At 64.4% G+C, this 54,773-nt stretch carries 59 protein-coding genes and 1 pseudogene (1 of these 60 running past the window's edge); 17 read left to right on the top strand and 43 right to left on the bottom strand.

Going from position 1 to position 54,773, the window contains the following annotated elements:
• Positions 1-1,615: the 3' portion of an ABC transporter ATP-binding protein gene (locus tag LQT98_RS10640; RefSeq protein ID WP_231462298.1), read on the top strand. Its footprint begins 143 nt before the window's first position; 1,615 of the gene's 1,758 nt are visible here — the last part of the coding sequence; the start codon falls outside the window, past its left edge; the stop codon is at positions 1,613-1,615.
• Positions 1,616-1,630: 15 nt separating this feature from the next.
• A complete protein-coding gene (locus tag LQT98_RS10635) occupies positions 1,631-2,425 on the top strand; it encodes a TatD family hydrolase (protein ID WP_231462297.1) in 795 nt (264 codons plus the stop codon).
• A gap of 213 nt (positions 2,426-2,638) precedes the next feature.
• Here the strand turns inward: LQT98_RS10635 and LQT98_RS10630 are convergent, their stop codons facing one another.
• The 22 genes from LQT98_RS10630 to LQT98_RS10525 all read right to left on the bottom strand — a co-directional run bounded on the left by LQT98_RS10630 (position 2,639) and on the right by LQT98_RS10525 (position 19,424).
• A complete protein-coding gene (locus LQT98_RS10630; protein ID WP_231462296.1) occupies positions 2,639-4,261 on the bottom strand; it encodes a methyl-accepting chemotaxis protein in 1,623 nt (540 codons plus the stop codon).
• 212 nt (positions 4,262-4,473) lie between these two features.
• Complete coding sequence (locus LQT98_RS10625; RefSeq protein ID WP_048408020.1) at positions 4,474-4,827, bottom strand: DUF2069 domain-containing protein; 354 nt, start codon at positions 4,825-4,827, stop codon at positions 4,474-4,476.
• Positions 4,824-5,564, bottom strand: coding sequence for a twin-arginine translocase subunit TatC (tatC, locus tag LQT98_RS10620; protein WP_048408019.1), 741 nt, complete (start codon positions 5,562-5,564; stop codon positions 4,824-4,826). The genes LQT98_RS10625 and tatC overlap by 4 nt, the downstream gene beginning before the upstream one ends.
• A gap of 61 nt (positions 5,565-5,625) precedes the next feature.
• Entirely contained in the window at positions 5,626-6,126 is a 501-nt protein-coding gene (tatB, locus tag LQT98_RS10615) for a Sec-independent protein translocase protein TatB (protein ID WP_048408018.1), read from the bottom strand.
• An 18-nt stretch (positions 6,127-6,144) separates the two neighbouring features.
• Positions 6,145-6,354 (bottom strand): Sec-independent protein translocase subunit TatA, encoded by a 210-nt coding sequence (gene tatA, locus LQT98_RS10610; protein ID WP_043589548.1) that lies wholly within the window; start codon positions 6,352-6,354, stop codon positions 6,145-6,147.
• Positions 6,355-6,426: 72 nt separating this feature from the next.
• On the bottom strand, positions 6,427-6,750 hold the full coding sequence (locus tag LQT98_RS10605) for a histidine triad nucleotide-binding protein (RefSeq protein ID WP_048412989.1): 324 nt from the start codon (positions 6,748-6,750) through the stop codon (positions 6,427-6,429).
• A 22-nt stretch (positions 6,751-6,772) separates the two neighbouring features.
• Positions 6,773-7,099 (bottom strand): phosphoribosyl-ATP diphosphatase, encoded by a 327-nt coding sequence (locus LQT98_RS10600; protein WP_043589545.1) that lies wholly within the window; start codon positions 7,097-7,099, stop codon positions 6,773-6,775.
• Positions 7,100-7,224: 125 nt separating this feature from the next.
• The gene (hisI, locus tag LQT98_RS10595) at positions 7,225-7,617 is read right to left on the bottom strand and encodes a phosphoribosyl-AMP cyclohydrolase (protein ID WP_048408016.1); all 393 of its coding nucleotides are present in this window, start codon (positions 7,615-7,617) and stop codon (positions 7,225-7,227) included.
• Between the two features lie 118 nt (positions 7,618-7,735).
• On the bottom strand, positions 7,736-8,500 hold the full coding sequence (gene hisF, locus LQT98_RS10590; protein WP_231462295.1) for an imidazole glycerol phosphate synthase subunit HisF: 765 nt from the start codon (positions 8,498-8,500) through the stop codon (positions 7,736-7,738).
• A gap of 75 nt (positions 8,501-8,575) precedes the next feature.
• A complete protein-coding gene (hisA, locus tag LQT98_RS10585) occupies positions 8,576-9,316 on the bottom strand; it encodes a 1-(5-phosphoribosyl)-5-[(5-phosphoribosylamino)methylideneamino]imidazole-4-carboxamide isomerase (protein ID WP_048408014.1) in 741 nt (246 codons plus the stop codon).
• Between the two features lie 20 nt (positions 9,317-9,336).
• Positions 9,337-9,978: an imidazole glycerol phosphate synthase subunit HisH gene (gene hisH, locus LQT98_RS10580; protein WP_231462294.1), complete on the bottom strand. Its 642-nt coding sequence runs from the start codon at positions 9,976-9,978 to the stop codon at positions 9,337-9,339.
• An 80-nt stretch (positions 9,979-10,058) separates the two neighbouring features.
• Positions 10,059-10,652, bottom strand: a complete 594-nt coding sequence (gene hisB / locus LQT98_RS10575) for an imidazoleglycerol-phosphate dehydratase HisB (protein ID WP_231462293.1) — start codon at positions 10,650-10,652, stop codon at positions 10,059-10,061.
• Between the two features lie 3 nt (positions 10,653-10,655).
• Entirely contained in the window at positions 10,656-11,726 is a 1,071-nt protein-coding gene (gene hisC / locus LQT98_RS10570) for a histidinol-phosphate transaminase (RefSeq protein ID WP_231462292.1), read from the bottom strand.
• Between the two features lie 100 nt (positions 11,727-11,826).
• Positions 11,827-12,768, bottom strand: coding sequence for an ABC transporter substrate-binding protein (locus tag LQT98_RS10565; RefSeq protein WP_048408041.1), 942 nt, complete (start codon positions 12,766-12,768; stop codon positions 11,827-11,829).
• A 105-nt stretch (positions 12,769-12,873) separates the two neighbouring features.
• Positions 12,874-14,166, bottom strand: a complete 1,293-nt coding sequence (gene hisD / locus LQT98_RS10560; protein ID WP_231462291.1) for a histidinol dehydrogenase — start codon at positions 14,164-14,166, stop codon at positions 12,874-12,876.
• An 11-nt stretch (positions 14,167-14,177) separates the two neighbouring features.
• Positions 14,178-14,819, bottom strand: coding sequence for an ATP phosphoribosyltransferase (hisG, locus tag LQT98_RS10555; RefSeq protein ID WP_048408009.1), 642 nt, complete (start codon positions 14,817-14,819; stop codon positions 14,178-14,180).
• 54 nt (positions 14,820-14,873) lie between these two features.
• Positions 14,874-15,590: a flagellar brake protein gene (locus LQT98_RS10550; protein ID WP_231462290.1), complete on the bottom strand. Its 717-nt coding sequence runs from the start codon at positions 15,588-15,590 to the stop codon at positions 14,874-14,876.
• A gap of 93 nt (positions 15,591-15,683) precedes the next feature.
• Positions 15,684-16,271, bottom strand: coding sequence for an SCO family protein (locus LQT98_RS10545; RefSeq protein WP_231462288.1), 588 nt, complete (start codon positions 16,269-16,271; stop codon positions 15,684-15,686).
• A complete protein-coding gene (locus LQT98_RS10540) occupies positions 16,271-17,170 on the bottom strand; it encodes a heme o synthase (RefSeq protein ID WP_231462286.1) in 900 nt (299 codons plus the stop codon). The genes LQT98_RS10545 and LQT98_RS10540 overlap by 1 nt, the downstream gene beginning before the upstream one ends.
• 24 nt (positions 17,171-17,194) lie before the next feature.
• The gene (locus LQT98_RS10535) at positions 17,195-18,211 is read right to left on the bottom strand and encodes a COX15/CtaA family protein (RefSeq protein WP_048408005.1); all 1,017 of its coding nucleotides are present in this window, start codon (positions 18,209-18,211) and stop codon (positions 17,195-17,197) included.
• A 74-nt stretch (positions 18,212-18,285) separates the two neighbouring features.
• Complete coding sequence (locus LQT98_RS10530; RefSeq protein ID WP_048408004.1) at positions 18,286-18,804, bottom strand: hypothetical protein; 519 nt, start codon at positions 18,802-18,804, stop codon at positions 18,286-18,288.
• A complete protein-coding gene (locus LQT98_RS10525) occupies positions 18,801-19,424 on the bottom strand; it encodes an SURF1 family protein (RefSeq protein ID WP_231462284.1) in 624 nt (207 codons plus the stop codon). Before LQT98_RS10525 ends, LQT98_RS10530 begins: the two co-directional genes overlap by 4 nt.
• A gap of 85 nt (positions 19,425-19,509) precedes the next feature.
• Here LQT98_RS10525 and LQT98_RS10520 point away from each other — a divergent pair, with 85 nt between their 5' ends.
• Entirely contained in the window at positions 19,510-19,707 is a 198-nt protein-coding gene (locus LQT98_RS10520; protein ID WP_048408003.1) for a DUF2909 family protein, read from the top strand.
• Positions 19,708-19,785: 78 nt separating this feature from the next.
• Here LQT98_RS10520 and LQT98_RS10515 read toward each other — a convergent pair whose 3' ends face one another.
• The 7 genes from LQT98_RS10515 to LQT98_RS10485 form a co-directional block, all read right to left on the bottom strand.
• A complete protein-coding gene (locus LQT98_RS10515; protein WP_048408002.1) occupies positions 19,786-20,649 on the bottom strand; it encodes a cytochrome c oxidase subunit 3 in 864 nt (287 codons plus the stop codon).
• Positions 20,650-20,670: 21 nt separating this feature from the next.
• Complete coding sequence (locus tag LQT98_RS10510; protein ID WP_081544914.1) at positions 20,671-20,847, bottom strand: DUF2970 domain-containing protein; 177 nt, start codon at positions 20,845-20,847, stop codon at positions 20,671-20,673.
• Entirely contained in the window at positions 20,844-21,398 is a 555-nt protein-coding gene (locus tag LQT98_RS10505) for a cytochrome c oxidase assembly protein (protein WP_231462282.1), read from the bottom strand. Before LQT98_RS10505 ends, LQT98_RS10510 begins: the two co-directional genes overlap by 4 nt.
• Positions 21,399-21,408: 10 nt before the next feature.
• Positions 21,409-23,046 (bottom strand): cytochrome c oxidase subunit I, encoded by a 1,638-nt coding sequence (gene ctaD / locus LQT98_RS10500; RefSeq protein ID WP_231462281.1) that lies wholly within the window; start codon positions 23,044-23,046, stop codon positions 21,409-21,411.
• Positions 23,047-23,084: 38 nt separating this feature from the next.
• Positions 23,085-24,197: a cytochrome c oxidase subunit II gene (gene coxB, locus LQT98_RS10495; RefSeq protein WP_231462280.1), complete on the bottom strand. Its 1,113-nt coding sequence runs from the start codon at positions 24,195-24,197 to the stop codon at positions 23,085-23,087.
• A 177-nt stretch (positions 24,198-24,374) separates the two neighbouring features.
• A complete protein-coding gene (bioD, locus tag LQT98_RS10490) occupies positions 24,375-25,013 on the bottom strand; it encodes a dethiobiotin synthase (protein ID WP_231462279.1) in 639 nt (212 codons plus the stop codon).
• 300 nt (positions 25,014-25,313) lie between these two features.
• Positions 25,314-27,122: a 2-isopropylmalate synthase gene (locus LQT98_RS10485; RefSeq protein WP_231462278.1), complete on the bottom strand. Its 1,809-nt coding sequence runs from the start codon at positions 27,120-27,122 to the stop codon at positions 25,314-25,316.
• 235 nt (positions 27,123-27,357) lie between these two features.
• Here LQT98_RS10485 and asd point away from each other — a divergent pair, with 235 nt between their 5' ends.
• Positions 27,358-28,200, top strand: a complete 843-nt coding sequence (asd, locus tag LQT98_RS10480) for an archaetidylserine decarboxylase (protein ID WP_231462277.1) — start codon at positions 27,358-27,360, stop codon at positions 28,198-28,200.
• 52 nt (positions 28,201-28,252) lie between these two features.
• The gene (locus tag LQT98_RS10475; protein ID WP_231462276.1) at positions 28,253-28,930 is read left to right on the top strand and encodes a transaldolase family protein; all 678 of its coding nucleotides are present in this window, start codon (positions 28,253-28,255) and stop codon (positions 28,928-28,930) included.
• 72 nt (positions 28,931-29,002) lie between these two features.
• Here the strand turns inward: LQT98_RS10475 and ilvC are convergent, their stop codons facing one another.
• From ilvC to ilvB, 3 genes are read right to left on the bottom strand one after another with little or no spacing between them, the layout of a single operon-like run.
• Positions 29,003-30,019 carry a ketol-acid reductoisomerase gene (gene ilvC, locus LQT98_RS10470; protein WP_048407995.1) on the bottom strand — a complete coding sequence of 339 codons (1,017 nt, stop codon included), beginning with the start codon at positions 30,017-30,019 and terminating at the stop codon, positions 29,003-29,005.
• Between the two features lie 59 nt (positions 30,020-30,078).
• Positions 30,079-30,570: an acetolactate synthase small subunit gene (gene ilvN, locus LQT98_RS10465; RefSeq protein ID WP_019101853.1), complete on the bottom strand. Its 492-nt coding sequence runs from the start codon at positions 30,568-30,570 to the stop codon at positions 30,079-30,081.
• A gap of 11 nt (positions 30,571-30,581) precedes the next feature.
• The gene (gene ilvB, locus LQT98_RS10460) at positions 30,582-32,348 is read right to left on the bottom strand and encodes a biosynthetic-type acetolactate synthase large subunit (protein WP_048407994.1); all 1,767 of its coding nucleotides are present in this window, start codon (positions 32,346-32,348) and stop codon (positions 30,582-30,584) included.
• 196 nt (positions 32,349-32,544) lie between these two features.
• Here ilvB and LQT98_RS10455 point away from each other — a divergent pair, with 196 nt between their 5' ends.
• From LQT98_RS10455 to LQT98_RS10440, 4 genes are read left to right on the top strand one after another with little or no spacing between them, the layout of a single operon-like run.
• Positions 32,545-33,111, top strand: coding sequence for an RNA polymerase sigma factor (locus LQT98_RS10455; protein ID WP_048407993.1), 567 nt, complete (start codon positions 32,545-32,547; stop codon positions 33,109-33,111).
• Positions 33,108-33,473: a DUF3619 family protein gene (locus tag LQT98_RS10450; protein WP_082150819.1), complete on the top strand. Its 366-nt coding sequence runs from the start codon at positions 33,108-33,110 to the stop codon at positions 33,471-33,473. The genes LQT98_RS10455 and LQT98_RS10450 overlap by 4 nt, the downstream gene beginning before the upstream one ends.
• Positions 33,466-33,855, top strand: a complete 390-nt coding sequence (locus LQT98_RS10445; RefSeq protein WP_231462274.1) for a DUF3106 domain-containing protein — start codon at positions 33,466-33,468, stop codon at positions 33,853-33,855. Before LQT98_RS10450 ends, LQT98_RS10445 begins: the two co-directional genes overlap by 8 nt.
• Entirely contained in the window at positions 33,842-34,399 is a 558-nt protein-coding gene (locus LQT98_RS10440; RefSeq protein ID WP_231462273.1) for an RDD family protein, read from the top strand. The genes LQT98_RS10445 and LQT98_RS10440 overlap by 14 nt, the downstream gene beginning before the upstream one ends.
• 3 nt (positions 34,400-34,402) lie before the next feature.
• On the opposite strand, the gene LQT98_RS10435 is transcribed toward LQT98_RS10440, so the two are convergent.
• Positions 34,403-35,305, bottom strand: a complete 903-nt coding sequence (locus LQT98_RS10435) for a LysR family transcriptional regulator (protein ID WP_231462272.1) — start codon at positions 35,303-35,305, stop codon at positions 34,403-34,405.
• A gap of 106 nt (positions 35,306-35,411) precedes the next feature.
• On the opposite strand from LQT98_RS10435, the gene LQT98_RS10430 reads away from it, so the two are divergent.
• Positions 35,412-35,840 (top strand): carboxymuconolactone decarboxylase family protein, encoded by a 429-nt coding sequence (locus tag LQT98_RS10430; RefSeq protein WP_048407988.1) that lies wholly within the window; start codon positions 35,412-35,414, stop codon positions 35,838-35,840.
• A 126-nt stretch (positions 35,841-35,966) separates the two neighbouring features.
• Complete coding sequence (locus tag LQT98_RS10425; RefSeq protein ID WP_048407987.1) at positions 35,967-36,464, top strand: MarR family winged helix-turn-helix transcriptional regulator; 498 nt, start codon at positions 35,967-35,969, stop codon at positions 36,462-36,464.
• A gap of 87 nt (positions 36,465-36,551) precedes the next feature.
• Here LQT98_RS10425 and LQT98_RS10420 read toward each other — a convergent pair whose 3' ends face one another.
• Both LQT98_RS10420 and LQT98_RS10415 read right to left on the bottom strand, forming a co-directional pair.
• A complete protein-coding gene (locus LQT98_RS10420) occupies positions 36,552-37,187 on the bottom strand; it encodes a lytic transglycosylase domain-containing protein (RefSeq protein WP_048407986.1) in 636 nt (211 codons plus the stop codon).
• Between the two features lie 7 nt (positions 37,188-37,194).
• Positions 37,195-38,904, bottom strand: coding sequence for a proline--tRNA ligase (locus tag LQT98_RS10415; RefSeq protein ID WP_231462271.1), 1,710 nt, complete (start codon positions 38,902-38,904; stop codon positions 37,195-37,197).
• A 309-nt stretch (positions 38,905-39,213) separates the two neighbouring features.
• On the opposite strand from LQT98_RS10415, the gene kup reads away from it, so the two are divergent.
• Entirely contained in the window at positions 39,214-41,079 is a 1,866-nt protein-coding gene (kup, locus tag LQT98_RS10410; RefSeq protein ID WP_231462270.1) for a low affinity potassium transporter Kup, read from the top strand.
• Between the two features lie 62 nt (positions 41,080-41,141).
• Here kup and ampD read toward each other — a convergent pair whose 3' ends face one another.
• Positions 41,142-41,729 carry a 1,6-anhydro-N-acetylmuramyl-L-alanine amidase AmpD gene (gene ampD, locus LQT98_RS10405; protein WP_231462313.1) on the bottom strand — a complete coding sequence of 196 codons (588 nt, stop codon included), beginning with the start codon at positions 41,727-41,729 and terminating at the stop codon, positions 41,142-41,144.
• A gap of 15 nt (positions 41,730-41,744) precedes the next feature.
• Positions 41,745-42,161: pseudogene (locus LQT98_RS10400) on the bottom strand (GNAT family N-acetyltransferase); the annotation flags it as partial.
• Between the two features lie 225 nt (positions 42,162-42,386).
• On the opposite strand from LQT98_RS10400, the gene LQT98_RS10395 reads away from it, so the two are divergent.
• The gene (locus LQT98_RS10395) at positions 42,387-42,920 is read left to right on the top strand and encodes a hemerythrin domain-containing protein (RefSeq protein WP_231462269.1); all 534 of its coding nucleotides are present in this window, start codon (positions 42,387-42,389) and stop codon (positions 42,918-42,920) included.
• Between the two features lie 90 nt (positions 42,921-43,010).
• On the opposite strand, the gene tal is transcribed toward LQT98_RS10395, so the two are convergent.
• From tal to phoB, 3 genes are all read right to left on the bottom strand, one after another.
• Positions 43,011-44,072 carry a transaldolase gene (gene tal, locus LQT98_RS10390; RefSeq protein ID WP_231462268.1) on the bottom strand — a complete coding sequence of 354 codons (1,062 nt, stop codon included), beginning with the start codon at positions 44,070-44,072 and terminating at the stop codon, positions 43,011-43,013.
• A 320-nt stretch (positions 44,073-44,392) separates the two neighbouring features.
• Positions 44,393-45,700: a phosphate regulon sensor histidine kinase PhoR gene (gene phoR, locus LQT98_RS10385; protein WP_048407981.1), complete on the bottom strand. Its 1,308-nt coding sequence runs from the start codon at positions 45,698-45,700 to the stop codon at positions 44,393-44,395.
• Between the two features lie 6 nt (positions 45,701-45,706).
• Positions 45,707-46,396, bottom strand: coding sequence for a phosphate regulon transcriptional regulator PhoB (gene phoB / locus LQT98_RS10380; protein ID WP_019101332.1), 690 nt, complete (start codon positions 46,394-46,396; stop codon positions 45,707-45,709).
• A gap of 429 nt (positions 46,397-46,825) precedes the next feature.
• On the opposite strand from phoB, the gene LQT98_RS10375 reads away from it, so the two are divergent.
• The 4 genes from LQT98_RS10375 to LQT98_RS10360 all read left to right on the top strand — a co-directional run bounded on the left by LQT98_RS10375 (position 46,826) and on the right by LQT98_RS10360 (position 50,014).
• Positions 46,826-47,269, top strand: coding sequence for an Lrp/AsnC family transcriptional regulator (locus LQT98_RS10375; RefSeq protein ID WP_048407980.1), 444 nt, complete (start codon positions 46,826-46,828; stop codon positions 47,267-47,269).
• A 223-nt stretch (positions 47,270-47,492) separates the two neighbouring features.
• The gene (locus LQT98_RS10370; RefSeq protein ID WP_231462266.1) at positions 47,493-48,314 is read left to right on the top strand and encodes an IclR family transcriptional regulator; all 822 of its coding nucleotides are present in this window, start codon (positions 47,493-47,495) and stop codon (positions 48,312-48,314) included.
• A gap of 120 nt (positions 48,315-48,434) precedes the next feature.
• Positions 48,435-49,607: an ABC transporter substrate-binding protein gene (locus LQT98_RS10365; protein WP_231462264.1), complete on the top strand. Its 1,173-nt coding sequence runs from the start codon at positions 48,435-48,437 to the stop codon at positions 49,605-49,607.
• A complete protein-coding gene (locus LQT98_RS10360) occupies positions 49,604-50,014 on the top strand; it encodes a PaaI family thioesterase (RefSeq protein WP_048407978.1) in 411 nt (136 codons plus the stop codon). Before LQT98_RS10365 ends, LQT98_RS10360 begins: the two co-directional genes overlap by 4 nt.
• Before the next feature lie 55 nt (positions 50,015-50,069).
• Here the strand turns inward: LQT98_RS10360 and gap are convergent, their stop codons facing one another.
• The 3 genes from gap to ptsP all read right to left on the bottom strand — a co-directional run.
• Positions 50,070-51,083: a type I glyceraldehyde-3-phosphate dehydrogenase gene (gene gap, locus LQT98_RS10355; protein ID WP_231462263.1), complete on the bottom strand. Its 1,014-nt coding sequence runs from the start codon at positions 51,081-51,083 to the stop codon at positions 50,070-50,072.
• Between the two features lie 183 nt (positions 51,084-51,266).
• Positions 51,267-52,943 carry an N-acetylglucosamine-specific PTS transporter subunit IIBC gene (gene nagE, locus LQT98_RS10350; RefSeq protein WP_231462262.1) on the bottom strand — a complete coding sequence of 559 codons (1,677 nt, stop codon included), beginning with the start codon at positions 52,941-52,943 and terminating at the stop codon, positions 51,267-51,269.
• Between the two features lie 119 nt (positions 52,944-53,062).
• Positions 53,063-54,773: phosphoenolpyruvate--protein phosphotransferase (ptsP, locus tag LQT98_RS10345; RefSeq protein ID WP_231462261.1), on the bottom strand; the 1,711-nt coding region annotated here is incomplete at its 5' end.

Raw genomic sequence — 54,773 nt, 5'->3', positions numbered from 1 at the left:
GGGCAAGGTGTTCATCGACCGCTATCTGCTGCCGCGCGCGCCGCAGTGGCTGGAAATGGGCCTGCTGCTGTTCGCCTGTCTGCTGGCCGGCTACGCCGCTTCCAGCCTGCGCTATCTGCAGCTGGTGCGCCTGTCCGGCGTGGCGATGCGCTCGGTGCAAAGGCTGCGCGAACAGGTCTACCGCCACGTGATCCGGCTGCCGATGGCCTTTTTCGACAAGGCGATCACAGGCCAATTGGTCAGCCGCGTCACCAATGACACCGAGTCGGTGAAAGCCTTGTACGTGCAAGTGCTGTTCGTGATGCTGGACAGCAGCATCGTCGTCATCGGCGTGATGGCGGCGATGGCCTGGCTGGACTGGCGGCTGATGCTGCTGGCCGCGCTGCTGCTGCCGGCGATGCTAGCCATCGTCTGGCTCTACCAGCGCTGGAGCGCGCCCTCGGTGACGCGCGCCCGCGCGCTGCGCAGCGACATCAACGCGCAGATGGCCGAATCCATCGCCGGCATGAGCGTGCTGCAGGCCAGCAACGCCGCCGGACGCTTCGCCCAGCGCTTCGACCACGCCAACCACAACTACTACCGGGCGCGCATGGCCGAGCTGACCGCCAATGCCTGGCTGCTGCGTCCGGCGCTGGACCTGCTCAAGGTGCTGCTGCTGGCCGCGGTGATCTATAGCTTCAGCCAGCGGCCGCTGGGCGCGCTGCAGATCGGCGTGCTCTACGCCTTCATCAGCTATATCGGCCGCATGGTGGACCCGCTGATCCAGATCACCATGCAGTTCAGCCAGCTGCAGCAAGCGGTGGTGGCGGCGGCGCGGGTGGATGCGCTGCTGCAGGAGCCCGCGGCGGCGGCCGACGGCGGACAGGGCCGCATCGGCCAGGGCGCGGTCAGTTTCCGCAGGTTGAATTTCGCCTATCAACCCGAACGCCCGGTGCTGCGCGACTTATCGCTGGAGATTCCGGCCGGCGGCTTCATCGGCATCGTCGGCCACACCGGCAGCGGCAAATCCACCTTGCTGTCGCTATTGCTGCGCTTCTATGCGCCGCAAAGCGGCGACATCCTGATCGATGAGCAGCCGCTGGCGTCCTTCGACGACGCGGCCTTCCGCGACGGCGTCGGCCTGGTGCCGCAGGAGCCCTTCCTGCTGGCCGCCAGCGCGCGCGACAATATCGCCATGGGCCGGCCACTGTCGCAACAACAGATCGAGGACGCCGCGCGCGCCGCCGGCGCCCACGAACTGATCCTGGCGCTAGAGCAGGGCTACGACACCGATATGGGCGAGAGCGGGTTGCGGCTCTCCAGCGGCCAGAAGCAGTTGATCGCCATCGCCCGCGCGCTGGCCGGCAAGCCGCGCATCCTGCTGCTGGACGAGGCCACCTCGCATATCGACAGCGAAACCGAACAGCTGGTGCAGCGCGCGCTGGAACAATTGCATGGCCAGATCACGCTGATCTCCATCGCCCATCGCCTGTCCACCATCCGCGACGCCGACCGCATCATCGTGCTGAATCACGGCCAGATCGCCGAAACCGGCGACCATGAGGAGCTGATGACGCTCGGCGGCATTTACCAACGGCTATACTTGCTACAGCAATTGCAGCCGGAAGCCGGCTGAGCGAGCCCATCCGCCATGCACCGTTTCCCCGCCCTGCCCGCGCCCGAGGCGCTGATCGACACCCATTGCCACCTGGACGCGCCGGAGCTGGCGCCAATGCTGTCCGCGGTGCTGCAACGCGCGCGCGCCGCCGGCGTCGGCCAGATCCTGGTACCAGCGGTGCGCGCCGACACCTTCGACGCGGCCGCCGCCATGCGCCGCGAACACGGCTGCTGGATAGGCTTCGGCCTGCATCCCATCTATCTGGAACAGCATCTGGACGAACATCTGGAACAGCTGGAGCGCGCGCTGCGCGAGCAGCGGCCGGAAGCGGTGGGGGAAATCGGCCTGGATTTCTACCTGCCGGAGCTGGACCCGGCGCGGCAGGAGGCCTTGTTCGTCGAACAACTGAAACTGGCGCGCAAATACGCGCTGCCGGTGGTGCTGCATGTGCGCCGCTCGGTGGACCGCGTGCTCAAGCATCTGCGCGAGCAGCGCGTCGAGCTGGGCATCGCCCACGCCTTCAACGGCAGCCCGCAGCAGGCGGAGGCTATGCTGCGCCAAGGCTTGAAACTGGGCTTCGGCGGCGCGATGAGCTACTCCGGCTCGCAGCGCATCCGCCGGCTGGCGGCCACGCTGCCGCTGTCCGGCCTGGTGCTGGAAACCGACGCGCCCGACATCCGCCCGGAATTCGCCCAGGACCGGCCCAATGAACCGGCCCATCTCGCCGCCTTCAGCGCGCTGCTGGCCGAGCTGCGCGGCCTGCCGGAACCGGAACTGCGCCGCGCCTTGCGCCGCAACAGCCTGGACGCGCTGGGCATCGCCGGCTGAGCCATGGCGCACCGTGAGCGCGACTCACCGTGCTACGCCTCCCGAAGCGCAGCAGACTTTGAACAGGTTCTTAGAACGTGTTTACGATCTTGCGAGCTAGGGCGAGACAAGGCGAAAACCGTTGAGAAAGCGGAATGTACAAGCGGTACATGAGCATTTCGAAACGGTTTTCAACGCCGTATCGCCGACGCGCAGCAGATCGTAAACAGCTTCTTAGGTGCGGAAGCGCTTCAAATTAGTGTCCAGATCGACCGACAGCTGCTGCAATTCCTGCGACAAGCGGCTGGCCTGGCCGGACGCCTTGGCGGTGCTCTCGTTCATCTGCGCCATCTGCTCGACATTGTTCGCCACCAGCTGGCTGGCGTGACTCTGCTCCTTGATCGCGTTGGCGATGTCGGTGATGCGTTCCACCGAATGCTGCGACAGCTGATGGATTTCACGCAATGCCTCCGCCACGCTGGAAGTGCTGCTGACCCCGCTTTCGATGCGGGCATTCGCCTGCTGCATGCTCTGGTAAGCGCGCTGGGTATCGGTCTGCACCCCCTCGATATGGGTGGAGATCTCGGCGGTGGCCTGGCTAGTACGCTCGGCCAGCTGACGCACCTCGTCGGCCACCACCGCGAAGCCGCGCCCCATCTCGCCGGCGCGCGCCGCCTCGATCGCCGCGTTCAACGCCAATAGATTGGTCTGGTCGGCGATGTCGCGGATCACCCGCACGATGTCGCCGATATCGCTGGAGCGCTGGTTGAGCTGGTCCATCACGGCCGAGGTTGCGGTGATGCCGCTGGCGATCAGCTGGATTTCGCTGGCCGCGGTTTCCGCCAGTCCGTTGCCGCGATCCGCCTGCGCCATGGTCTGGCGCGCCTGCTGCTCCACATCGCGGGTATTGTCGGCCACCAGATTGATGCTGACCGACATCTGCTCGATCGCCGCGGCGCCGCTGGCAGCGGACTCGGCCTGATTGGCCGAGGCATTGGACACTTGGTGGCTGACGTCGGCCATCTGCCCGGACGCGCCGGCCAGATGGGTGGCGTGACCCTGCGCCTCCTGCACCAGCCGGCGCACGGTGCCGACCAGCGAGGCCAGCGACTCGCCGACGCTGCCGAGCTCGTTGCGGCCAAAGTCCGGCAAGGCCAGGTTCAAATCGCAGGTTTGCGCCAGCTGCTGCGCGGAATCGCGCATCTGCAGCAGCGGAATGCGGATGGAGCGGATGATGTACCAGGACACCACCAGGCTGGCCAGCAGGCCAATCACCACCGTGCTCAGCAACTGACTGCGCACCGCGTCGGCGGACGCATCGATCTGGCTGCGCAACTGCGCCACCGCATCGGAACCGCCTTTTGCCAGCTTGGCGCTCACATCCTCCATCTGGTGGATGCTGCTCTTGTACTGGTTGAACGCGCTATTGGCATCACTGGTGCTGGCGATCTCATGCTTGTCGATCTTGCCGGCCACCGCCTTGAAACCATCGGCATAGCTGTTGAGCAGGCCGTCCAGCGCGCTCAGCTGCTGGGTGGAATCACCGTTGAGCGGATGAGTGCCGGCATTCTTGATCGCCGCGTGCGCGCCATCCAGCGTCTTGCTCCATTTCTCGCTGTACTCCGCGCGCTTGGCGTTGTCGGCCAGATTAATGAAATAGTCCTTCTCGAAGCGCCGCAAGTTGCCCATGTGCTGCTGCAACTCCACCACATCGCGGTAGAAGGCCAACTCATGGGTGCTGACAGCCTCCACCCGGCTGGAAATACTGCCCAGGCCGATGAAAGCCAGCAAGCTGGTCACCGCCAACGCCACCAGCAATAAGGCGAAACCCAGGGTAATCCGGGCCGCAATCGTCATGTTCCGCATTTATACACTCCCCAACCAAACTATGTTTTTTTTGGATTCCCGCCGATTCAAGTTCGCGGTTTCGCGGCGATTGTAAACCAAGCCGTTTGCGGCGTTCGCCGCATGACTACGGCAAGTTTCACAGTCTGCCTACCGCATGCGCGATGGACGCAAAAAAAGCCGTCAGCATGAGCTGACGGCTTCCTTTTGGCTGCGCGCGAGGTCTACTGCGGCTGACGCGACAACTTGAAGGTTCTGGCAAAGCCCAATACACAGACGAAGAATAGTCCGCTCAAAAAGATTTCGCCCCATGCAAGTTGTTGCGACAGGCCGCGATCGGCCCAACCGCGCATCACGCCCTCGGTGAAATAGGCCAGGATGAACATGCTGGCCCATTGATAGGTGTACAGACGCTGGCTCAGGATGCCGCGCAGCGGCAACAGCAACACCGCCGCCTTCAGCGCCAGCAAGGAACCGCCTGGACGCAGCGGCGCCAGCCACAACTCCCAGGCCAGACACAGCAGGATCAGCGCGATCAGCGAAGCCGCCGCGCCATAATGCCAAACATTGCGGCTCATGGCCGGTCCTCCAACATCGCGCGCTCCTTCTTGCGGCCCAGGAACACCGCCATGAAAATGCCCACCTCGTACAGCAACCACAACGGCACCGCCAGCAGCGTCTGCGACAACACGTCCGGCGGAGTGACGATGGCGGCGACGACGAAGGCGCCGACGATCACATAGGGCCGCCCCTGACGCAGTTTTTCCACCGATACCACGCCCATGCGCACCAGCAGGATCACCACCACCGGCACCTCGAAGGTGACGCCGAAGGCGAGGAACATGCCGAGCACGAAGGATAGGTATTTATCGATATCGGTCATCATGCTGACCCCGACCGGCGTCACCGCCGACATGAAGCCGAACACCACCGGGAACACCAGGAAGTAGGCGAAAGCCATGCCGGTGAGGAACAGCAACAGGCTGGCCACCACCAGGGGCAGCACCAAACGCTTCTCGTGATGGTAGAGCCCGGGCGCGACGAAGGCCCAGATCTGGTACAGGGTATTGGGCAGCGAGATCAGGAAAGCCACCAGCATGGTCACCTTGACCGGCACGAAGAACGGCGCGGTGACATCGGTGGCTATCATGTTGGCGCCTTGCGGCAACGCGTCCAGCAAGGGCTTGGCCAATAAATGGTAGATATCGCCCGACCAGTGGAACAGGCCGAGAAACACCAGCGCGACGCCGAGCAGCGCCCGCACCAGGCGGGTGCGCAGCTCGATCAAATGCGCGAGCAAGGGTTGTTCATTCATTCGCGGGGGTTTCCAATGGAGTCAGGTTGGCGTGGCTGGCCGCCCGGCCTGCCGGGCGGGCTCAATGCGCCGCCGGCGGCTCGGCCGGCTGCGCCGCCGCGGAAGCGGCGGGCTTGGCCGGCGGGATATCGTCGAACAGATCCAGTTGGTTCTCGTCCTTAGCCGGCGCGGCCTCGGCCTGCTCCGGCGGCGGGTCCAGCAAATCCGGCTGCAAACCGCCATGGATGGCGTTGGCCGCTTCCTCCACCGGCGCGCGCGCCTCGTCCGCCAGCGAACGCAGTTCGGCGCTGTTCTGCTCCATCGCCTCGCGCACGCCCCGCACTTCGGCATCGATCTGGCCTTTGAACGAGTGCGCCGCGTCCTCGATATCCTGACGCAGCTCGTTCAAGCCGGTCAGATTGGCCTGCTGCTGGATGTCCGCCTTCACCGTGGCCACGAAGCGCTGCGCGCGGCCCACCAGCGCACCCAAGGTGCGCGCCACCGTCGGCAAGCGCTCCGGCCCCAATACCACCAGGGCCACCACGCCTATCAACAGGATTTCGCCAAAGCTGATTTCAAACACGCTAGAGCCGCCCGCGCCTTATTTCTTGTCGGCGTCGCCGTCGATGATGCGGCCGGTTTCAGCCGGCTTGTCCTTGGCGGCCTTGTCGTTCTCGCCGTTCATGCCTTCCTTGAAGCCTTTGACCGCGCCGCCCAGATCTTCACCGATATTGCGCAGTTTCTTGGTGCCGAACACCAGCACCACGATCAGCAGAACCACCAACCAGTGCCAGATGCTGAAAGAACCCATGATTCACTTCCTTATCAAATCGAATTAGTACGCGGAGGCCGCCCGGCCTCCCGCTGCGGCCGCGTGGGCCAATCAGTTCTTGTGGCCGAACACATGCACGTGCAGGTGGAACACTTCCTGCCCGCCGCCGCGGCCGGTATTGATGCCGGTCTTGAAGCCGCCCTCCAGGCCCTGCTCGCGCGCCAGCTTGGGCGCCAGCGTCAGCATCTTGCCCAGCACAGCCTCGTGCTCGGGGCCGCAATGGGCCAACGAATCCACGTGCAGCTTGGGAATCAGCATGAAATGCACCGGGGCGATCGGACGGATGTCGTGGAAGGCCAGCACATCGTCGTCCTCGTAGATCTTGTTGGCCGGAATCTGCCCGGCCACGATTTTGCAGAAGATGCAGTCTGTCATTATTGTCGGCTCTCGCTCAATCTTAAGGGGTGGGCGCGCGGGAGGCTTTTTCGTCCAGGCCGGAAATGCCTTCGCGCCGTTTCAACTCCATCAGCACGTCTTCTGGTCGCAGGCCATGGTAGGTCAGCAACACCATGCTGTGAAACCACAGATCGGCCACTTCGCGCACCAAATGCAGCTTGTCCTTGTCCTTGGAGGCCATCAGCGTTTCCGCCGCCTCTTCCGCCACTTTCTTCAAAATGGCGTCCTCGCCCTTGTGAAACAGGGAGGCCACGTAGGAAGACTGCGAACTGGCCTCGCGCCGCGCTTCCAGCGTGTCCGCTATGGTTTTCAGCACATCCTGGCTCATGTCTCTCCTCCTTTAACGCCGCAACCCCGGCAAGTATATGTCGTTCCGATGGCAAAACGATAACAATCGCCTCGCCGGCTGCCATTCTAACGGCCAGCCGCCGCAAGGCGTTGACCACGCGCAAGTCAGCCCTTGCCGTAGATCGCGTCCGGATCCTTCAATACCGCGTCCACCACTTCCCAGTCCTGCCGCGCCGGGTCGAAGCGACGATAGAAGCAGCTTTCGCGACCGGTATGGCAGGCGATGCCGCCGGCCTGCTCGATCTGCATCACCACCACATCGCCGTCGCAATCCAGCCGCAGCTCCTTGACGCTTTGCAGATGGCCGGAATCCTCGCCCTTCTTCCACAGCTTGCCGCGCGAACGGCTCCAGTAATGGGCCACGCCGGTTTCGGCGGTCAGTTCCAGGCTTTCCCGGTTCATCCACGCCACCATCAGCACCCGGCCGCTGGCGGCGTCCTGGGCAATCGCGGTGACCAGGCCCTGGCCATCCCATTTGACTTCATCCAACCAATTCATGGTTCACCTTTAGAAGGCCGCGCGCCTTGGCTATGAGTGGCGGCGCGGCAAATGATTCAGCGCGGCGCCCGCTTCGCCTCAAATTAAGACGCCGGCAAGAGTGTCGATCGGAAGGCGTTCACAGCCGCACTTCGATGCCGGCGTTCCGCATTGCCTGTTTGGCCTCGCCCACGGTGTGTTCGCCAAAATGGAAAATGCTGGCGGCCAGCACCGCGTCGGCCTTGCCCAGCTTGACGCCGTCCACCAGGTGCTGCAGCGTGCCGACGCCGCCGGAGGCGATCACCGGAATCTCCACCGCTTCCGACACCGCGCGCGTCAGCTCCAGATTGAAACCTATCTTGGTGCCGTCCCGATCCATGCTGGTCAGCAGGATTTCGCCGGCGCCCAGTTGCTGCATCTTGCGCGCCCACTCCACCGCATCGATGCCGGTGCGGTTGCGACCGCCGTGGGTGAACACTTCCCAGCGATCGTTTTCCGGCGTCACCGCCTTGGCGTCCACCGCCACCACGATGCACTGGTTGCCGAAGCGATCCGCCGCGTCGCTCACCAGCTGTGGATTGCTCACCGCCGCGGTATTGATGCTGACCTTGTCCGCGCCGGCGCTGAGCAGGCGGCGGATGTCCGCCACTTCCCGCACGCCGCCGCCCACGGTCAGCGGAATGAATACCTGTTCCGCCACCGACTCGATCACATGCAGGATGATGTCGCGCTGGTCCGAGCTGGCGGTGATGTCGAGAAAGGTCAATTCGTCCGCGCCCTGCTCGTTGTAGCGGCGGGCGATTTCAATCGGATCGCCGGCATCGCGCAGACCCAGGAAGTTGACGCCTTTGACGACGCGACCCGCGGTCACGTCCAGACAGGGGATGATGCGTTTGGCAAGCATATGGGGTCCGGCAAACGGCCAACCGGCCCGAACAGTGCGTACGGGCCGGCGGCTTGATGAGTCAGAAACAGGCTATCAGTCCGACAGTTCGTCGGCCAGCGTCTGCGCGGCGGCGAAATCGATGCTGCCCTCGTAGATCGCGCGACCGGTGATCGCGCCTTCAATGCCCTCGTCCTCCACCGCGCACAGCGCGCGGATGTCGTCGAGGTTGCTGAGGCCGCCGGAGGCGATCACCGGGATGGTCAAGGCCTGCGCCAGCTTGACGGTGGCGTCGATATTGACGCCGTTCATCATGCCATCGCGGCCGATGTCGGTGTAGATCACCGAGTTGACGCCATAATCCTGGAAGCGCTTGGCCAGATCGGTCACGTGGTGGTTGGTGATCTTGGCCCAGCCATCAATCGCCACCATGCCGTCCTTGGCGTCCAGGCCGACGATGACCTGGCCGGGGAAGGCGTCGCAGGCATCGTGCAGAAAGCCCGGAGTCTTGACCGCGGCGGTGCCAATGATCACGTAGGACAAGCCCATGTCCAGGTATTTTTCAATGGTGTCCAGGTCGCGGATGCCACCGCCCAATTGCACCGGCATCTCGTCGCCGACTTCGCCCAGGATGTCGCGGATCACCGCCAGATTCTTGGGCTTGCCGGCGAAAGCGCCGTTGAGATCGACCAGATGCAGGCGCCGGGCGCCTTGATCGCGCCAATGGGCGGCGACTTGCACGGGGTCGTCGGAGAAAACGGTGGCATCGTCCATCACGCCCTGTTTCAGGCGTACGCATTGACCGTCTTTCAGGTCTATCGCGGGTATGAGCAGCATGGTGCTAAATCAAACGTGAGTTAAACACTGCCATCCCAGGCCAAGAAGTTCTTCATCATCTGAAGGCCGGCCCGGTGGCTCTTTTCGGTGTGGAACTGGCTTGCGAAGATGTTCCCACGACCGACAATACATGAAAACCGCTCTGGATATTCACTTTCCGCCAGCGTCAGGCCCGCATCGGCCGGCGCGAAGTGGTAACTATGCACAAAATAGAAGCGCTCGCCGTCGGCGATGCCGGCGAACAAGGGATGGACCGCGGTTTGGAACACCTGGTTCCAGCCCATGTGCGGCACTTTCAGGCGCTCGCCCTCGGCGTCGCGCAATCCGGCGGCAAAACGCGCCACCTTGCCGGGAAACAGGCCCAGGCCTTGGGTCGGCCCCTCCTCGCTTTCCTCGAACAATAGCTGCGCGCCGACGCAGATGCCAAAAAACGGCTTGTTCTTGGTGCTTTCCCTTATCGCCTCGGCCAGCCCGTGCTGATGCAGCTCGCGCATGCAGTCCGGCATCGCGCCCTGGCCGGGGAAGATCACCTTGTCAGCCTTGAGCACGGCCTCCGGCTCGCTAGTGAGAAAGATCTCGGCGCCGATATCGTTGACCGCCTGCGCCGACTTGAGCACCGAATGCAGATTGCCCATGCCGTAATCCACTACTGCAACTTTCATCGCCATCCTACAAGTTCGCTTCGGGGGTGGCAGGGCTCCAGCCGAATCCGGAGCCCTGGGGAAAAAACGGCGCGACCGGCTTATGCGCTCAGCGTGCCCTTGGTCGACGGCGTCTGCCCGGCCATGCGCTCGTCCACCTCACAGGCCATGCGCAAGGCGCGGCCGAAGGCCTTGAAGATGGTCTCGGCCTGGTGATGGCTGTTGACCCCGCGCAGATTGTCTATATGCAGCGTGACCATGCTATGGTTGACGAAGCCATGGAAGAACTCGGAGAACAGGTCGACATCGAACTGGCCGATGCTGGCGCGAGTGTATTCAACCTTGTATACCAGGCCAGGACGGCCGGACAGATCGATCACCACCCGGCTCAAGGCCTCGTCCAGCGGCACGTAGGCGTGGCCATAGCGGCGGATGCCCTTCTTGTCGCCTATCGCCTTGGCGAAGGCTTGCCCCAGGGTGATGCCGATGTCTTCCACCGTATGGTGGGCGTCGATATGCAGATCGCCGTGGGCGACCACGTCCAGATCGATCAGGCCGTGACGGGCGATCTGATCCATCATGTGGTCGAGAAAGGGCACGCCGGTTTCAAAGCGGCCGACGCCGGTGCCGTCCAGGTTCAGGCTGACGGTGATCTGGGTTTCCAGGGTATTGCGGGTAACGGTTGCGGTTCTCATGGCTCAGGCGAAGTAAGCGTCCAGGGCCGCCAGCATGGCGTCGTTTTCCTGCGGCGCGCCCACGGTCAGGCGCAGGCATTGCGCCAGCAGCGGATGGCTGCCGTGCAGTTGCTTGATCAGGATGCCGCTGGCCTTGAAATGCTGATACAAGGCCGGCGCGTCCGGCACCCGGATGGTGATGAAATTGGCTTCCGACGGGAAAGCCTCGATGGCGGCGTGACGCGCCAGGCCGGCGGCCAGCCGGCCGCGTTCCTCGCACAGCTCCGCCGCCTGGCGGTTGAACACCTCGATATGGCGCAGCGAGAAGCGCGCGGCGGCCTGGGTCAACACATTGACGTTGTACGGCGGCCGCACCTTGTCCAGCTCCTGGATCCAGGCGGCGGGGCCGGCGGCATAGCCGAGGCGGATGCCGGCCAGGCCCAGCTTGGACAGCGTGCGCATCACGATCAGATTGTCGCGCAGGCCGGCCAGGTTCATGAAGCTGTCGCTGGCGAAGGCCTGGTAAGCCTCGTCCACCACCACCAGGCCGGGCGCGGCCTCGCAGATCGCCTCCACCTCGGCGCGGGCGAAACGCGGCCCGGTCGGGTTGTTGGGATAGGACACGAACACCACCGCCGGCTGATGCTCGGCGATGGCCGCCAGCGTCGCCGGCAGGTCCAGGCTGAAATCGGAACGCAGCGGCACGCCGACATAGTCGAGGCCGGAGAACAGCGCGTTCATCTTGTACATCACGAAGGACGGCTCCAGCGCCAGCAGCTTGGCGCCGGGGCGGGCCAAGGACTGCGCCACCAGGGTGATCAGCTCGTCGGAGCCGTTGCCCAGCAGCACCTCGGCCGGCTCGGGTATGGCAAACGCCTGCTTCAGCTGGGCTTTCAGCGTGCCGCCGGATGGGTCCGGGTAACGATTGACGGCGACGTCTGCCAGGGTCCGCGCCAGTTCCTGGCGCAGTTCGGCCGGCAAGGGCCACGGATTCTCCATGGCGTCGAGCTTGATGTAGCCGTCTGCGGAGGCTACCGGGTAAGCGCTGATGGCGGCGATCTCATCGCGCACCAGTTGTCGGACGGACTTTTTCATGATCTTGCAATACGGCCTTGCGGCCAACAAGAGCCCCGCTGACGAGGCCGCGTTATCGGAAACGGCGAAAAGCTATAGTAGCTGGTTCATTCGCTTTCAGCTACTCAAGCCAATGCGCCCGTTGTTGCAGCCGCGCCGGCAGTTCCACACCGTCGCGCGCCAGCGCGCTGCGGCTGAAAACATAGCGCCCTTCCGACGGCGTCACCGGGAACAGGCTGGCGACCGGCTGCTGCTGAAACAACACCTGCTCGGCCATCTTGGCCGCCTCCCTGCCCTGCTCGTAGCCCGACAGCACCAGGCCGCCGGCGGCCTTGTCCTTGCCCACGGCGAAATCCCAGAACGCGAACAAGGGCAGCTTGGCGTGGGCGGCGGTCCAGCGCAGCACCTCGTCTCCCGGCACCACCTTGCCGTCGGCGCCGCGCAAGGTGAAATAGAGCCCCACCCAGATCGCCTGGTAACGACCGGCCGCGCCCTGTACCCGCCGTTGCCATTCCGCATAGGAGCCGGTCAAGGCCAGATCGACGTGGATATTGGCCAGCAGCATGCTGTCGCGGCCGACGAAGGTTTCGTCGCGGATGATGCGCGAGGTGAGGTCGTCATCGAACAGCACCAGCGCGCTGCGCAGCCCTTTGACGGCTTTGCCCAGCTCGAAGACGCTGCGCAGGATCAGCGGCCGTTCCAGCACGCCGCTGACGCGAGGCGCCGCGCCTGGGAAATAATTGCGCGGATTGTTGTTGATGCCCAGATAGATCACCGGCACGCCTTGCTGCGCCAGCTTGCTGCCCACTCTCTGTAACGCGGCGTCGTCGCCGACGATGACAAGGTCCGGCCTTATTTTCGCCGCCATCGCCAGCGCCTCGTCTGCGCGCGCCTGGTGCTGGGCCGGCGGCAGACGCTTGGTGTCCATCGCGTAATAACTCAGTTGCGTCCGCTTGCCCAGGCGCTCCTGTATCGCCCGGCGGTAATCCTGATCCCAGGGGTAATCGCTGTGATAGCTTTCGACGACGAACACGCGCGGCTGCGCCCAGCAGGCAGCGGACATGAAAACGGCCAGACAGAGTCCGGCCGCGATACGTGGCAGGCTGAGCATCGCATTCTCCGGTTATCTTCCCAGCTTAAGCGATACGGCCGCGCTTTGCTCCCTAGGCTAGGCGTCCAGCCGCAGCTCGGCCGCGCGCGCGTGCGCGCTCAGGCCTTCACCATGGGCCAACAGGCTGGCGACCTGGCCCAGCGACTGCGCGCCGGCCTGGGACACCCGGATCAGGCTGCTGCGCTTCTGGAAATCATAGACGCCCAACGGGCTGGCGAAGCGCGCGGTGCGGCTGGTGGGCAGCACATGATTGGGGCCGGCGCAGTAGTCGCCCAGGCTTTCCGAAGTGAAGCGTCCCATGAAGATGGCGCCGGCGTGACGGATCAGCGGCAGCAATTCGTCCGGGTTCGCCACCGACAGCTCCAGATGCTCGGGCGCGATGTAGTTGGCGATCTCGCAGGCTTCGGCCAGGTCGCCAACCTGGATCAGCGCGCCGCGATTGCCGAGGCTGGCCTCGATGATGGCGCGACGCGGCATCTGCGGCAGCAGCTTGGCGATGCTGGCCTCGACCTCGGCGATATAGTCCGCCGATGGGCACAACAAGATGGCCTGGGCGATTTCATCGTGCTCCGCCTGGCTGAACAGGTCCATCGCCACCCAATCCGGCGGGGTGTCGCCGTCGCAAATCACCAGGATCTCGGACGGACCGGCCACCATGTCGATACCGACCACGCCGAACACGCGGCGCTTGGCCGCAGCGACATAGGCATTGCCCGGCCCAGTGATTTTATCGACCTGGGGCACGGTCTCGGTGCCGTAGGCCAGCGCAGCCACCGCTTGCGCGCCGCCACAGGTGAACACCTTGTCCACGCCGGCGATGTAGGCGGCGGCCAGCACCAGATCGTTGCGCTCCCCGTCCGGCGTCGGCACCACCATGATGATTTCGCCGACGCCGGCCACCTTGGCCGGCATCGCGTTCATCAACACCGAGCTGGGATAGGCGGCCTTGCCGCCCGGCACATAGATGCCGACGTGGTCCAGCGGCGTCACTTGCTGGCCCAGCAAGGTACCGTCCTCGTCCTGGTAGCTCCAGGAATGCGCCAACTGCTTTTCGTGATAGCGGCGCACCCGCTCCGCGGCGGTGCTCAGCGCGTGGCGCACCGGGTCGCTCAGCCGGTGGAAGGCGGCTTCCAGTTGCTCCCGCGACAGCGTCAAGTCGGCCATGGACGCGGCGCGCATGCGGTCGAATCGGTTGGTGTAATCGATCACCGCGGCGTCGCCGCGCGCCTTGACGTCGTCGCAGATGGCGGCGACGGCAGCGTCGACAGCCGGGTCCTGCGCGGTTTCAAAGGCCAGCAGCGCCTGCAGGCGGACGGTGAAATCGGCTTGGGAGGAGGACAGTTTCAGCATGGGGACAGACCTCAGGCCGGCACGGCGCCGGCGAATGCGTCCAGCACTGGCTGGATCACGTCGTGTTTGAGCTTGAGCGCGGCCTGGTTGACCACCAGCCGCGAACTGATGTCGACGATGTGCTCGACCGCGCACAGATCATTGGCGCGCAGCGTGCCACCGGTGGACACCAGGTCGACAATGGCGTCGGCCAGGCCGACCAGCGGCGCCAGTTCCATCGAGCCGTAGAGCTTGATGATATCGACGTGCACGCCCTTGCGGGCGAAGTGTTCGCGCGCGATCTGCGGGTACTTGGTGGCGATCTTCAAGCGCGCGCCGCGGCGCACCGCTGCCTCGTAGTCAAAGCCATTCTGCACCGCCACCATCATCTTGCACTTGGCGATATTCAGATCCAGCGGTTGGTACAGGCCGGCGCCGCCGTGCTCGATCAGCACGTCGCGGCCGGCGATGCCCAGATCGGCCGCGCCGTACTGGACATAGGTCGGCACATCGGATGCGCGCACGATCACCAGTTGCACGCCCGGATGGTTGGTGCCGATGATCAGCTTGCGCGAGGCTTCGGGGTCCTCCGCCGGAATGATGCCGGCGGCGGCCAGCAGGGGCAGGGTTTCTTCAAAGATGCGCCCTTTGGACAGGGCAATAGTCAGCTTCATGGTGTCTTGCGGCAAGAATGAAAATCGGAATGAAAACAGAGCTTAGGCGTCGGGCTAGCCCACCAGCGCGCGGCGTTCGCGCTCCAGCAGGCCGACATAGCGCTGGATCTGCGTTTCCAGCGCCGGGGTTAGCCCCAGGTAGGAGCAGCCGATGCGCACCGCCTCGTTGCCGTTGCGCAGCTTGGCGGCCAGCCTATGCCTGACCTCCAGGCCGAGATGCAATGCGCCCAGCGGTTTCAGGTCCAGCGTGCAGCGCTGGTATTGCTGGCCGATCTCGAAGCCGGGCGTGCCGGCCTGCGGCAGCCACATGCTGACGCCGCCCAGGCTGATGTCGAATAGGATCAGGTCCGCCGGTTTGTGCGGATAATCGGCCACATGGCAGATCACCGGGTTGGCCACCGGCGTCTGGATGCGGAAAAACTCGCGGCGCTGCAGCTTGATCACTTGCTCGGGCAGGTCGGCCTGGAACGCCGGCTGGCCGTCCCAGTCTATGCGCCGCACCTGGCCGGTGACAAACTGGGTCTTGACCCCTTCCGGCGAGCAGACGAAGACGTTGCGCTCGCTGGCCAGCAAGTGTTCATTGGTCTCCGGGTCCGCGCCCCAGTCGAACACCAGGGTGCCGGCCTTGTGGTCCACTTCCAGGAAACGGGTCAGGATGAAGGTTTTTCCCTTATTGGAAAACACCGTCACCATGTGGCCGTTCTTGGCGATGCCGGCCAGATGATGGGCGATCTCCACCGACGTGGACAGCGTGTATTTGGCGAGGTCCAACGATGGCTGCGAGCCGGATGTTGCGCCAGCGTTATGGTCGTTGCTCACTTTGATCCGACTTTCATGTCTGCGTCAGTTTCCGATAGCCCAAGTTTAGCGTAACAACTGGCCAATATCATGAGCCAAGCTCGCCGACGGCGTGCCATAGGCCTCAAACACCCGCAAGCGGCCCTTCTTGTCCAGCAAATAGGAGCCGGCGCTGTGATCCACGCTATAGCCGCCGCCCGGCTGGCTGACGCGCTGGGCAACGATCTTGTACTGGTTCTTGATTTGCTCCACCTCGCCGGCCGTGCCGGTCAGGCCGACGAAGCTGCGATTGAAATGCGGCACATAGCCGGCCAGCACCTGCGGCGTATCGCGCTCGGGATCGATGCTGACGAACAGCACCTGCACCTCGCCGGCCTTATCGCCCAACTGCTTCACCGCGGCCGCGTATTCCAGCATGGTGGTCGGGCACACGTCCGGGCAATGGGTGTAGCCGAAGAACAGCGCCACCACCTTGCCCTGGTACTGGGACAGGCTGCGGCGCTGGCCTTGGTGATCGGTCAAGGTGAAATCGCCGCCGATGGACGCGCCGGCGACATCGGTGCCTTTCAGGTCCAGTTTGGGTTCTTCCGGCGAGCAGGCGGCCAGCCACAGCGGCAGCAGCAGCCAGCCGGCGAGTTTTATCAATTTGCGCATCAGGAAACGGGTATCAGCCAGTAATGGTCTATCAGCAGAGCCGCGAATAGCCAGGTCAGATACCAGATCGACCAAGCAAACGTGCGGCGGGCCAAAGCGTCAGCATACTGACGATGCAGGCGCACGGCAAGAAACACCAGCCGCGCGTCCAGGACCAGCGCCGCCAGCAGATAGAACCAGCCCGACATCCCCATCGCCACCGGCAGCAAGGTCACCGCCGACAGCAGCAGCGAGTACAGCAGAATCGACAGCGTGGTGAAGCGCTGGCCGTGAGTCACCGGCAGCATGGGCAGGCCAGCGCGGGCATAGTCGTCGCGGCGGTACAGCGCCAGCGCCCAGAAATGCGGCGGCGTCCACGCGTAGATGATCAGGAACAGCACCAGCGCGAACGCGTGCACCTCGCCGGTCATCGCCGCCCAGCCCAAGACCGGCGGCATCGCGCCGCTGGCGCCGCCGATCACGATGTTCTGCGGCGTATTGGGCTTGAGCAGCAGGGTGTAGACGATGGCGTAGCCGACGAAGGTCGCCAGCGTCAGCCAGGCGGTCAGCGCATTGACCAGGCCTGCCAGCAAGGCCATGCCGATGCCGCCGGCGGTCAGCGCGATGACCAGGGTTTCGCCGACGCCGGCTTCGCCGCGCGCGGTGGCGCGCCAGGCGGTGCGACGCATATTGACGTCCACCGAGCGCTCCACCAGGCAATTGATCATCGCCGCCGCGCCAGCCACCAGCGCGATGCCGGCGGTGGCCGGCAGCAAGCGCGCCGGGTCCGGCCAGCCCGGCCCCGCCAGAAACATGCCGATCACCGCGCAAAACACGATCAGCCCCACCACCCTGGGCTTGGCCAGCAGCAGCAGGGCCAGCGCATGCTGGCGCGCCTGCCTAAGCTCTATTGCGTCCATGCTCCCCCCTTTGCCATCCGGCGTTCAAACCCATTCGCGGCCGTCCTTGGCCGCGCGCAGCAACGGCTGCTCCACCGCCCGCGCCTGCCGTGCCAGCGGGCGCAGCCGCCAGGCCAGCAAGCTGCTGAGCAGCAATAAACAAGCGGCTCCGGCATTGTGCAGCACCGCCACCGGCAAGGGCAGCGCCAGCAACACATTGGCGATGCCCAGCCCGATCTGCAGCGACAGCGCCGCCAGCAAGCAACACAGGTGGCCGCGCAGCGCCGGCAGCCGCCAGCCGGCGCGCGCCACGCTCAGGCACAGCGCGGCCACCAACAGGGCCCCCAGCCGGTGCAGCCAGTGGATGGCCACCAGATTGCCCACTGCCAGCGGACTGCCGTCAGGCGCTTCGCCCAGCGCGCGGAATAGATGGAAAGCGTGTTCGAAGCGCATCTGCGGCCACCATTCGCCATTGCAGGCGGGAAAACCCTGACAGGCCAGCGCCGCGTAATTGGTGGACACCCAGCCGCCCAGAGCCAGCTGCAATGCCACGGCCAACGCCAGCGCGCGCGCCAGCCAGGCCAGCGGCGCCGGCGCGGCCAAAGGCGGCAGCCGTGGCGACAGCGCCAGCCAGGCCAGCAACAGCAGCACCGATGCGCCGCCCAATAGATGCAGGGTGACGATGGCCGGTTTCAGCAGCAAGGTCACCGTCCACATGCCCAGCAAGCCCTGCAGCAACACCACCGCCAACAAGGCGCCGGCCGCGCGGCGATGGTATTTGCGCCGCCACGCCTGCCAGCCGATGGCGACGATCAGCAAACCCAGCGCGCCGGCCAGGTAGCGATGCCCCATTTCCCGCCAGGCCTTGCCCAGGCTGACCGGTCCGTCAGGGTTCTGTGCGTGCTGCTGCAGGATTTCGGCGGCGGCGTGGTGCGGAGAAATCTGGCCGTAGCATCCCGGCCAGTCCGGGCAGCCCAGCCCGGCGTCGGACAGGCGCACATAGGCGCCGAAAGGCACGACCACGCATGCCAGGATGAATGCCAGCCAGATCAGTCGCCTCATGCTGCGCTCCCCTTGTCGAGCGGCCAACAAACTGCGAATGTCGCGAACCGCGCGTGCGCCGCGACAGAATGGACTCAACCGATGCCGTTATTGGTTTTCAGCACCCGGCCGATTTCCTGTATCACTTTCTTGGGGTCGGCGGCATCGGGGTAGAACAAGACCTGGTTGCCCAGCGGGTCCACCAAGTAATAGCCGCCATCGTCGACGTCCGTCTGCACGGTTTGTACGATGTGGGTGGCGTCCACATCCTCGTGCAGCGCCTGTTCCTGCCAACCCAGCCGGGTCAGCCGGCCGGCGGCCTCGCCCTGGGCGATCTGGATCTGACGCATCGCGAAAAAGCGCTGCTGGCAGCGCGCCTGGCAGCCCGGCTCTATCCTGGCCGCCAGCACCCATTTGCCGCGCGGCCAGCCTTGCGCGCCGGTCAGCACGAACGGCCGGGTCGGCAGCAACTGACCGTAGCTCTTGCCACCCTGCGGCGGCATCAGCCGGTACACCGCCCAGGAGGCCAGTACCGGCGCCAGGCAGATCGCCGCCATCAACAACAGCTTCAGCCGGCCGCGACGCGCCGTCGGCGACACCTCCACCTGCGTCATTGGGAACGCCTCCTCAGTGAATACAAGGACAAGAGCAGTAGCAGGCCCAGCAATAGCCATTGCGCCGCATAGGCGTAATGGCGTTCCGGCATGAACTCCGGCAGCACCGGCCAATGCCGCAGCGGATCCTGCGAATGCTCCAATACCACCACGCCCTGATGCCAGGGACCGGAGTAGCGCTGGCGCAGCGCGGTCATATCGATGGAATCGACTCGCCCCTGGATGCCGGCCACCGCGCCGGGCAGCACGAAATGGCGCGGCAAGGGCATCCAATGGCCGCGCAAGGTCAGCGCCTGCGGGTCGATGGCGGGCAGCGTCACGCCGTCGGCCAGCCAGCCCAGGTCCACCAGGGCCATCGCGCCGTCGCTGAGCCGCCATGGCTGCAATACCCGCCGCCCCTTGACCTCGCCCAGATAGCTGTTTTCCAGCTGCAGCACCGGTCCGGCCGGATGCGCGTCCGGCAGCGCCACCCGGGTGAACTCCGGCTGCGGGCTGGCCTCGCGGTAGAGCAGGCTGACCGGTTGCACGCCGATGGCGCTGGTCAGCGAGCGCAGCAACTCGGCCTTTTCCTGCGCGCGCTGCCATTGCCATGCCGCCAACAGGAAGGGCAACAAGGCCATGAGCAATAAACACAGCCAAGCCAGGCGTTTGCCGCTAGACTTTAAAGCTGAAGACTGACGATCCAATCGACCGGGGGATTGCGCGATGAAATTTGTCATCCTGTTCTTGCTCGCCTGCATCTTGCTCGCTCTGTTCTGGGGTCTGACCGGCTTGCTGAAGTCCGATCAGGGCTCTCAACGCCTGGTTCGTTCCCTCACTCTGCGCATAGGCCTGTCCATCGGCCTGTTCCTGCTCTTGCTGCTGGGCGCGCTGTTTGGTTGGTGGCGTCCTCACCAAGCTTAGCCGAAGCGGCCGCCCCCGTCCGGCGGCGGCCCCTGGCCTTTGGTTCTGCCGCCGCGCGGCAGATAGCTAAGCTGTCTCTCACAACCAGTAGACGAAAACGAACAGCAATAGCCACACCACGTCGACGAAGTGCCAATACCAAGCCGCCGCCTCGAAGGCGAAATGGTGCTGGTCGTCAAAATGTCCGCGCATCACCCGCAGCCAGACCACGCCCAGGATGATGGTGCCCAGCAGCACATGCAGGCCGTGGAAGCCGGTCAGCATGAAGAAGGTCATGCCGTAGGCGCCCGAGGCCAGGGTCAGGTTCAGCTCCGACATCGCATGGCCGTATTCGAACAGTTGCAGGCACAGGAACAAGCTACCCAGCAGCACGGTCAGCAGCAGGCCCAGCTTCAACTGCTGCCGCTTGCCCTGCAGCAATGCCCAATGCGCCCAGGTCACCATCGCGCCGGAACTCAGCAGGATCAAGGTATTCAAGGCCGGCAGGCCCCAGGCGCCCATCGCCTGGTAGGGTTTGGTGATGCCGGGCCCGGTGGCCAGCGGCCAGGAGGGGTCGAAGTCCGGGTACAGTATCTTGTAGTCCATTTCGCCCAAGGTCGGCACCGATACCACCCGCACCCAGTACAAGGCGCCGAAAAAGGCGCCGAAGAACATCACTTCCGAGAAGATGAACCAGCCCATGCCCCAGCGGAAGGACATGTCCTCCTTGCCTTGGTAATCGCCATGCCGGCTTTCGCGGATCACATCGCCGAACCAGCCGAACAGCATATAGATCAAGATCAGCGCGCCCACGCCCAGCGATAGCTTGCCCAGCGGCTGGCCATTGACGGCGAAAGCCGCGCCCAATCCCAGGCAAAACAACGCCACCGCGCCCACCGCCGGCCAGCGCGATGGCTGTGGCACGAAATAATGCGTCTGCTCCTGCTCATTCGCTGTCGTCATTGCGTTCTCCCCGCACACCGATTAGGACGTGGCCAGCCGCACCACCAATAGCAACACTCCAATAAAAGTGGCCGCCAACAACAGCGCGGTCAATATCAGCTGCAGCGGCGACAGCTTGCTGTCCTCGCGCGCGTCCGCCTTGCGGCGCACGCCGAAAAAGGCGGACAGCACCGCCAACACTCCTTGCCATGCCCTCATGAACCGGCTCCCGCGTTGCCCGGCACATCGAATACGGTATAGGCCAGCGTGATGCTGTCTATCGAGGCCGGCAAACGCTTGTCTACGACGAATACCACCGGAAAACGCCGGGTTTCGCCCGGCGCGAACGCCTGTTGGCGGAAGCAGAAGCATTCCAGCTTCTTCACATACTCAGCCGCCGCCGCCGGCAGGTAACGCGGAATCGCCTGCCCCACAACCCGCTGGCCGCTGGCATTGGTGATTTCATATTCCACCTGCACGAACTGGCCGGGCTTCACCTTGAGCCGAGTCTGCAAGGGCCGCACCTGCCACGGCAGGCCGGCCTGCACCGTGGCATCGAAAGTCATTTCCACATCGTGCGCCGCCGCCGTGGCCGGCGCGGCCTCGTCCAGGCTATCGGCCTTGACCACGTTATTGAGACCGGTGACTTCGCACACCACGCGGTATAGCGGGATCAGCCCCCAGGCGAAGACGAACATCAGCAGCGCCACCACCGCCAGCTTCTTCATCAGCTGGCGGTTGCTGCGGTTCTGTTTGGCGGCGGCTTCCATCGCATCGGTCTCAGTGGTGCTCGCCGCCGCGGCTGGACACCACCACGCCGTTCTCTATCACTTCCAGCTGCGGCGCTTCGACGAAGCTGTGGTAGGGCGCCGGGGTCGGAATCGTCCATTCCAGGGTATTGGCGTCCTCCCACGGCAGTTGCGGCGCCGGCTTGCCATGACGCAGCGAGCGCAGGATGTTGAACAGGAAGATCAATTGACCGAAGCCGAACATGAAGGCGCCGATGCTGGCGATCTGGTTGAACTCGGTGAATTGCAGCGCGTAGTCGGGAATCCGCCGCGGCATGCCGGCCAGGCCAAGGAAGTGCATGGGAAAGAAGGTGACGTTGAACCACAGCAAGGACCACCAGAAGTGCAGCTTGCCCAGGCCCTCGTGGTACATCTTGCCCGTCATCTTGGGAAACCAGTAATAGATGGCGGAGAACAGGCTGAACAGCGCTCCGGCCACCAGCACGTAATGAAAGTGGGCGACCACATAGTAGCTGGCGTGCAGCTGAATATCCACCGCCGCCACGCTGAGGGTGACGCCGGACAGTCCGCCTATGGTGAACAGCAGGATGAAGCCGATGGCGAACAGCATCGGCGTTTCAAACGTCATGCTGCCCTGCCACATGGTGGCCACCCAGTTGAACACTTTGACCCCGGTGGGCACCGCGATCAGCATGGTCGCGTACATGAAGAACAGCTGGGCGGTGGCCGGCATGCCGGTGGCGAACATATGGTGCGCCCACACCATGAAGGACAACACGCCGATGCTGGAGGTGGCGTAAACCATGGAGGTGTAGCCGAACAAGGGCTTGCGGGCGAAGGTCGGGATCACCTGGCTGATGATGCCGAAAGCCGGCAAGGCCATGATGTAGACCTCGGGATGACCGAAGAACCAGAACACATGCTGGTACAGGATGGGATCGCCGCCGCCGGCGGCATTGAAGAAATGGGTGCCGAAATGGCGGTCGGTCAGCACCATGGTGACCACCCCGGCCAGCACCGGCATCACCGCGATGATCAGGTAGGCGGTGATCAGCGAGGCCCAGGCGAACATCGGCATCTTCATCATGGTCATGCCCGGTGCGCGCAGATTGAGGATGGTGACGATGATGTTGATCGACCCCATGATGGAGCTGACGCCCATGATGTGGATGGCGAAGATGGTCATGTCCATGCCCATGCCCATCTGGGTGGACAAGGGCGCGTACAGCGTCCAGCCGGCCGCGGCGGCGCCGCCGGGCACGATGAAGGACAGCAGCAGCAGCAAGGCCGCCGGCGGCAGCAGCCAGAAGCTCCAGTTGTTCATGCGCGCGAAGGCCATGTCTGGCGCGCCTATCATCAGCGGCAGCATCCAGTTGGCCAGACCGGTAAAGGCCGGCATGATGGCGCCGAATACCATGATCAGGCCGTGCAGGGTGGTGAATTGATTGAACAGCTCCGGCTGGAAGAACTGCAGGCCGGGCTGGAACAGCTCGGCGCGGATGCACAGCGCCATCACCCCGCCGGACAGGAACATGGTGAAGGAGAACCACAGATACATCGAACCGATGTCCTTGTGGTTGGTGGCCGCCAGCCAGCGCATGATGCCGCGCGGGCGTTCATGATGCTCCGGCGCGTGGCCGGCATGGCCGGCGTCGTCGACAATTGCCATATCGCTCTCCTTGCGAGGGTCCGCCTTCAGCGCCGGGCTCAGCCGGTGGCGCCGCGGGCCGCCTTGATCTCTTTGGGCTGTACCATTTCACCGGTGTGATTGCCCCAGGCATTGCGCTCATAGGTGATCACCGCAGCGATGTCGGTATCGGACAGCTGCTTGCCCCAGGCTTGCATCGCTGGGTTTTTCTGGCTGCCGAACAGCACGATGTGGATGTGCGCCGGCTTGTCGGCGGTGGCTATCTTGGAGCCGTCCAAGGCAGGGAAGGCACCGGGCAGGCCCTTGCCGTTGGCCTGGTGGCAGGCGACGCAGTTCTGGGCATAGACTTTTTCGCCGCGGGCTTTCAAGTCGGCCAGCGTCCACGCCTTGTTGGGATCATCCGCCGCCGCGGCCATCTGTTTTTTCTTGGCTTCCAGCCACTTGGCGTAATCCTCTGGCGCCTTGGCTTCCACCACGATGGGCATGTAGCCGTGGTCCTTGCCACACAACTCGGAACACTGGCCGCGATAGGTGCCGGGCTTGTCGATGCGGAACCAGCTGTCGCGCAGGAAGCCGGGAATCGCATCCTGTTTGACGCCCAGCTGCGGCACCCACCAGGAGTGGATCACATCGTTGGCGGTCAACAGCAGCCGGACTTTCTTGCCGGTGGGCACCACCAGCGGCTCGTCCACTTCCAGCAGATAGTTGGTCGGCTTGGCCGCGGCGTTGGCGATGGCCTCGCGCGGCGTGGACAGATGGCTCATGAAGCCGAAACTGTCATCCAGATAGTCGTAGCGCCACTTCCATTGATAGCCGGTGACCTTGATGGTCATGTCCTCGCCGCGCGTGCTTTTCTGCGACAACACCACCTTGGTGGCCGGCCAGGCCATGCCGATCAGGATCAGCAGCGGGATCACCGTCCAGATGATTTCCACCGTGGTGTTTTCATGGAAGTGCTTGGCCTGATGGCCCGCGGCCTTGCGATGGCGAACGATGGCGTAGAGCATCACCAGGAACACCAGCGCGAAGATCACGCCGGTGATGATCAGCAGCATGGTGTGCAGATCGTACTGCTGGCGCGCAATGGGTGTGACGGGGGTTTGCAGGTTCAGCTCGGCCGCTGACGCGCAGGAAATCGGCAGCAAACAGCAAAGGACGCGCATACAGGACATAAGCCCCCCTTGAAATCCTCGACTGACATGAAAAACGCAGACTAGTCCGGTCTGTTCTGACGGCCGGTTAATCGCATGCTAGAAAAAAAGGTCAAGGAAAACAAGAAAATGTCTTGCGGCAACGCAATAAAATATTACAGATGCAAGTCGCGGCGCGCGCTGCCGCGCACCGGCGGCTCAGCTGGATTCGCCGGCCTGATAGGGCACTTCCAGCAATAGCGGCGCCGGCATATGCCGCTGTAGGGTTTCCAGATTCTGTTCGTAAGCCTGTTGCTGCGGCACCACTCGATTGGCCACCCAGCCGGCCAGCGGCAGGCCGGCGTCCAGCACCGCGCGCGCGGTCAGCAAGGCGTGATTGATGCAGCCCAGCCGCATGCCCACCACCAGAATCACCGGCAATTGCAAGGCCTTGGCCATATCGGCCATGAACAGCCTATCGGACAGCGGGGCCATCCAGCCGCCCGCCGCTTCCACCACCACCACGTCGGCGCTGGCGGCCAATTGCTGATAATGGTCGACGATCACGTCCAGCCGAATTTCCACGCCGGCCTCGCTCGCTGCGATATGCGGCGACACCGGCGGCAAGAACCGGTAGGGATTCATCAGCTCCAGATCGGACTGGCCGGTGGCGGCGGTCAGCCGCGCCACATCGTCGTTCCACCAACTGCCGTCCGCCAGCAACTCGCAGCCTGAGGCCACCGGCTTCATCGCCAGCACGCGCTTGCCTTCGGCCTGCCATTGACGGATCAATTGCACGGCGACATGGGTCTTGCCGATTTCGGTGTCGGTGCCGGTGATGAAGAAGGCTGCGGACATGGGCGTTTTCCGTCATGGATTTAAGTTGAGAGCTGGCAGTCTAGCGCCGCCCCGGCCGCGCGTAAAACGCAAAAAACCCCGGCTCCGCCGCGCAACGACGCCGACCTCTTGGGTCGGCGATCCGCCGCGCGGCCTTGTGAGCCGGGGCCAAATGGGGCGGCCTTGTGGGCCTGATGGACTTCACAATCGATAAAGTGAACCCCCTGGGCCGGGCGGTCTAACGCTGACTGCGCGCCGACAAGGACGGGATGGAAAACCTTGTCGACGACGCGCCGCGCTGACCACCGCGACCGGAAAACCTCATACCAGCGCTTGTGCGTTCAGCCTTTGCTCCTGGTTCATCAATTTGTTCAAGGCCGACAGATACGCCTTGGCCGAGGACACGATGATGTCGGTGTCGGCGCCCTGACCGCTGACGATGCGGCCGTCGAGCGCCAGGCGCACCGTCACTTCACCTTGGGATTCGGTGCCCTTGGTGATGGCGTTCACCGAATACAGTTCCAGTTCCGCGCCGCTGTCCGCCACGCTCTCAATCGCCTTGAAGGCGGCGTCCACCGGGCCGGAGCCGCTGGACTGGGCGCGGCGCTCTTCGCCATGCGCCAGGAACACGATGGAGGCCACTGGCGCTTCGCCGGTTTCGGTGGCGATCTTCAAGGACACCAGCTTGTATTCCTCTTCACGGCTGGAGCTCAGTTCGTCCGACACCAGCGCGTGCAGATCTTCGTCGAAAATCTCGCGCTTGCGGTCCGCCAATTCCTTGAAGCGGGCGAAGGCGGCATTCAGCGCTTCTTCGCTGTCCAGCACGATGCCCAGTTCGACCAGCTTGGTCTTGAAGGCGTTGCGGCCGGACAACTTGCCCAGCGTCAGCCGGTTGGTGCTCCAGCCCACCGATTCGGCGGACATGATTTCGTAGGTTTCGCGGTGCTTGAGCACGCCGTCCTGATGAATGCCGGACTCGTGGGCGAAAGCGTTGGCGCCGACGATGGCCTTGTTGGGCTGCACCGGATAGCCGGTCACCGTGGAAACCAGCTTGGAGGCCGGCACGATCTGGGTGGCGTCGATGCCGGTTTCCAGCCCGAAAATATCCTTGCGGGTGCGCACCGCCATCACCACTTCCTCCAGGCTGGCGTTGCCGGCGCGCTCGCCCAGGCCGTTGATGGTGCACTCCACTTGGCGCGCGCCGCCCAGCACCGCGGCCAGGCTGTTGGCCACCGCCATGCCCAGGTCATTGTGGCAGTGTGTGGACCAGGTCACTTGGTCGCCGCCCGGCGTCTTGGCGATCAGTTCGCGGAAGAAGGCCTCGGTGGCGAAAGGCACCGCGTAGCCTACGGTATCCGGCACGTTCAGCGTGGTGGCGCCGGCCTTGATCACTTCGCCGAAAATGCGCGCCAGGAAGTTGATGTCCGAGCGCAGCGCGTCTTCGGCAGAGAACTCGACATCGTCGGTGTATTCGCGGGCTATGGTCACCGCTTCCACCGCCGCCACCACCACTTCGTCCGGGCTCATGCGCAGCTTCTTTTCCATATGGATGGGGCTGGTGGCGATGAAGGTGTGGATACGGCCGCGCGCGGCCGGCTTGATCGCCTCGCCGGCGGCGCGCACATCGCGCTCGTTGGCGCGCGCCAGGCTACAGACGGTGGAATCCTTGATCACTTCGGCAATCGCGCGGATGGCATCGGCGTCGCCCGGGCTTGCCGCGGCGAAGCCGGCTTCGATGATGTCCACGCCCAGCCGCTCCAGCTGACGCGCAATCCGGATCTTCTCTTCCTTGCTCATCGATGCGCCCGGCGATTGTTCGCCATCGCGCAAGGTGGTGTCGAATATATAAAGACGATTGCCCATCTTGCTGTTTCTCCCTGGTCCCTGCGTTGCAATTTCCGCGCCTGTCCCGACGCCGATCAGATAATCGTTGAAATCGAAGCGTTTTCCCTGGCTCACCGCCAGGCCGGCCAGCTTGTTGAGCTGGGCCAGCGGCAGGCTGCCGCGTTCTCTCCATTTGTATATCGCCGCCCGGGTCACCGGCTCATCGGCGAACAAGCGATTCAGGTCCTCGGCCAGCTGTCCCGGCCCGCCGAAGTCCGCAATCAAGCGTTCAATGTCCAATTGCATCATGTGCTCCCGCAGCAAATTTTGATCCAGCCTACCGGCAAGCAGGACACAAAGTCAAATCTGCGCATTGAAAACTGTGATTAAAACGTCACACCTCATGTCCAAGCACAAAATATCAGACAAATTGTCTATTTTAAGCCGTAGCATGCTCAAATTATAGGCAGTGGACACCCGATTCGGCGCCGGCAGATCGGTTATAATCTAGGGTTTAGTCAGATCGATCGAGGACAAACCAGTGTCCGAACGCCTGTTCGTGCTGTTGCAACACCTGATGCCCAAACTGGCCATGACCCGGTTCGCCGGCTGCATCGCCAACTGGGAAGCCGGCGCCCTGACCCAATGGATCATCCGCCGCTTCATCGCCCGCTATCAGGTGGACATGAGCGAAGCCGCCGCCAGCGACCCCGCCGCCTACGCCAGCTTCAACGCCTTCTTCACCCGCGCCTTGCGCGCCGACGCGCGCCCGCTGGCGGCTGCGCGCCTGATTTGCCCGGTGGACGGCGCCATCAGCCAGTTCGGCCGCATCGAGCGCGAGCAGATTTTTCAGGCCAAAGGCCGCAGCTATTCCAGCACCGCGCTACTGGCCGGAGATGCCGCGCTGGCGCGCCGTTTCGACGATGGCCACTTCGCCACCATCTATCTGAGCCCGCGCGACTATCACCGCATCCACATGCCCTGCGCCGGCCGTTTGCTGGACATGCGCTATGTGCCGGGCGAGCTGTACTCGGTGAACCCCGCCACCGCCCGCGGCGTGGACCGCCTGTTCGCGCGCAATGAGCGCGTGGTCTGCAACTTCGAAGGCGAGGACGGCCAGCCCTTCGTCATGGTGCTGGTGGGCGCCACCATCGTCGGCAGCATGGCCACCGTCTGGCATGGCGTCGTCAATCCGCCGCGCCGCGCCGAGGTGTGTCAGTGGGATTACCGCGATCAGGACATCCGCCTGGCCAAGGGCGAGGAGATGGGGCGCTTCCTGCTCGGCTCCACCGTGGTGCTGCTGTTCCCGGCCGGGCCGCTGAGTTTCGACGCCGGCTGGCACGCGGCCAAGCCGGTGCGGCTGGGCGAGGCGATGGCCGATTGAGCGACACCGCCGGACGGCGCCGCCGCCCGGCAACGATGAGAAGGGGAGCGGCATGCAGATCTGGCTGGACACCATAGATTTCACCACCATCCACCACGCCCGCCAGTTGGGCGTGCTCGCCGGCGTGACCACCAATCCGTCGATACTCGCCGCCGCGGAGCGGCCGGTAGAGGAAGTGCTGGACGCGTTGCTGGACCTGCAACCCGGCCTGCTGGCGGTACAGGTCACCAGCGCGGATCCCGCCGTCCAGTTGCTGCAGGCGCGCCGGCTGGCCGCCAAGAGCGGACGCATCATCGTCAAGGTTCCCGCCGTCGGCGCAGGCTTTCAAACCATGGCCACGCTGGAGCGCGAGGGCATTCCCACGCTGGCCACCGCCATTTTCGAATCGCGCCAGATCGTGCTGGCCGGCCAGCTGGGCGTGCGCTACGCCGCGCCCTATATCAACCGCATCGAACAAGCCGGCCGGGATGCCGCCCTATTGCTGCGGGAGTCGCAGCAGATTCTCGATCGCTATGGCCAGCCCACGGTGATCATGGGCGCGGCAGTGAAGTCGGCGGAGCAGTTCATGCAATGCGCGCGCGCCGGCATCGGCGCCGCCACCTTGCCGGCCGACACCTATCGGCTGCTGTTCGCCTCCAGTCCGGAACTGGACGCGGCGCTGCAGCGCTTCGACAGCGCCTGGAGCGCGAACCCGCTCGCAGCCGGGTCGGCGCTGTTCTCCGCCACATAAGCCCTTGGGCAAAAACGTAAAAAAGCCGGGCTGCGCGCCCGGCTTCATCATTGCGGCTACGGCCAACGGCCATCAGTTCTTGGACTGGTCCACCAGCTTGTTCTTGGCGATCCACGGCATCATCGCGCGCAGTTCGGCGCCGACTTTCTCGATCGGGTGATCGGCGGTCAGACGACGACGCGCGGTCATGCTCGGATAGTTGGTCTTGCCTTCCAGGATGAACATCTTGGCGTATTCGCCGGACTGGATGCGATACAGCGCCTTCTTCATCGCGTCCTTGGTGGCCGAGGTCACCACTTCCGGGCCGGTCACGTACTCGCCGTACTCCGCGTTATTGGAGATCGAGTAGTTCATATTGGCGATGCCGCCTTCGTACATCAGGTCGACGATCAGCTTCAGCTCGTGCAGGCACTCGAAGTAAGCCATTTCCGGCGCATAACCGGCTTCCACCAGGGTTTCGAAACCGGCCTTCACCAGCTCCACCGCGCCGCCGCACAACACCGCCTGCTCGCCGAACAGATCGGTCTCGGTTTCCTCGCGGAAATTGGTCTCGATCACGCCGCCCTTGGTGCCGCCGTTGGCCGCGGCGTAGGACAATGCCACGTCGCGCGCCTTGCCGGACTTGTCCTGGTAAACCGCGATCAGCGTCGGCACGCCGCCGCCCTTCAGGTATTCGGAGCGCACGGTGTGGCCCGGGCCTTTCGGCGCCACCATGATCACGTCGACGTCGGCCGGCGGCACGATCTGGTTGTAATGGATGTTGAAGCCGTGAGCGAAGGCCAGCGCCGCGCCCTTCTTCAGATTGGGGGCGATGTCCTTGCCGTAGACGTCCGGCTGCGACTCGTCCGGCAGCAGAATCATCACCACGTCGGCCTTCTTCACCGCCTCGGCCACTTCCTTGACCTTGTGGCCGGCCGCTTCCGCCTTCTTCCAGGACGCGCCGTCCTTGCGCAGGCCCACCACGACGTCCACGCCGGAGTCTTTCAGGTTCTGCGCATGGGCATGGCCCTGGGAACCGTAGCCGATGATGGCGACTTTCTTGCCCTTGATGATGGAGAGGTCAGCGTCTTTGTCGTAGAAAACTTTCATTTGCAATCCTTGATTTCGTTTGTTTAGGCGGCCCGGCCCTGGGCCGGCGCCCGCCTGCTTCAGATTTTCAGAACCCGCTCACCCCGACCAATGCCGGATGCGCCGGTACGGACCGTTTCCAGGATCACTGTGCGGTCCACCGCCTCGATGAAGGCGCCGAGCTTTTCGCTCGTACCGGTCAGCTCGATGGTGTAAGTCTTTTCCGTCACGTCGATGATGCGTCCGCGGAAGATGTCGGCCATGCGCTTCATCTCCTCGCGGTCCTTGCCGGTGGCGCGGACCTTGATCAGCATCAGCTCGCGCTCGATGTGCTCGGATTCATTGAGGTCTATCACCTTGACCACCTCGATCAGCTTGTTGAGCTGCTTGGTGATCTGCTCGATGACTTCGTCGGAACCGTGAGTGACGATAGTCATGCGCGACAGCGTCGGGTCCTCGGTCGTGGACACTGTCAGCGAATCGATGTTGTAGGCACGGGCCGAAAACAGGCCCACCACGCGGGACAATGCGCCCGCTTCGTTTTCCAGAAGAATGGATAGGATATGTCGCATACCGGCTGGCCTCAACACATATTGCCGTAGTCACGGTTGTTCTCGAAAGGCACGTTCTGCACCTCGCTCATGTGCGCGGGCAGGTCCATCTGGTCCAGGCCCTTGCCATTCTGCACCATCGGGAACACGTTCTCGGACTGATCGGTACGGAAATCCAGGAACACCAGGCGTTCTTTCAGCTTCTGGCTGAACGCCTCCTTCAGCACCGGCTCCACATCGGCGGGGTTTTCCACCTTGAAGCCGACATGGCCGTAAGCCTCGGCGATTTTGACGAAGTCCGGCAAGGCGTCCATATAGGATTCGGAATAACGCGTGCCATAGAAGAACTGCTGCCACTGGCGCACCATGCCCAGATAGCGGTTGTTCAACGCCAGCACCTTCACCGGGGTGTGGTACTGCTTGCAGGTGGACAGCTCCTGGATATTCATCTGGATCGAACCCTCGCCGGTGATGCAGGCGACGGTGGCGTCCGGATTGGCCAATTGCGCGCCCATCGCCGCCGGCAGGCCGAAGCCCATGGTGCCGAGGCCGCCGGAGTTCAGCCACTGCTTGGGGCTGTCGAACTTGTAGTACTGCGCCGCCCACATCTGGTGCTGGCCCACGTCGGACGTGACGATGGCCTTGCCGCCGGTGATCTCGTACAGCTGCTCCACCACGAATTGCGGCTTGATCAGCTCGCTGGACGGGGTGTACAGCAGACAGTTGTGGCCGCGCCATTCTTCGATCTGTTTCCACCAGCCGGCCAAGGCTTGAGCGTCCGGCTTCTGGCCGGATTGCTTCAGCAGGTCCAGCATGTCTTTCAGCACATGCTTGACGTCGCCGACGATGGGAATGTCCGCCTTCACCCGCTTGGAGATGGAGGACGGGTCCACGTCGATGTGGATGATCTTCTTCGGCTGGCTGAGGAAGTGCGAGGGCACGCTGATCACGCGATCGTCGAAACGCGCGCCTATGGCCACCAATACGTCGCAGTACTGCATCGCCATATTGGCTTCATAAGTGCCGTGCATGCCCAGCATGCCGAGGAACTGCGGATCGGAACCCGGATAGGCGCCCAGGCCCATCAGGGTGTTGGTACACGGCAGGCCCAGCGATTTGACCAGTTCGGTCACTTCGCCGGCAGCATTGCCCTGCACCGCGCCGCCGCCCACGTAAATAAAGGGGCGCTTGGCTTCCAACAGCAGGTTCACCGCTTTCTTGATCTGCCCCGGGTGGCCGCGGGTAGCCGGCACGTAGGAGCGGATATGCACGCTTTCCGGGTATTGGAATTCCGTGCGCTGCTGGGTGATGTCCTTGGGGATGTCCACCACCACCGGGCCGGGACGGCCAGTCTTGGCGATGTAGAACGCCTTTTTGATGGTGGCGGCGATCTCGTTCACATCCTTGACCAGGAAGTTGTGCTTCACGCACGGGCGGGTGATGCCCACCATGTCCACTTCCTGGAAGGCGTCCAGGCCGATGGCCGGAGACGGCACCTGGCCGGACAGCACCACCATGGGGATGGAGTCCATATAGGCGGTGGCAATGCCGGTCACGGCATTGGTCGCGCCGGGGCCGGAGGTGACCAGGGCCACGCCCACCTTGTCGCTGGAACGGGAGTAGGCATCGGCGGCATGCACCGCCGCCTGCTCGTGCCTGACCAGCACATGTTTGAATTTGTCCTGCCGGAAAATGGCATCGTAGATTTCCAGCACCGCGCCGCCGGGGTAGCCGAAAACGAATTCGACACCTTCTTCCTGCAGGCAGCGGACAACCGCTTCCGCGCCCGATATCTGCATATCGCCTCTTTGTCTTTGTGTTAGTTTCATCCCGTATCGGACGACCTTAGCGTATAGCTTTGAAGCCGGTCAAGTGCTTTTGTGCAGGTGCAATATGCATCTAAGCCTCGGTAAATTCAGGAAAAAAATCAGGCTTGGCCGAATCGGCGACGCTCTGCTACCATCTTCTGTTGGCATCTACTCAAACTCTCATCCAATGGCTAGCCGCAAGGAAATGGCCGACTTTCTGGAGTCGGCGGAAAAACGCGCTTTCAAGCAAGCGTGGTATGCGGTCCAGAATGAAGACAGCGCATTGGATATCGTGCAGGACTCGATGATGAAACTGGCGGATCGCTATCCGCACGCCCCGGCGGCGGAGCTGCCGCTGATCTTCCAGCGCATCCTGCAAAACACCATTCGCGACTACTACCGCCGCAGCAAGGCGCGCCGCTTCGTCAGCACGCTGCTGTCCTCGCTGATTCCCACCCGCGAGGAGGACGACAGCCCGGATCCGCTGGAACTGCTGGACGTGGCCGCCGACGAGGCTCAGCACAACCCGGAGCGCTGGTATGCGCGCAAGGAAACCGCGGTGCTGATCGAGGCTTCGCTGCAACTGCTGCCCACCCGTCAACGCGAGGCGTTTTTGCTGCGTTATTGGGAAGGTCTGGATGTTGCCGACACCGCGCGCGTGATGGGCTGCTCCGAAGGCAGCGTGAAAACGCATTGCTCGCGCGCCAATCACACACTGGCCGCCATCCTGACGCAAAAGGGAGTGACGCTATGAAACCTTCCAATCCCCTGCCCGGCCACGTCGCACGCGTGCTGGATCATGCCGGCGCCGATCTCGACCCCGCCGTGGAACACAAGCTGCGCCAGGCGCGCGCTCGCGCGCTGGCCCGTTTCGATGCCCAGGCCGCCCAGGCGGAGTCCTCGCGCGAACGGCTGGGGCTGTGGGCGCAGCGCCATGTGCTGCTGCTGCGCCGAGGCAGCCTGGCGCTGGGCTTCGCGCTGCTGACCGGCGCCGGCATGATGCTGGCCGAGGACCTGCTGCTGGAAGAAGAAGCGGTGGACGCCGCGGTGCTGGCGCAGGACCTGCCGTTCGAATCGCTGCTGGAGCCGCATTTCAGCCGGGGGCTGCATGAATAGCGGCCGTCGGCTGCTGCTCGCGCTGTGCCTGAGCGGCCTGCTGACGCCGGCGGCCAAGGCCAGCCCGCCGGCCAATCCCGGCTGGGCGCAGTTGAGCCCGGAGCAGCAGGAGGTGCTGGCGCCGCTGGCCGAGGAATGGGACCGCTACGCGCCGTACAAGAAGCAGAACCTGCTGGCCATCGTGCCGCAGTTCCGCCAACTGCCGGAAACGCAGCGCCTGCGCGTGCAACAGAAGCTGAAGGCATGGTCAGAGCTGAGCCAGCAGCAGCGCGATGAAATTCGCGCCAATTGGAAAGCGCTGCAGCAGATGCCGCCCGAACAACGCCAGCAGGCCATCCAGCGCCTGCGGCAACAACACAAGACCCAAGATGCCTCCCGCTGACGCCACCCTGCCCCCGCCCACGCTGAAACGCAGCCTGGCCAGCCTGTTCTATGAATTGCTGCTGGTCGCCGCCTTGCTGCTCACCGTCACCGCCGTGCTGACGCCGCTGCAGATGCTGATCGGCCAGGACGCGCTGTTCAAGACACTGCTCAAGGCGGTGCTGGCCATCGCGCTGTTCGGCTACTTCGGCTATTGCTGGGTGCGCAGCGGCCAGACCGTGGCGATGAAGACCTGGCGCATCAAGCTGGTCAACGCCCACGGCGGCGGCATCGTCTGGAAACAGGCGGCGGTGCGCTATCTGGTAGGCATGGCCTTGTTCGTCGGCATGCCGGCAGTGTCCTATCTCGGCTGGGCCAACGCCTACGGCCACCAGCCGCAGGCGCTGTGGCTGGCGCTGAGCTGGTGCCTGATTCCCTTCCTGGCCAAGTTTTACGACCGCGACAAGCTCTTCCTGCACGACAGGCTGGCGGGCACCCGCCAGATCGTGCTGCCCAAACCGCCGCATCCCGGCAAGAAACGACGCGGCGACTCCGCGCCGGACTGATCCCTAAACGCAGGCAGGCCGCGCCAGCAAGGGCTCCGCCTCGGCGAACTCCGTCAAGGCGTCCAGCAATGCTCGCACCCGCGCCGGCACATGGCGCCGTTGCGGCCACACCGCGTACACCGGCCGCGGCGCCATTTCCCACTCCGGCAACAGCTGGCGCAAACTGCCGTCCCGCAATTGAGCATGGCACAGGCTGTGCGGGCACACCGCCACGCCGGCGCCGGCCTCGGCCAAGCGGCGCGGCAGCAGCATATCGTTGACTTGCAAGCTGGCCGGCGGCAATTCCGATTCCGCGCCATCGGCCGCCCGCCGCAGCCGCCAGCGTTCGAACGGTTCCGCCAGCAATAGCGCATGGTTCGCCAGCGCCTCCGGCGCGCCGGGCTCGCCCCGCTCCGCCAGATAGGCGGGCGAGGCCACCAGCAAGGTGCGCACCCAGCCCAATAAGCGCTGGTTCAACCGCGAATCAGGCTGCTCCCCGACGCGCAAGGCCAGATCGGCCATGCCGCTGAACAAATCGTCGATGGCATTGTTCAGACGCAGTTCCAGCCGCAGTTCCGGATAGCGCTGCAGCATGCGCCGCCACACCGGTACCAGCAGATCATTGCCCAGGCTCAACGGCGACAGCACCCGCAGCACGCCCTTGACCTGGTTCAGCGCCGTTCCCAGCGATTCCGTCTGCTGTTGCAGCGCGGCCAGCAGCGGCCGGCAATGTTCGTAGTATTGTCCGCCCTCCGCCGTCAGCTCCATGCGCCGCGCGCTGCGGTGCAATAAGCGGCAGCCCAGCCGCCGCTCCAGCGCCTGCAGCCGGCGCGACAAGGTGGCGGCCGGCATCTCCAGCACGCGGGACGCCGCATTCAGGCTGCCGGCGTCGACGATGCGCACGAAAAGTTGCAGATCATCCAGCATGATTTCATTTTTGCAATTTGAATTTGATTTTTTAAGTCTATTTGCGCAAATGGTTTTTTTCTAGACTCGCGCTGCACTTACGCAAACGTGAATGAAAGGAATCGCCATGGCCCTGCGCCTGCCTTATGCCCAATTGTCCCCCGCCGCCTACCAGGGGCTGGCCAGCGTCAAGGCCAGCCTGCAACACAGCAGCCTGGGCCTGCCCTTGATCGAACTGGTTTATCTGCGCGTGTCCCAGATCAACGGCTGCGCCTTTTGCTTGAAAATGCACGCGTCGGCCTTGCGCGCCAGGGGGGAAGACAATGAGCGCATCGATGCTCTGGCCGGTTGGCGCGTCAGCGAGTGGTTCAGCGCGCGCGAGCGCGCGGCGCTGGAGTGGGCGGAGTCGCTGACGCATATCGCCGTCACCCAGGCGCCGGACCGACACTACCTGCCGCTGCAGGCGCATTTTACCGCCGAGGAGATCGCCGACCTCAGCTTCGCCATCGCCCTGATGAACGCCTTCAACCGGCTGGCGGTGGGCATGCGCCAATAAGCCGCATCTAGTGTGGGCGATCGCTGGCGACTATGCTTCATATGAAGATAAACTAGCTTCAAGCCGTGCTAATCTCTGCGCCCGGTAGTCATCCAGTTGTCACCCACACATCAGGAACCGTCAGTGATGCAACAAGCACCAGACCAGATTGACCGTATCGTGGCCCTGTGGCGCGAGGTTCGCCCGGACTTGGACCCGTCCTCCACCGAAGTGGTCGGCCGCCTTGTGCGGATGGAGTATTTTGTCACCCGCCGCGTGCTGCACGATCTGGCGCGCCACAATCTGAATGTCGGCGAATTCGACGTGCTGGCCGCGCTGCGCCGCGGCGGCGAACCGTTTCAACTGTCTCCTAATCAACTGCAGGGCATGGTGCTGATTTCCTCCGGCGCGCTGACCAACCGCATCAACCGGCTGGAAGAAGCCGGCCTGGTGACCCGCTCGCCGGACCCGGCCGACCGCCGCGGCGTGATCGTGACGCTGACGCCCAAGGGCTTCGAGGTGATCGAGGACGCCGTCGGCAACCATCTGTCGGCGGAAGCGGAACTGATCGAGATGCTGGACGCGGAGGAGCGGGCGACGCTGGCGCGCTTGCTGAAGAAAATGCTGCAAACCCAGGAGGATTGAGATGCGCGCTCACTCCTGTAGCCTGCCGCTATGAAGCGATAAAAAAACCGGCTTGGATCCCAGCGCCGGTTTTTTTGCATCCGCGCTTCAGCGCAGTTGTAGCGGCGCGACCGACGCCGTCTTCACCGGCAACGGCGCCACCCAGTGCCAGCGGCCCTTCCAGGCGCCCATCACCAGATTGGGATACTCGGCGCGGCCCAGGCTGCCGTTGTAGCGGCCCAGCGCGCGGAACAGATTGCCGCGCTCGATATCCAGGTAGTAGCGCAAAATGGTGCAGCCGTAGCGCAGATTGGTGGTGAGATCGAACAGATTGTGCTGCGGATTGCCTATGCTGCGCACCCAGAACGGCATCACCTGCATCAGCCCGCGCGCGCCGACGCCGGAGATCGCGTACTTGTTGAAGCCGCTCTCCACCTGAACCAGGCCCAGCACCAGTTGCGGATCCAGGCCAGCGCGGGTGGCTTCGTAGTGAATGGCGGTCAGCAGGCGCTCGCGCGTCCACTTGTCCGGAATCCGCTTGGCCAGCCGGCTGGACATTTCGCCCAGCCAGGCGTCGGCTTCGCGCTGGTCGTCGAACACCAGCCGCGGCGCGTTGGCGTCGGACACCGAACGACGCATGGTGGACGCGACGTTGGCGGCCAGCGCCTCTTCCTTCTGCGCGCCGGCCCACGCCGGCATCGCTGCCAGCGCGGCCAACAACACGACGATGCCGGATCGGATCATATGGCGGTCACAGCCCCAGTTTGGCGAGCACTTGTTCCAGCATAGCATCCGCGGCCAGCGCGCTCGCCGCTTCGTCGCGGCGGTGCTGGTACTCGACCTTGCCTTCCTTCAGGCCGCGGTCGCCGATGGTGATGCGGTGCGGCGCGCCTATCAGTTCCCAGTCGGCGAACATCGCGCCCGGGCGTTCGCCGCGGTCGTCCAGGATCACGTCCACGCCCTTGGCCAGCAGGCCTTGATACAAGGCGTCGGCGGCGGCCTTCACCTCGGCGGAACGGTCATAGCCCACCGGGCAGATCACCGCGCTGAACGGCGCGATGGCATCCGGCCAGATCATGCCCTTATCGTCGAAGTTCTGCTCGATCGCCGCGCCCAGAATACGGGTGACGCCAATGCCGTAGCAGCCCATCTCGAACGGCTTGGGCTTGCCGTCCTCGTCCAGGAAGGTGGCGTTCATCGCTTCCGAGTACTTGGTGCCCAAATAGAACACATGGCCCACTTCGATGCCGCGCTGGATCGCCAACACCCCCTTGCCGTCCGGCGAGGCATCGCCGGCCACCACATTGCGGATGTCCATCACTTCCGGCTCCGCGCAATCGCGGCCGAAGTTGACGCCGGTATAGTGCTGGTCGTCCTCGTTGGCGCCGGTGATCATGTCGGCCATCTTGGCGACGGTGCGGTCGGCGATGACGCGGCCCTTGAAGCCCACCGGGCCCAGCGAGCCGGGATTGGCGCCGAAGGCGGCCTTGATCGCGGCCGGAGCGGCGAAAGTCAGCGGCTTCTTGATGCCGGCGATTTTCTCGGCCTTGACTTCGTTCAGCTCGTGGTCGCCGCGCACCAGCAATAGCACCGGCTGATCTTCGTCGCCGTCCACCACCACCGCCTTGACGGTCTGCTTGATATCGACTTTCAGGAAGTCCACCAGATCGGCGATGGTCTTGACCTTGGGGGTGTGCACCTTGGCCATGGCCGCGCCGGCGGCCGCGCGTTCACCGGCCGGGGCCACCGCTTCGGCCAGCTCGATATTGGCGGCGTAGTCGGAGTCCGGGCAGTAGGCGATGGCGTCCTCGCCGGTGTCGGCGATCACCTGGAATTCATGCGAGCGGTCGCCGCCAATCGCGCCGGTGTCGGCGGCGACGGCGCGGTAGCTCAGGCCCAGGCGGTCGAAGATGCGGCAGTAGGCGGCATACATATTGTCATAGCTGACGCCGGCGGCTTCGACGCTGCGATCGAAGGAGTAAGCGTCCTTCATGGTGAACTCGCGGCCGCGCATCACGCCGAAGCGCGGGCGGCGCTCGTCGCGGAACTTGGTCTGGATCTGGAAGAAGTTCTTGGGCAGCGCGCGGTAGCTGCGCAGCTCGTTGCGGGCGATGTCGGTGATCAGCTCTTCGGAAGTGGGCTGCAAGGCGAAGTCGCGCTCATGGCGATCCTTGAAGCGCAGCAGCTCCTCGCCCATCTTGTCCCAGCGTCCGGTTTCCTGCCACAGCCCGGCCGGCTGCACCACCGGCAGGCTGACCTCGATCGCGCCGGCGCGCACCATCTCTTCGCGCACGATGTTTTCCACCTTGCGCACGCTGCGCAGGCCCATCGGCATCCAGGAGTAAATGCCGGCGGCCACTTTGCGGATGAAACCGGCGCGCATCATCAGCTTCTGGCTGGCGATGTCCGCGTCGGCGGGGGCTTCCTTCAGGGTGGAAATGAAAAACTGCGATGCGCGCATGATGCGTCCTTGGTAATACGGTGTAATGAGGGCTTGATTGTAGCGTTTGCCGCGCCTCGCGGCCAAGCCTTGCGCCGGTATCGCCTATTTGCGCTATAAAGATGCGTGTCTCGCCGCCCTGCCGGCTACCCCAGATGCGCCGGCCGCGCAAGCCAGCGGCCGAACTCTGTCGTTTTACAAGAACACATCCCGGCACTTGCGCGGCCTTTGCTTGGCTTACCCAGACCTCTGGAGTAATCTGCGCGCTCAAGAACCATCGATATTGCTGTGCAGCAATATACGATGACGAATCAATTCCATTGGATGCTTATGCAGGATCACAACAAACAGGCCATGGCTGGCCTGACCCTGGCCGCTCTGGGCGTGGTATACGGCGATATCGGCACCAGTCCGCTGTATACCCTGCGCGAGTGCTTCACCGGCCAGGGCATCCCCACCACCCCGGAAAACATCTTCGGCATCTTGTCGCTGATTTTCTGGTCGCTGATTTTCGTGGTTTCCATCAAATACGTCGCCTTCGTGCTGCGCGCCGACAACCGCGGCGAAGGCGGCATCATGGCGCTGATGGCGCTGGCCCGCCATTACACCACCCATGCCGCGCGCTGGAAGATCGTGCTGCTTGGGCTGTTTGGCGCGGCGCTGTTCTACGGCGACGCCATCATCACCCCGGCGGTGTCGGTCTTGTCCGCCGCCGAGGGCATGGAGCTGATTTCGCCGGCGATGGAAAGCTATGTGCTGCCGATGGCCATCGGCGTGCTGACCGGCCTGTTCCTGCTGCAGCGCTTCGGCACCGCCAGCGTCGGCCTGCTGTTCGGCCCCATCATGCTGATCTGGTTTTCCGTGCTGGGCCTGCTTGGCCTGCACCAGATCGTGCAAGCGCCGCAGGTGCTGCAGGCGCTCAACCCCTACCACGCGCTGCACTTCATCGGCCACAACGGCTGGGGCTCCTTCCTGACCCTGGGCTCGGTGGTGCTGGCGCTGACCGGCGCCGAGGCCTTGTACGCCGACATGGGCCATTTCGGCAGCTCGCCCATCCGCCGCGCCTGGTTCAGCCTGGTGCTGCCCGGCCTGGCGCTGAATTATTTCGGCCAGGGCGCGCTGCTGATGCAGAACCCGGCGGCGATCAAGAATCCCTTCTTCCTGCTGGCGCCGGACTGGGCGCTGCTGCCGCTGATCGTGATGGCGACGCTGGCCACGGTGATCGCGTCGCAGGCGGTGATTTCCGGCGCTTACTCGCTGACCCGCCAGGCCATCCAGCTGGGTTACTGCCCGCGGCTGGAAGTGCAGCACACCTCGGAAAAAGAGATCGGACAGATTTACATGCCCTTCATCAACTGGGCGCTGCTGATCGCGGTGATGGTGGTGGTGCTGACCTTCAAGACCTCGTCCAGCCTGGCCGCCGCCTACGGCATCGCCGTCACCGGCACCATGCTGATCACCACCTGCCTGTTCTTCGTGGTGGCCCGGGTCAACTGGCGCTGGCCGCTGCCGCTGGCGCTGGGCATCACCCTGCTGTTCGCCACCATAGATCTGGGCTTCTTCAGCGCCAACATCCACAAAGTGGCCGATGGCGGCTGGCTGCCGCTGGTGCTGGGCATGGCCATCTTCACGCTGATGAGCACCTGGAAACAGGGCCGCGAGCTGCTGTTCACGCGGCTGCGCGACCAGGCGCTGCCGCTGGACAGCTTCATCGAAAACCTGGAAGCCTACCCGCCGACGCGGGTGCAGGGCACCGCGGTGTTCCTGACCAGCACCCTGCACGGCGTGCCGCACGCGCTGCTGCACAACCTCAAGCACAACAAGGTGCTGCACGAGCGGGTGGTGTTGATGACGGTGCGCACCGAGGATGTGCCCTATGTGGCGGAGGAGGAGCGGCTGGAGATCGTGCAGATGTCGGCCTCGTTCTGGCGCGTGGTGGCCCGCTACGGCTTCAAGGAAGACCCGAACGTGCTGCAGGTGCTGGAGGACTGCACCGCCCAGGGCCTGGCCTTCGAACTGATGGACACGTCCTTCTTCCTGTCGCGCGAGACCATCGTGTCCACCGAGCGTCCAGGCATGTCGCGACTGCGCGAGAAGCTGTTCGTGTGGATGAGCAAGAACGCGATGCGCGCCACCGACTTCTTCCAGGTGCCGACCAACCGAGTGGTGGAGCTGGGCGCGCAAGTCGAGCTGTAGCGCCTCCCGCCCCGCTCACAAGCCGGACCGGCCTTGCCCGTCCGGTTTTTTCGTGGCCGACTCTAGCGCCGCAGACCGCTGTCCGCCTCCGCCCGCGCCCAATCGAAGAACGGGCCGGGATCGGTCTTGCGACCCGGCGCGATGTGCTCATGGCCGATGATGGCGCCAAGCGGCAGCTTGCGCCGCAATGCCAGCGTCAGCGCTTGCAGCGTGCGGTATTGCGCCTCGCTGAACGGTTCGAAATCGCAGCCTTCCAGTTCCACGCCTATGGAAAAATCATTGCAGCGCTCACGCCCCCGCCAGCTGGACACGCCGGCATGCCAGGCGCGCCGCGTCACCGGCACGAACTGTTGCAGCTCGCCGGAGCGACGAATGAAGAAATGGGACGACACCCGCAGCTGCTGGATCTCGGCATAGAACGGATGCTCGTCCGGATTCAGCCGGTTCTGGAACAGCTGCTCCACGCCCAGCCCGCCGTAGCGATACGGCGGCAGGCTGATGTTATGGACCACCAGCAACTCCGGCGCCATGCCCTCGCCGCGTTCATCGTGATTGGGCGAGGGCAGCCTGCCCGCGCCGTCGACCCAGCCATCGTCCAATAGCTGGAACTCCGGCGGCTGCGGCGGCTGATAATTCAAGCGCCACAGCATCAGCCCATCCGGCGTGGACCAGCGCTGCTCGGCGACGAAGCCGGCCTTGCGGTACAAGGACAACGCGGCGATATTGACCTCGGCGGTGTCCACGCTGACCTCGCGCTCACCCACCAGCGCCCGGTTCAGCAGACGATAGCCCCAGCCGGCGCGCAAGTGTTGCGGATCCACCACCACTCTTTCAATGTGCAAGCCATCGTCGTCGCGGCGCGAGGCCACCAGCAGGCCGCGCAGCGCCTCGCCCTCGAACGCGCCCCAGACCCTGTCGGCGCAGGCCCGCGCCGCGGCCAGATCCGCCCATAGCAAGGGCAGCTGCGGATAGGACAGCCATTCCGCTTCCAGCTGGTGGGCCGCCAATTGCAACTCCAAGGCGCGCGCGGCCAACGCCGCCTCGCGTAGATCCAGGCATTTCACTTCAAACGGGGCTTGCATCCAACCTCCTGTGGCACTGCGCTTGCGCACGCAACATTTTAGTCATCGGAACAGTCCAATATCTCACTTGTTTTCTGCCGGCCAACGCAGTATCAAGAACAACCGGGGAGCGGCAAGGCCGCCCCGGCATTCTAGCGCCGCCACGCGCCGGCTTGAGCCGGATCATGGCCGCAGCCCGCTCCATGCCGCAGAATGCAGCCCGTCACCCACTACAGGAGAACGCCAATGCTGACCCTGGACACCTTGAGCAGCGCCGCCGCGCCCAGCTTCGAACAGCCGCTGGAAATGCTGCTGGCCTGCCATGACAAGATTCGCCGCTTCTGCGATCAGCTGGACCAGCTGCCATCCTATATCGAGCAACACGGCGTCAACGAGGCCGCCCGCAATACGATAGACGGCGTGGTCCGCTATTTCGACCTGGCCGGCCCCGCCCATCATACCGACGAGGAGGACGAGCTGTTCCCGCTGATTTTGCAGCGGGTGCCCACCGCCGCCTCGCGGCTGGAGCAGCTGAGCGCCGAACACGGTTATCTGCATTCCTGCTGGAACGCGATCCGCGACGATCTGCTGGCGCTGCGCGACGGCAAGATCAACAGCATCAGCCGCAATGAGCTGGAAGAGTTCGCGCGCCAGTACCGCGAACACGCCGCCGCCGAGGAAAGCTGGCTGTTTCCCACCGCCGCCTCCGCCATCAGCGCCGAGGAAATGAGCGCCGCCGGGCAGCGCATGGCGGCGCGCCGGATGCAGCAGGCCGCCTGAACAACGGTCGCTCCCGGCCGCACGCGCAAAAAAGGCTGACCAGCGCGGTCAGCCTTTTTATCTTGCCGCGCTCAGCGCCTGTTTACATTCTCAGGCGGTCAGCTTCAGCAACTGCTCGAACGCATCCTCGAACAGCTTCAAGCCATCCCGCTGCAGCTTTTCGCCGGCGGCGGCCAGATCCACGCCGGCCGCGCCCACCGCGTGCAGCAGGGTCTGCGCGTCGTCCATGTCTTGCGGCAGCGTCAGCGCGGCCTGGCCGTGGTCGCGGAAGGCGGCCAGCGTGCCGTCCGGCACGGTGTTGACGGTTTCGTCGCCAATCAGGCTTTCCACGTAGAGCACGTCGGAGTAAGCGGCGTTCTTGGTGCCGGTGGACGCCCACAGCAGGTATTGCGGACGCGCGCCGGCGGCTTTCAAGGCGGCGAACTCGGCGCCATGGAAACGCTCGCGGTAGCGGGCGTAAGCGGCCTTGGACAGCGCGATGGCCACCTTGCCCTGATGAGCGGCGCCCACTTGCGGGTCCAGCAGGCTGTCGACGCGGGACAGGAAGAAGCTGGCCACCGCCTTGATTCCGGACACATCCTTGCCGTCGGCGAGACGGGCGGACAGGCCGGCGATGTAGGCGTCCCACACCGCTTCCACTTGCGGCAGCGAGAACAGCAGGGTGATGTTGACGTTGACGCCTTCGCGGGTCAGCGCCTGAAACGCGCGGATGCCGGCGGCGGTGGCCGGAATCTTGATCATGGCGTTGGGGCGGGCGATTTCCGCCCACAGGCGGCGCGCAGCGGCCAGGGTGCCGGCCTCGTCGTTGGACAGCTCCGGCGACACTTCCAGGCTGACATAGCCGTCATTGCCCTGGCTGGCGTCGTACTGGCCGCGCAACAGATCGCAGGCGGCCTGGATGTCCGGCACCACCAGCGCCTCGTAGCGCGCCTCGGCCGACAGGCCGGCGTCCGCCTTCAGACGGGCCAGATCTGTCTGGTAGCTGGCGTCGCCGCTGATCGCCTTGTAGAAGATCGCCGGATTGGAAGTCACGCCGGCGATGCCGTCGTCGGCCAGCAGGCGCGCCAGTTCGCCGGAGGCGATCAGTTCGCGGGACAGATTGTCCAGCCAGATGCGCTGGCCGAACGGGCGGATGGATTGCAGTCGATTCATGGTGGAACGATCCAGGATAAAGTCAGGGCGGGCCCGGCGTCGCCGAGCCGGCCGGTGGTGGCCGCGCCATAGAGCCTGTTCAGAGTCTCGCGCACAAGGGCGAGACAAGACGAAAACAGCCGAGGAAGCGGAATGCACATACGGTACATGAGCATTTCGAAGCGGGTTTCTAACGCCGTATCGCCGAAGCGCAGCAGACTTTGAACAGGTTCTAAAATCGGCGGGCTAAAACGGACATCCTAACCCGCTTGGAGCGGCGCGCCAAGAGCGCCGACCCAAGCTTGCAAGAATACGCCGCATGCGGCCCCGCGGCGCGGCGCTCAGGCCGCTTGCGAGCCGCTGCGGCGGTCGCGCGGGAACACCGCGGAAAACACGCTGCCCTTGTCCGGCTCGCTGCGGATCTCCAGCCGCGCATGGTGGCGCGCCAGCACATGCTTGACGATGGCGAGGCCCAGGCCAGTGCCGCCGCTGCCGCGCGAACGGCCGCGGTCCACCCGGTAGAAACGCTCGGTCAGCCGCGGGATATGCTCGCGCGGGATGCCGATGCCGGTGTCGCTGACAGAGAAGCGCAACTGCTCGCCCTCCTCCTTCCAACTCAACGTGATGCAGCCGCCCTCCGGCGTGTAGCGCACCGCGTTGGACACCAGGTTGCCGAAGGCCGAATGCAGCTCCTGCTGACTGCCCCACAACCAGGCGTCGCTGTGCCGGTCCAGCTTGACCTGATGACGACCGTGGGACAGGCCCTCGGCCTCCACCATCAGCGTATCCAGCATGTCCTGCATGTCCACCCGCTCCGACACCGTCGCCTTGGGGCTGTTCTCCAGCTTGGACAGGGTCAGCAGGTCCTCGACCAGGCTTTGCATGCGCCGCGACTGCTCCAGCATCATCGGCAGGAACTGGCGGAAGGTGGTGTCGTCCACCTGCGGCATGTCCCCCAGCGTCTCCAGAAAGCCGCCCACCACCGTCAGCGGCGTGCGCAATTCATGCGAGACATTGGCGACGAAATCCTTGTGCACGGTCTGCACCCGTTCCAGCTGAGTGATGTCGCGGGTCAGCAGCAGCTTGCGGGTGGAATCGAAGGGCACCATCTGCAAGGAGATCACCAGTTCGCGCGGCTGCACGAAGTTGAGCACCAGCGGCTGGCTGAAGCGCGCTTCGCTCATATAGGCGTGAAAGGCCGGCTGGCGGATCAGATTGAGAACCTGGTTGCCCACGTCGCGTTTGCGGTCCAGGCCCAGATGCTCCACCGCCATCGGGTTGATCCACTCGATGCGGTCGTGCTCGTCCAGCACCACCACCCCGTCCGGCATCGCCTCGCCAGCGTTGATGAAACGTTCCAGCGCGTGGGTGAGTTTTCTCTGGCTCTGGCTCTGGGTGCGCGTGATGCGGTACAGCGTCATGAAGATGGTGTGCCAGACGCCGAAACCATCCGGCACCCGCTCCGGCGTCGGCCGTTGCAGCCAGCGCAGCAGCAGCGCCACATGGTAGAGATTGAAGGCCAGCCAACTGCCCAGGCAGATGGCCACCGCGATCAGTCCGTCTTCCGCCGATGAACCCAGCCAGAAGCCGAGGCCGATGACGGCGGTCGCCAGCAGCGAGGCCAGCGTGCGTTTCAGGAATTCAGGCATCAGGCCTCACTGCTGGGTGGAGAAGCGGTAGCCGGTGCCGCGCACGGTCTGGATCAGCGCATCGTGGCCGGTGCCCTCCAGCGCACTGCGCAGCCGGCGGATATGCACGTCCACGGTGCGTTCTTCCACGAACACATGGTCGCCCCATACCTGGTCCAGCAACTGGGAGCGCGAATGCACCCGCTCCGGATGGGTCATGAAGAAGTGCAGCAAGCGGAATTCGGTGGGGCCCAGATCGATGACGCCGCCGTTGCCGGTGACGCGATGGGTGACCGGGTCCAGCCGCAGGCCTTGCACGTCCACCGCGTCGTCGGTCATCTGCGGCGCGCGACGGCGCAGCACCGCCTTGATGCGCGCCAGCAGTTCGCGCGGCGAGAACGGCTTGGTGATGTAATCGTCGGCGCCGGTTTCCAGGCCGGTGATCTTGTCCTGCTCGTCCGAGCGCGCGGTCAGCATGATGATGGGCACGTGGCGGGTGCGCTCGTCGGCGCGCAGGCGCTTGGCGATGTCCACGCCGCTGGCGCCCGGCAGCATCCAGTCCAGCAGCACCAGATCCGGCAGCGCGTTGCGCACCAGCGTCAGCGCCGCTTCGGCGGTGCTGGCCCGCAGCACATGGTGGCCGGCCTGCGCCAGGTTGAAGGCAATCAGCTCCTGGATTGCCGGTTCGTCTTCAACAAGCAAGATATTGGCTGGCATGGTTGATCCATTCCCGTTTGAGTGTGTGGCAAGGATAAAAACGGGTGATTACAAAAATATGACATTTCGTCAAACTTTCCCACTTTGGCGCAGATTATTTTAACGCGCCAGCCGTAGACGTCGCCAAAGCCAAAAAAAACGGGCCTGTTGCTGTGAACAGGCCCGGAATGGTCGTCGTCAATACAGATTTGATCTGACTAGAGACCAGGGACAAAGAGATCACCAGGACAGTTTCAAATGAGAGCGTATTGGGACAGTTCTCATCCGCAACGGATCTGGACAGGCGGGCCGCGGGACAGTGCGGCCAACCCTGATACGGCCAGCATTTTACGTAGCAAACAGGCGTTTTGATCAGATGGTTGATTGGATTTTCAGCCATTCCACCTTTTTTTATAAGTTTGTTTCGTCATATTTCCTTATAATCGAAGCATGGATAAGTTTGATAGAAAAATCATCGCCGCACTGCACGAAAACGCCCGCATCAGCTTCGCGGAACTGGCCCGGCGCGTGAACCTGTCGCCGCCGGCGGTGGCGGACCGGGTGAGCAAACTGGAGCGCGGCGGAGTGATCACCGGCTACCGCGCCACCATCGATCCCAACAAGGTGGGCATGCCGATCTGCTGCATGATAGAGCTGACGGTCAAGCATCTGGAGTACTTCGCGGTGATAGAGGAAATCCGCACCATGCCGGAGATCATCGAATGCATGTCGGTGACCGGCACCAGCGGGCTGATGATGAAGGTGGTGGTGGACAATATGCCCACGCTGCAGGCATTGATCGCGCGCCTGATGCAGTTCGGCGACACCAAGACCTCGATCGTGATCGAGGTTCCGGTGCCGCCACGCCTACCCGATCTGCAGCAAGACGACTGAAAACGCTTGTGGTCAAATGGCGACAAGCCGCATCAATGTTCCTCCGCTCCCAAATATCTGATTTTTAATCATTCCTGTGCCGATAGGCCTCTGCAATGACGCTGGCAATTTCGCACAGCGAAACTTAACTTCGAAATAATCCCCTTCCGCCACCCCGGCGCATACAGTGGAAGCGCACTCTGGGCCGGTTGCCGATGGCTGGCCCGTCAGCGAAGGGGATGCGATGAAGCCCAGCTTTCCGGACTGGCCGCTGCTGGCGCCAGACATGGTGGAAGCCGACGATAAGCGGCAATTCGTCACCGCGCTGGCGCGCGGCCTGGAACTGCTGCGCTGCTTCACTCCGGACGGCAAGGCGCTGGGCAATCAGGAACTGGCGTGCCGCAGCGGTCTGCCCCGCCCCACGGTGTCGCGCCTGACGCATACGCTGACCCGGCTGGGTTATCTGCGCTACACGCCGGCCTCCGGCAAATACCATTTGGAAATCGGCGTGCTGGCCTTCGGCTATGCGATGCTGGGCAATCTGGCCATCTGCGACGCCGCGCATGCGCCGATGGCGGCGCTGGCGCGCCAGGCCCAGGCCGCGGTGGCGATAGGCGCCCGCGACCGCTTGGACATGGTGTATCTGCACGTGGCGCACAGCGAGGCCCACCTCACCATGCGCCGCCAGGTCGGCTCGCGCATTCCGCTGCACAGTTCAGCCATGGGCAAGGCTTGCCTGGCGGCCATGCCGGAAACCGAACGCGCCTTTCTGCTGGAACACCTCCGCCGCCGCCGCCCCGACGATTGGGCCGCCATCCGGCTGTCGCTGGAACAGGCATTCCGCGATTACGCCGAACGCGGTTTCTGCCTGTCTCTGGGCGAGTGGCAGCGCGGCGTCAACTCAGTCGGCGTCGCGATGCGCCATCCCAGCCACGGCCTGATCTCCTTCAACTGCGGCGGGCCCAGCTTCCAGCTCAAGCGCCGCCGGCTGGAGGAAGACATCGGACCGCGGCTGCTGGACATGGCGCGTAGGCTGGCCGCGATGGACTTCGACGACGACCATTAGCAAAAGGAGTCGATGATGATTCACGATCCCAACCCACAGTGCCCCCGGCCGGAAACCACGCGGCGCTTGCACAAACCGGCACCACGGGCGCGTCCGGCGCCGGTCTTAAACGGCGGGCTGTTGCTCGGCATCCTCATCTCCAGCGCCCTCGCCGCCGACTGCCGCGCCGCCGAGTTCCTGGTCGGCGTGCCGCTGTCGCTCAGCGGCGGCCTGGCTCGCGTCGGCAGCGAAATGGAACGCGGCATCGCCACCGCCGCCGCCGACTTCAACCAGTCCCAGTCGCGCCATCGCATCCGCTTGCTGGTGCAGGACGACGAGTCCGCGCCGGCCAAGGCGGTGGCCGCGGTCGAACAGCTGGCCAGCCAGGGCGTCGTCGCCATCGTCGGCGGCTACAGCTCCAATATCGTCGCTCCGGCCTCGGACAGCGCCAACAGGCTGGGCCTGGTCTACCTGACCAGCGGCGCGCTGAGCCAGGGCCTCAGCCGCCGCGGCCTGTCCAATTTTTTCCGCATCAACGACAACAACGGCTATGCGCGGGCGGTGTCCCGCTTCCTCGCCGAGGTCGGCGTCGCATCGGTGTCCATTCTTTATTCCAACCGCGATGCCAGCCAGGAGTTGGCTCAGCTGCTGCTGCGGCACAACCAGGCGCGCGGCATCCGACGCAACCTCATGCATGGCTTCGAACCCGGGGTGCAGGATTTCAAGCCCTTGCTCAACAAGGTGCGGCTGCGGGACAAGCCGGACATCATCGTGATGATCGCCTATGAAAACGACTATATCGGCATGCTGCGCGCCGCCCGCGTGCTCAAGCCGGAGGTCAAGGCCATGCTGGGGGTCTGGGGCCTGGCCACCTCGAAGATGGCCGCCGATTTCCCGGAACTGGTCAACAATGTGCTGGGAGCGGCCTTGCTGTCCTATCCACCCAGTTTCAAAACCGAGGCCGGCCGGCGCTTCTACGCCAGCTACCATGCGCGCTACCGGAACGCGCCGGACTACATGAGCGAGATGGCCTATGTGCAAGGCCAAGTTTTGTTCGAGGCCATCGCCCGCGCCGCCGACAAGGGCAGCCTGAAACGCCCCGGCGGACTAGCGGCGGAGCTGCGCAACACCCGGCGCGACACCTTGATCGGCCCGCTCAGCTTCGACGCCAATGGCGACAATCCCCACTTCACCCAATACATAGGCCAGCATCAGGACGGCGGCCGCGTGGTGCTGGTCTCGCCCGCCGCGCAGGCCACCGGCAAGCTGAATTACCCGGCGGTGCCGTGGCAGATCAAAGGCAAGGATCAATGACCGACTTTGTTTCCCCCGCCGCCCCCGAGCACGGCTTGCGCGAACTGCTGGGCTTCCACGTCGTCCGCTGGGAAGCCGGCCTTGCCATCGTCGAACTGGACATCGGCCCTCGGCATTTGAACCCGGCCGGCGTGGTGCACGGCGGCGTCTACGCCGCCTTGCTGGACGCGGCCTGCGGGCTGTGCGGCACCTGGCGGCCGCTGGGCGAGACGCCGCGCGCCTGCGTCACCTTATCGCTAACCACCAGCTTCACTCGCCAGGTCTGCGCCGGCCGCATCCACACGGTGGCCACCCTGCGCAGCCAGGGGCGGCGCATCTACCATGCCAGCGCGGAAGCGTTCGACGAGCAGCGACGGCTGCTGGCCTTTGGCGAAGCCTGCCTGCGCTACCGCGGCGCGCCGGAATGAAATCAGGCCATGGTTCCTTGGAACCATGGCCTGAACGATGCAACAGCCGGCGAGCTTACTTGGCGGCCTGCCAGGCCACCGCGGTATCGATCATGCGGTTGGAGAAGCCCCACTCATTGTCGTACCAGGCCAGCACTTTGACTTCACGGCCGCCGATCACGCGGGTCAGCGTCGCGTCGAAGGTGCTGGACGCCGGGTTGTGCAGGAAGTCGCAGGACACCAGCGGCAGGGTGTTGACGCCGAGCACGCCCTTCAACGAGCCGTTGGCGGCGGCGGTGATCAGCTGGTTCACTTCTTCCTTGCTGGTATCGCGGCCGGCGGTGAAGGTCAGATCCACCAGCGACACATTGCTGACCGGCACGCGCACGGCGAAACCGTCCAGCTTGCCTTTCAGCTGCGGCAGCACCAGGCCCACCGCGGCGGCGGCGCCGGTCTTGGTCGGGATCATGGACACGGCGGCGGAACGAGCGCGGCGCAGATCCTTGTGATCGGTGTCCAGCAGCACTTGGTCGTTGGTGTAGGCGTGCACCGTGGTCATCAGACCGCGTTCGATGCCTATGGTGTCGATCAGCGGCTGCACCATCGGGGCCAGACAGTTGGTGGTGCAGGACGCGTTGGAAACGATGGTCATCGCGCTGCTCAACTGCTGATGGTTGACGCCGTAAACCACGGTGGCGTCCACGCCCTCGCCGCCCGGGGCGGAGATCAGCACTTTCTTGGCGCCGGCCTGCAGATGCGCGCCGGCTTTTTCGCGGGAGGTGAACAAGCCGGTGCATTCCATCACCACGTCCACGTTCAATTCTTTCCACGGCAGCTCGGCCGGGTTGCGGATGGCCAGTAGCTTGATCTTCTTGCCATTGACCACCAGATGATCGCCGTCCAGCGCCACGGAAGCGGCGAACGGACCATGCACGCTGTCGTAACGGGTCAGGTGTTCATGCAGCTCCGGCGAGGCCAGATCGTTGATGGCGACGATCTCGATGTCCTGATCGGCATAGCGCTCTTGCCATGCACGCACAATCATGCGGCCGATGCGGCCGTAACCATTGATAGCAACTCGCAACGTCATGATGCATCCTCCAAGTTGAAATGGCGCAAGGTCATCTTCCCGTGCCCTGCGCCACCACTGTCCGCCTGATTCCGCTTGTAATCAACTCGCTACATAAGTAGTGGGCGAATTACCAACATCGACAGTGCGGAAATTCCGCCAGCGCTTGCCGTGCGTCAAATTCCGCCGTCCGCCGTCCGGTGTTCAACCCTGCAGCGCGGCCGCGTAATCGCCAGCGTCGCTATTCAATACTATATGCAATAGCGTGCCGGAGAAGGCGGTGACGCCGCTGGCGCCCAGCTGTTGCAAAGCCGCCTGATCCACCAAGGCCGCGTCGGCCACTTCCACCCGCAGCCGGCTGCCGGCCACGGCCTCCACCTTGCGCACATTGGCCGCGCCGCCCAGCGCCGCCAGCCAGCGTTCGCGGTCGATGCCGACCACTTCGCCCAAGGCCTGAACCGGCGCCGTGGCGGACGGCGCGGCAGCCGCTTCGGGATTGCCCAGCGCGACGCGGATCTCGTCGGCGATCAGGTCCGCCTCCGGTCCCAGCACCACTTGCACGCTGCCGGCGGCCGGCTTGATCAGGCCGCGCGAGCCCAGCGCCTTCAGCGCGGCTTCGTCCACCTTGTCATTACTGGCCACTTGCAGGCGCAAGCGGGTGGTGCAGGCATCAACGGATTTCAGATTGGCGCCGCCGCCCAGCGCGGCGATGAAGGCGCGCGCGCGGCCGCTGCCGGCGGAGACAGCCGCCATGGCCACAACGACATCTTCACGGCCCGGGGTTTTGAGGTCGAACTTCTTGATGAAGAACACGAACAGCACGTAGTAGAGCGCGAAATAGCCTATGCCCACCGGGACCAGCAACAACGGATTGGTGGACAGGCCGAAGTTCAGCAGGTAATCGAACAGGCCGGCGGAGAAGCCGAAACCCAACTTGATGTTGAGCGCGTGCATCAAGGCCATGGCCAGGCCGGTCAGCACCGCGTGGATGGCGTACAGCGCCGGGGCCAGGAACATGAAGGCGAATTCCACCGGCTCGGTGACCCCGGTCAGCATCGCGGTCAGCGCCATCGAGAACAGCAGGCCGCCGACGGCTTGCTTGTTTTCCTGCTTGGCGGTGCGGTGCATCGCCAGGCAGGCGGCCGGCAGGCCGAACATCATCACCGGGAAGAAGCCGGACATGAACATGCCGGCCGTCTTGTCGCCGGCGAAGAAACGGGTCAGATCGCCGTGCACCACCTTGCCGGCGGCACTGGCGAAGTCGCCCACCTGGAACCAGACTATGGTGTTGAGGATGTGATGCAGGCCGGTGACGATGAGCACGCGGTTGAGCACGCCATAGGCGAACACGCCGATCTCGCCGGCGCCGATCAGCCAGCGGCCCACGCTATCGATGCCGATCTGCACCGGCATCCACACATAGCCGAGCACCGCGCCCAGCAGCAGCATGGAAAAACCGGTGACGATGGGCACGAAGCGCTTGCCGCCGAAGAAGGCCAGATAGCTGGGCAGCTTGATGTCCTTGTAGCGGTTGTACAAGGCGCCGGCCACCAGGCCGGACAGGATGCCGGACAGCACCCCCATATTGAGTTTTTCGTCTATCACCTTCAGCACCGCGGTGATCACCAGGTAGCCGATGGCGCCGGCCAGGCCGGAGGTGCCGTTATTGTCCTTGGCGAAGCCCACCGCCACGCCGATGGCGAAAATCAGCGCCAGGTTGCCGAAAATGGCGTCACCCGCCTGGGCCATCATCTTGATGTTGAGCAGATCGGGCTGGCCCAGGCGCAGCAGCAGGCCCGCCACCGGCAGAACGGCGATAGGCAGCATCAGCGCGCGGCCCAGCTGCTGGATGCCGGCGAATTTATTGTCAGAGGTACTCACGTCTCATCTCCCAATGTTTGGTCGCCATGGAGGCATGGCGTCCCAGCCTTCTTGTGTGTGTTGCGCTAAGTGTCTCGCTGCCGCGTTGTCCCCGCGGCATGCGCGTCAAACCTCGAACTTCAATCCAGCGGCCACCATTCGACGGCGCGCGCGCGCACCGCGGCGGCGGCGTCCAGCGCCAGCAGCGCTTCTGCGCGCTGGCGACAGCCTTGCTGTTCCAGCGTTCTCACCCTGGCCTTGATCTCCGGCACCAGGCCGGGGCTGACCGACAGCTCGGCGACGCCGAGGCCGACCAGCACCGGCGTCGCCAGCGGATCCGAAGCCAGCGCGCCGCACACGCCCACCCATTTGCCGTGCCGGCTGGCGCCGGCCACGGTCTGAGCGATCAGGCGCAGCAGCGCCGGATGCAGCGCGTCCAGACTGGCGGCCAGCGAGGCGTTGCAGCGGTCCATCGCCAGCGTGTATTGGGTCAGATCATTGGTGCCTATGGACAGGAAATCGGCCTCGGCGGCCAGTTGGTCGGCCAGCAGCGCGGCGGAGGGCACTTCCACCATCACGCCCAACTGCGGCCGCTCGCTCAGCCCCATTTCCTCGGCCAGTTCGTCGATGCGCCGACGCAGGCGTCGCAGTTCGCCGACCTCGGCGATCATCGGCACCAGGATGCGCAGCCGCGACAAGGGCTGCAGCATCAGCAGCGCGCGCAGCTGTTCGTCCAGCATTTCCGGGTGGGCGAAGCCGGTGCGGATGCCGCGCAGGCCCAAGGCCGGGTTGGGTTCCGGCGGCAGGGTCAGATAGGGCACTTCCTTATCGCCGCCCACGTCCAGCGTGCGGATGATGGCGGCGCGGCCCTGCAATTCGTCCAGCACCGCCTGATAGGCATTGGCCTGTTCATAGCGATCCGGCGCGTGCTGGCGGTCGATGAACAGGAATTCAGTGCGCAGCAGGCCGACGCTGTCGGCGCCGTGGAGCACCGCGTCGCGCGCGTCCTGCTCATTGGCGATATTGGCGGCCACTTCGATGCGCACGCCATCCAGCGTCACCGCCGCGCCATCGGCGTCGGCGCGCATCGCCGCGCGGCGCTGTTCCAGCGCGCTCATCTGCTGCCGCGCGGTGGCCAAGGCGTCGGCGTCCGGCTCCGGCTGACACCAGCCCTGGCCGGCGTCCAGCAGCAATTGGCTGCCGGCTTCCAGCCGCAGCACCTGCGGTCCGCACGCCACCAGCGCCGGAATGCCGAGCGCGCGCGCCAGGATGGCCACGTGGCCGCTGGCGCCGCCGGCGGCGGACAGAATGCCGGCCACCCGCTCGCGCGGCAGCCGGGTCAACTCTGAAGGAGCCAGGTCCTCGGCCACCAGGATGGAGGCCGGATACAGTTCGGGCGCGCCTTGCGCGTCGCCGAGCAGCGCCTGCAGCACCTGACGTTCGATGTCCTTGAGATCGGTTGCCCGTTCCGCCAGCAAGGGGCTGCCCAGGCCGGACAGCACGCGACATTGCGTGCGCACCGCCTGGCGGAAAGCGTGGCCGGCGCCGTGGCCGGCGGCGATGTCCCGCTCGGCGGCGGCTTGCAGCTCAGGATCTTCCACCAGCGCCAGATGCGCGGAGAAAATATCGCTCTGCGAGGTCTGGCCGCGACGCAGCGCGTCGTCGATGGCGGTGGCAATGCCGGAGCTGACTTGAGCCAGCGCCCGGCGCAGCTGTTCGCGTTCCTCGTCGGCGTTGACCGCGAACTCCGGCAGCGCCGGCTCGAAAGCGTCCAGGCGCACCACCTGGCCGATGGCCAGGCCCGGCGCGGCGCACACGCCGCCTATCCAGCCGGCCGGCAGGTCGCGCGCC

Origin of the sequence: Chromobacterium aquaticum (genome assembly GCF_021129195.1) — a bacterium.
Lineage (GTDB): Bacteria > Pseudomonadota > Gammaproteobacteria > Burkholderiales > Chromobacteriaceae > Chromobacterium > Chromobacterium aquaticum.
Note: the sequence above shows the minus strand (reverse complement) of the source record. Positions and strands in the feature narration are given on the sequence as shown.

What these genes read in the sequence shown, in the direction of transcription:
- LQT98_RS10635 (WP_231462297.1), top strand. Translation starts at nt 1,631, where the DNA reads ATGCACCGTTTCCCCGCCCTGCCCGCGCCCGAGGCGCTGATCGACACC.
- LQT98_RS10630 (WP_231462296.1), bottom strand. Translation starts at nt 4,261, where the DNA reads ATGACGATTGCGGCCCGGATTACCCTGGGTTTCGCCTTATTGCTGGTG.
- LQT98_RS10625 (WP_048408020.1), bottom strand. Translation starts at nt 4,827, where the DNA reads ATGAGCCGCAATGTTTGGCATTATGGCGCGGCGGCTTCGCTGATCGCG.
- tatC (WP_048408019.1), bottom strand. Translation starts at nt 5,564, where the DNA reads ATGAATGAACAACCCTTGCTCGCGCATTTGATCGAGCTGCGCACCCGC.
- tatA (WP_043589548.1), bottom strand. Translation starts at nt 6,354, where the DNA reads ATGGGTTCTTTCAGCATCTGGCACTGGTTGGTGGTTCTGCTGATCGTG.
- LQT98_RS10605 (WP_048412989.1), bottom strand. Translation starts at nt 6,750, where the DNA reads ATGACAGACTGCATCTTCTGCAAAATCGTGGCCGGGCAGATTCCGGCC.
- LQT98_RS10600 (WP_043589545.1), bottom strand. Translation starts at nt 7,099, where the DNA reads ATGAGCCAGGATGTGCTGAAAACCATAGCGGACACGCTGGAAGCGCGG.
- hisI (WP_048408016.1), bottom strand. Translation starts at nt 7,617, where the DNA reads ATGAATTGGTTGGATGAAGTCAAATGGGATGGCCAGGGCCTGGTCACC.
- hisF (WP_231462295.1), bottom strand. Translation starts at nt 8,500, where the DNA reads ATGCTTGCCAAACGCATCATCCCCTGTCTGGACGTGACCGCGGGTCGC.
- hisA (WP_048408014.1), bottom strand. Translation starts at nt 9,316, where the DNA reads ATGCTGCTCATACCCGCGATAGACCTGAAAGACGGTCAATGCGTACGC.
- hisH (WP_231462294.1), bottom strand. Translation starts at nt 9,978, where the DNA reads ATGAAAGTTGCAGTAGTGGATTACGGCATGGGCAATCTGCATTCGGTG.
- hisB (WP_231462293.1), bottom strand. Translation starts at nt 10,652, where the DNA reads ATGAGAACCGCAACCGTTACCCGCAATACCCTGGAAACCCAGATCACC.
- hisC (WP_231462292.1), bottom strand. Translation starts at nt 11,726, where the DNA reads ATGAAAAAGTCCGTCCGACAACTGGTGCGCGATGAGATCGCCGCCATC.
- LQT98_RS10565 (WP_048408041.1), bottom strand. Translation starts at nt 12,768, where the DNA reads ATGTCCGCTGCCTGCTGGGCGCAGCCGCGCGTGTTCGTCGTCGAAAGC.
- hisD (WP_231462291.1), bottom strand. Translation starts at nt 14,166, where the DNA reads ATGCTGAAACTGTCCTCCTCCCAAGCCGATTTCACCGTCCGCCTGCAG.
- hisG (WP_048408009.1), bottom strand. Translation starts at nt 14,819, where the DNA reads ATGAAGCTGACTATTGCCCTGTCCAAAGGGCGCATCTTTGAAGAAACC.
- LQT98_RS10545 (WP_231462288.1), bottom strand. Translation starts at nt 16,271, where the DNA reads ATGCGCAAATTGATAAAACTCGCCGGCTGGCTGCTGCTGCCGCTGTGG.
- LQT98_RS10540 (WP_231462286.1), bottom strand. Translation starts at nt 17,170, where the DNA reads ATGGACGCAATAGAGCTTAGGCAGGCGCGCCAGCATGCGCTGGCCCTG.
- LQT98_RS10535 (WP_048408005.1), bottom strand. Translation starts at nt 18,211, where the DNA reads ATGAGGCGACTGATCTGGCTGGCATTCATCCTGGCATGCGTGGTCGTG.
- LQT98_RS10530 (WP_048408004.1), bottom strand. Translation starts at nt 18,804, where the DNA reads ATGACGCAGGTGGAGGTGTCGCCGACGGCGCGTCGCGGCCGGCTGAAG.
- LQT98_RS10525 (WP_231462284.1), bottom strand. Translation starts at nt 19,424, where the DNA reads ATGGCCTTGTTGCCCTTCCTGTTGGCGGCATGGCAATGGCAGCGCGCG.
- LQT98_RS10520 (WP_048408003.1), top strand. Translation starts at nt 19,510, where the DNA reads ATGAAATTTGTCATCCTGTTCTTGCTCGCCTGCATCTTGCTCGCTCTG.
- LQT98_RS10515 (WP_048408002.1), bottom strand. Translation starts at nt 20,649, where the DNA reads ATGACGACAGCGAATGAGCAGGAGCAGACGCATTATTTCGTGCCACAG.
- LQT98_RS10510 (WP_081544914.1), bottom strand. Translation starts at nt 20,847, where the DNA reads ATGAGGGCATGGCAAGGAGTGTTGGCGGTGCTGTCCGCCTTTTTCGGC.
- LQT98_RS10505 (WP_231462282.1), bottom strand. Translation starts at nt 21,398, where the DNA reads ATGGAAGCCGCCGCCAAACAGAACCGCAGCAACCGCCAGCTGATGAAG.
- ctaD (WP_231462281.1), bottom strand. Translation starts at nt 23,046, where the DNA reads ATGGCAATTGTCGACGACGCCGGCCATGCCGGCCACGCGCCGGAGCAT.
- coxB (WP_231462280.1), bottom strand. Translation starts at nt 24,197, where the DNA reads ATGTCCTGTATGCGCGTCCTTTGCTGTTTGCTGCCGATTTCCTGCGCG.
- bioD (WP_231462279.1), bottom strand. Translation starts at nt 25,013, where the DNA reads ATGTCCGCAGCCTTCTTCATCACCGGCACCGACACCGAAATCGGCAAG.
- LQT98_RS10485 (WP_231462278.1), bottom strand. Translation starts at nt 27,122, where the DNA reads ATGCAATTGGACATTGAACGCTTGATTGCGGACTTCGGCGGGCCGGGA.
- LQT98_RS10475 (WP_231462276.1), top strand. Translation starts at nt 28,253, where the DNA reads ATGCAGATCTGGCTGGACACCATAGATTTCACCACCATCCACCACGCC.
- ilvC (WP_048407995.1), bottom strand. Translation starts at nt 30,019, where the DNA reads ATGAAAGTTTTCTACGACAAAGACGCTGACCTCTCCATCATCAAGGGC.
- ilvN (WP_019101853.1), bottom strand. Translation starts at nt 30,570, where the DNA reads ATGCGACATATCCTATCCATTCTTCTGGAAAACGAAGCGGGCGCATTG.
- ilvB (WP_048407994.1), bottom strand. Translation starts at nt 32,348, where the DNA reads ATGCAGATATCGGGCGCGGAAGCGGTTGTCCGCTGCCTGCAGGAAGAA.
- LQT98_RS10455 (WP_048407993.1), top strand. Translation starts at nt 32,545, where the DNA reads ATGGCTAGCCGCAAGGAAATGGCCGACTTTCTGGAGTCGGCGGAAAAA.
- LQT98_RS10450 (WP_082150819.1), top strand. Translation starts at nt 33,108, where the DNA reads ATGAAACCTTCCAATCCCCTGCCCGGCCACGTCGCACGCGTGCTGGAT.
- LQT98_RS10445 (WP_231462274.1), top strand. Translation starts at nt 33,466, where the DNA reads ATGAATAGCGGCCGTCGGCTGCTGCTCGCGCTGTGCCTGAGCGGCCTG.
- LQT98_RS10440 (WP_231462273.1), top strand. Translation starts at nt 33,842, where the DNA reads ATGCCTCCCGCTGACGCCACCCTGCCCCCGCCCACGCTGAAACGCAGC.
- LQT98_RS10435 (WP_231462272.1), bottom strand. Translation starts at nt 35,305, where the DNA reads ATGCTGGATGATCTGCAACTTTTCGTGCGCATCGTCGACGCCGGCAGC.
- LQT98_RS10430 (WP_048407988.1), top strand. Translation starts at nt 35,412, where the DNA reads ATGGCCCTGCGCCTGCCTTATGCCCAATTGTCCCCCGCCGCCTACCAG.
- LQT98_RS10425 (WP_048407987.1), top strand. Translation starts at nt 35,967, where the DNA reads ATGCAACAAGCACCAGACCAGATTGACCGTATCGTGGCCCTGTGGCGC.
- LQT98_RS10420 (WP_048407986.1), bottom strand. Translation starts at nt 37,187, where the DNA reads ATGATCCGATCCGGCATCGTCGTGTTGTTGGCCGCGCTGGCAGCGATG.
- LQT98_RS10415 (WP_231462271.1), bottom strand. Translation starts at nt 38,904, where the DNA reads ATGCGCGCATCGCAGTTTTTCATTTCCACCCTGAAGGAAGCCCCCGCC.
- kup (WP_231462270.1), top strand. Translation starts at nt 39,214, where the DNA reads ATGCAGGATCACAACAAACAGGCCATGGCTGGCCTGACCCTGGCCGCT.
- ampD (WP_231462313.1), bottom strand. Translation starts at nt 41,729, where the DNA reads ATGCTGTGGCGCTTGAATTATCAGCCGCCGCAGCCGCCGGAGTTCCAG.
- LQT98_RS10395 (WP_231462269.1), top strand. Translation starts at nt 42,387, where the DNA reads ATGCTGACCCTGGACACCTTGAGCAGCGCCGCCGCGCCCAGCTTCGAA.
- tal (WP_231462268.1), bottom strand. Translation starts at nt 44,072, where the DNA reads ATGAATCGACTGCAATCCATCCGCCCGTTCGGCCAGCGCATCTGGCTG.
- phoR (WP_048407981.1), bottom strand. Translation starts at nt 45,700, where the DNA reads ATGCCTGAATTCCTGAAACGCACGCTGGCCTCGCTGCTGGCGACCGCC.
- phoB (WP_019101332.1), bottom strand. Translation starts at nt 46,396, where the DNA reads ATGCCAGCCAATATCTTGCTTGTTGAAGACGAACCGGCAATCCAGGAG.
- LQT98_RS10375 (WP_048407980.1), top strand. Translation starts at nt 46,826, where the DNA reads ATGGATAAGTTTGATAGAAAAATCATCGCCGCACTGCACGAAAACGCC.
- LQT98_RS10370 (WP_231462266.1), top strand. Translation starts at nt 47,493, where the DNA reads ATGAAGCCCAGCTTTCCGGACTGGCCGCTGCTGGCGCCAGACATGGTG.
- LQT98_RS10360 (WP_048407978.1), top strand. Translation starts at nt 49,604, where the DNA reads ATGACCGACTTTGTTTCCCCCGCCGCCCCCGAGCACGGCTTGCGCGAA.
- gap (WP_231462263.1), bottom strand. Translation starts at nt 51,083, where the DNA reads ATGACGTTGCGAGTTGCTATCAATGGTTACGGCCGCATCGGCCGCATG.